The sequence below is a fragment of the Paracoccus shandongensis genome, assembly GCF_017315735.1.
Lineage (GTDB): Bacteria > Pseudomonadota > Alphaproteobacteria > Rhodobacterales > Rhodobacteraceae > Paracoccus > Paracoccus shandongensis.
Map to the genome: position 1 here is coordinate 1 of NZ_JAFLRK010000020.1, position 54,210 is coordinate 54,210.

Consider the following 54,210-nt stretch of genomic DNA (forward strand, 5'->3'; position numbering starts at 1 on the left):
CGCGGACAAGCCCGCGCGGCTGCCGCAGCCGCAGCCCCTGTCGCCCGCCCGCGCCGCCGCCAACGCGGTCGCCCGCGCCGCCGAACGGCTGTATCGCCTGCCGGTGCTGCCCATCGACATCAAGCCCGGCGCCGTGACGCTGGGGGAACTGCCCGAACTGATCCCCGAACAATCCCTGCTGGTGGTCCTGCAGGGCCCGGGCGACCAGATCGGCGCCATGGCCCTGTCCTTTGAAACCGTGACCGCCCTGATCGAGGTGCAGGCCCTGGGCCGCGTCACCGCGCGCCCCGCCGAACGCCGCCGCCTGACCCGCAGCGATGCCGCGATCTGCGTCGATTTCGTCAATGCCCTGATGGCCGAGCTTGCGACCGAGATGGCGGCGGTCGAGGGCTTTGGCCCGATCGGGGCCTATCGCTATGCCACCCACCTGGACGACCCCCGCCCCCTGGTCCTGATGCTGGAAGACCGGCCCTATCGCAGCCTGTCCTTCGACCTGCGCCTCGGGGGGGCTGAAACCCGCGACGGCCGCATCCTGATCGCCCTGCCGCACAAGGCCGAGGCCCGTCCCGTCGAGGTCCAGCCAGCCGCAGCCCCCGTTGCGGCCCCCCCCGGCACCACGCTTGCAGGCGCCATGTCGGCCGCCCCGGTCGAGGTCGTGGGCGTGTTGTGCCGCCGCACCGTGACCCTGGGCGAATTGCGCGCCCTTGTGCCCGGCAAGCTGCTGCCCCTGCCGCGCGTCACCCTGGCCGAGGCGCGGCTGGAAACGCCCGACGGGCAGTTGCTTGCCATCGGCAAGCTGGGCGAATCCGAGGGTTGCCATGCCCTGCGCCTCCAGGATCCTTCCCGCCCTGCCGCCGGACAGCCCGCCGACCCCGTCGCCCTGCCGGCCCCTGCGCAGCCCGCCGATCTGTCCGACACGGACCCCTTCCGCAGCGCGTCCCTGGCCCGCGATGGCGACGGCAAGGCCCCCGTGCGGCTGGCGTCGGGCGGATGATCCCTTCTTTACACTTGAAATCCGGGCCTTCCGGTCGCATGTAACCCCGGTCCCGAATCAGGCGGGTCGATCAGAATGGAGTGATCATGGCCAAGGAAGAAATGCTCGAATTTCCTGGCGTCGTGAAGGAACTCCTGCCCAATGCGACGTTCAGGGTCGAGCTGGAAAACGGCCATGAGATCATCGCGCATATGGCAGGAAAGATGCGGAAGAACCGCATCCGTGTCCTTGCCGGCGACAAGGTGCAGGTGGAAATGAACACCTATGACCTGTCCAAGGGACGGATCAATTACCGCTTCAAGTAAGGTGGGCGCCGCGATGACCGCGCCGGTGCCGGACCCCGGGGCCCCGCGCCTCGTCCTCGGCTCGGCCAGCCCGCGCCGGCTGGAGCTTCTGGCCCAGGTCGGCATCGTTCCCCATGAGGTCCGCAGCGCCGATATCGACGAATCCCCGCTGAAGGGCGAGGGGGCGCGCGACTATGTCCGCCGCATCGCCGGGGGCAAGGCCGCGGCCTTCGATCTTTCGCCGGGGGACGTGCTGCTGTGTGCCGACACGACCGTGGCGGTGGGCCGCCGCATCCTGGGCAAGCCCGCCTCGCGCGCCGAGGCTGCCGGTTTCATGCGCCTCATGTCCGGCCGCCGCCACCGCGTGCTGACCGCCGTGGTCGTCCGCCATGGCGACCGGACGCGCGAGCGGCTGGTGGAAACCACCGTGCGGATGCGGCCCATCGGCGCGGCGGAACTGGAAGCCTATCTCGACATCGGCGACTGGCAGGGCAAGGCGGGCGGCTATGCCATCCAGGGCGCCGCCGCCGCGTTCATCCCCTGGATCCAGGGGTCGTTTTCCTCGGTCGTGGGCCTGCCCCTGGCGGAAACCGCCGCGATGCTGGCGGCAAGCGGCATCACCATGAAGGGAACCGCGCCATGAAGGGACGCCAGGTCGTTCTGGGCAAATTGTTCGGGGCCGAGGCCGCCGCGCTGATGGAGGACGGCTGCCTGACCGACCTGTCGGTCGATCCCAGCGACCTTGCCCCCCTGGTCCCCGGCGACATCTGCCGCGGCGTGGTGGAACGGCTGATGAAGGGGCAGGGCGGCGTCTTCCTGCGCCTGCCGGACGGCCAGCGCGGCTATCTGCGCGACCGCTCGGGCCTTGGCGAAGGCCAGTCTCTGCTGGTCCAGGTGACGGGCGTGGCCGATGAGGGGAAGGCCGTGCCCCTGACATCCCGCATCCTGTTCCGGGGCCGCCATGTGCTGGTGACGCCGGGCGCGCCGGGCATCAACGTCTCGCGCCGCATCAAGGACGAGGATCTGCGGGCCGAGCTGGAGGCCCTGGGCGCCGCCGCCGCCCCGCCCGAGGGCACCGGCATCATCGTCCGCAGCCTGGCCGCGCTTGCCGATCCCGATGACATCGCCGAGGAGTTGCGCGGTCTTCTGGACCTTTCCGCCCGGATCGGGGCCGAACAGGCCGGCCCGCCCGAACTGCTGCTGGGCGCGCCATCCCCGCACGAACAGGCCTGGATGGAATGGGCCGATCCCGCGCCCGACGCGGTCGAGGAGGGCGAGGACAGCTTTGCCCGCTGCGGCGTGCTGGAGGCCGTGGATGCCCTGCTGTCGCCCGACGTCGCGCTGCCCGGGGGCGCCCATGCCGCCATCGAGCCGACCCGCGCCCTGGTTGCCATCGACGTGAACACCGGCAACGACACCAGCCCCGCCGCCGCCCTCAAGGCGAACATCGCCCTGGCCCGCGACCTGCCGCGCCAGTTGCGCCTGCGCGGGCTTGGCGGGCAGGTGATCGTGGATTTCGCCCCCATCCCCAAGCGCGACCGCGCCACGCTGGACCAGGTGCTGCGCGCCGCCTTCAAGGGCGAGGCGGCGGAAACATCCTTGATCGGCTGGACCACGATGGGCCTTTACGAGATCAACCGCAAGCGCGACCGCATCCCGTTGCAGCGGCTGGCGCAGGGGGGCCGCTGATGGCCTGCCCGATCTGCACCAAGGCCAGCGTGCCGCAATACCGCCCCTTCTGTTCCAGGCGTTGCGCCGACATCGACCTGGGGCGCTGGCTGCGCGGCACCTATGTGATCCCGGGCCAGCCGCTGGACGACCTGGCCTCGGACAGGGAGGGGGATGAAAAAAACCGCGACGGGGGTCTGGACAGTCGCGGCAAGCGACCGTAAACACCGCGTCACGCCACGCGCCGAACAGCGCGACAGGTTGCCCGGATAGCTCAGTTGGTAGAGCAGCGGATTGAAAATCCGCGTGTCGGCGGTTCAAATCCGTCTCCGGGCACCACTCAAACCCCTCAAGACCGCGACTTGCACCTGCGCCCGTCTGGCTGCGGCGTCCCGTGCGGCGCAAAGTCTCTTGTCGGCCTGGGACCGTCCGCCTATTGGAACGGCACCGAACAGGAGGAATCATGCGCTCGTCCTTGTCCTATCTGCGCTGGCCGTTCATCGTCACCGTTCTTGGCGTCCTTCTGGCCAGCTGGTTGGGCTTCCGCTTTACCGGCCAAACGGCCGGGGCGGTGTCCTTCCTGATGATCGCGGTGGTGCTGGCGATCCTGGAAGTCTCGCTGTCCTTCGACAACGCCATCGTCAACGCCAACAAGCTGAAGGAAATGACGCCCAAGTGGCAGCGCCGCTTCCTGACCTGGGGCATCCTGATCGCGGTCTTCGGGATGCGGATCATCTTTCCGCTGCTGATCGTGGTGATCGCCGCCCATATCGGCCCCCTGGCCGCGCTGCGGCTGGCGGCCACCAACCCCGAGGAATATTCCCGCCTGATCCACGAGGCGCATCTGCCCATCGCGGCCTTCGGCGGCGCCTTCCTGATGCTGGTCGCGCTGTCCTTCTTTTTCGACCAGTCGAAGGAGGTGGACTGGATCGGCAAGGTCGAGCGCGCCCTGCGGCGCGCCGGATCGGTGCGCGGGATGGAGGTCGGCTTCGTCCTGGTGATCATCCTGCTGTTCGTCTGGCTGCTGCCGGTGCGCGACGAACAGATCTTCATGTTCAGCGCCATGTGGGGGATCGTGACCTTTCTGGCGGTGGACGCCCTGGGCCACATCCTGGACCGCTGGGGCCAGGCGCAGGACGCCGTGCGCGGCACGGCGCAGGTGGGTCTGGGCGGGTTCCTGTATCTGGAGGTGCTGGACGCGTCGTTCAGTTTCGACGGCGTGATCGGGGCCTTTGCGCTGACGCAGAACCTGTTCCTGATCGCCATCGGTCTGGGGATCGGCGCGATGTATGTTCGGTCGATGACCGTGATGCTGGTCGAACGCGGCACCCTGGCCGAGTTCCGGTATCTGGAACACGGGGCCTTCTGGTCGATCCTGATCCTGTCGATCATCATGTTCGGCCAGACCATGTGGCAACTGCCCGAGGTGGTGACCGGCCTTCTGGGCGCGATCTTCATCGGCGCGGCCTTCGTCAACTCGATCATGTGGAACCGGCGGCACAAGGGGGCCGAGGAGTAGCCGGGGGACTTCGCGTCCCCCGGACCCCCTGCGGGATATTTGAGCCAAGATGAAAAAGCGCGGCGTGGGTCGCGCCTTTCTACATCTGGTCGATCAGGTCCAGCATGTCGGGCGGGATCTGGGCCTCGCGCAGGGTGAAGCTGCGGGTCTCGCGGTCCTCGGTCACGGTGATGCGATAGGTCAGCCGGTCGGCGCAATCGCCGCAGGGCTGTCGGGACAGGCGGGCCAGTTCGTCGGGGCCGAAGGCCTCGGCCAGTTCCTGGCGCATCTGTTCGGGCTGGTCGGACACGTCGATGGTCTTGCGCAGGTTGGCAGCTTTGATGCCGCCAAAGCCGCCCTGCGCCGCGATTTCGATGATCATGGCGATGATCCCCCCGCTGATGGGGGGAATCTAGGGTCAGATCGCGATTCCGACAAGTTTCCAGGCGCGCCGCAGCATCACCGTCTCGATGCTGCCGCGTCCGGCCAGTTCGATGGCGGCGTCCATGGTCTGGTCCGCCCAGTCCGAAAAGCTGGCCATCGGATTGTTCAGCGTTTGCAGCGCGCGGTACCAGACCCGGCCCGGCAGTTCCCACGCCCGCCCGCCCAGATAGGCGCAGAACAGGTAGAAGGCGTGGTTCGGGATGCCCGAGTTGATATGCACCCCGCCATTGTCGTCGCCCGTCGCCACGAAATGATCCATGTGCCAGGGTTGCGGATCCTGGCCCAGCAGGTCGTCGGAATAGGCCGTGCCCGGCGCCTTCATGCTGCGCAGCGCCGCGCCGTTGATGCCAGGGCCCAGGATGCCGCGGCCCACCAGCCAGTCGGCCTGATGCACCTCTTGCCCCAGGGCGCGCTGCAGGGCGAGGCTGCCGAAGACATCGGCGATGCTTTCGTTCAGCGCCCCCGACTGGTTTTCATAGATCAGCCCGCCGGAATGCTGGATGACGCCATGGGCCATCTCGTGCCCGATCACGGACAGTTCCAGGAAGGTGCGGAACACCTTGCCGTCGCCCGTGCCATAGGCCATCTGCGTGCCGTTCCAGAAGGCGTTGTTGTAGTCGCGCCGGTGGTGGACGGTCGCCACCAGCGGCATCCCCCCGCCGTCGAGGGAATTGCGGCCGTATTCCTCGGCGAACAGCGCGAAGACCTGGCCTGCGGCGTCATAGGCGGTGTCGGCGTCCGCGATGCCGGTCGGGCCGTCGCCTTCGGACCGGACCAGCTTGCCGGGCAGGGCGGCCTTGAACTGGCCGTCGTGGATGCGGCGGTCGGGGCAGCACAGCCCCTCGGCGGGGGAAACGGCGGTCGTGGCATAGGCGCCGGTGATGGGTTCCGACGGGGGCAGGCCCGCGCGGGTCTGTTCGGCGCGTTCGTCGCGCAGCTTTTCGGTCTGCTTCAACAGGGTCCGCGCCATTTCGGCCGTCTTGGGATCGCCGCGCAGGGCCAGCACCCGCAGCATGTAGGGGGGCACGATGCAGGCGATCGGATGGTGGTGCGAACAGTTCAGCGAAAAGCACATGAGGCGAATCCCGTTCTGGAAACTCGCCTCATGTTAGCACAAGGCTAGCAAGAACGAAATGAGAACATCATGCCCCGCGCAGGCGGGCCATCAGCGGCGCGACGGTGGCCTGCAGCAGCGGGTTGACGACATAATGGGCCACCGGGATCAGGATCAGGCCCAGGACCAGCCCGAAGATGCCGTCGAAGAACGCGGTCACGGCCCAGGCCACCAGGCCGGGGGCCTGCGGGACGGCATGGGCGGCAGCTTCGGCCTGGTGGTGGACCCAGTCATAGGGGGCGGACCAGCCCAGTTCGGCGAAACCGTGCAGCACGATCTGCCCGCCGACCCAGATCATCGCGGCGGTGCCCACGATCATCAGCGTCCGCATGAAGCCGGGCATAACCTTGACGATGCCGCGCCCCAGGGACGAGGACAGGCCATTGCGCCGCCTTGCCAGATGGACGCCCACGTCGTCGGCCTTCACGATCAGCGCGACAAAGCCATAGACGGCGGCGGTGATGCCCACCGCGACCATGGCCAGGATCAGCGCGCGCATCCAGATCGTGTCGGTCGCCGGTATCGTGGAGAGGGCGATGGTCATGATCTCGGCCGAGAGGATGAAGTCGGTCTTGATCGCGCCCGCGACGCGCGCTTCCTCCAGCGCGGTGCCGTCGTCCTCGATGTTGACGTGATGCTCGCTCTCGTGGGGGTCGCCATGGCCCAGGGCATGGGCGATCTTCTCGGCGCCCTCATAGCACAGATAGGCGCCCCCCAGCATCAGCAGGGGCGAGATCGCCCAGGGAGCAAAGGCCGACAGCAGCAGCGCCACGGGCAGCAGGATCACCAGCTTGTTGAACAGCGATCCGCGCGCGATCTTCCAGACGATGGGGATCTCGCGGCTGGCGTCGAACCCGTGGACGTATTTCGGCGTCACCGCTGCGTCGTCGATCACCGCGCCCGCCGCCTTGGCCCCGGCCTTGGCGGCCTGTCCCGCCACATCGTCGATGGACGCCGCCGCGACCTTGGAGATCGAGGCCACATCGTCCAGAAGTGCCAGAAGTCCGCTCATCCGATCCTCGTTTCTGCCAGCAGTGCCTTTTTGCCGCGGCGCAGGGCGACCGCAAGGGCGAACAGCAAGGCTGTTTCATGGTGCAGTAACCAGAATTCCCATGACCGATTGTAGTTTCCGCCTCGGGCGCTATCACAGGCAAGATTTGTCTGGTTGATGGTGCAAATGGCGTTCGAGTCCCCGCGCGAATATCCGTATTTCGACTGACTGAGACTGTGCCTTGCCTCGCTTGTGTATTGGGAACATGCGGACGTGGCGGCGATCGGCTCTCCGGGCAATTTCGCCGTGCAGGTCTTCTTCGCACTCAGCGGCTGGCTGATCGGGGGCATCCTGCTGGGTCTTGACCGGTCGGGACTGCCCCGGTTCTTCTATAACCGGGTGACGCGCATCTGGCTACCCTACCTGGCGGCGGTTGCCCTGCTTTACACCGTTGCCTTTTTGAAGGACGGCCTGGCGCCCTATTATTTCCAGACGCTGGCCTATGACCTGACGCTGACCCACAACTGGTTCATCGTGAAGATCCCTGAGGTCATCCGCGCGATGCCGATGCAGGGAACCGGCGCGCATTTCTGGTCCATCGCGGTAGAGGAGCAATTCTATCTGGTTGCGCCGCTGCTGCTGGTGCTGACGCCGCTGCGCCGTTCCCTATTGGCCTGGGGCCTGCTGACTGCGGTCGCCATCGCGGACGGGGGCTTCTACGGGTCGATCTCGGCGGGCGTCCTGGCGGCCATGCTTCACAGGCGATGGGGCGACTGGCACCTGCATCCTGCCGCCACGGCGCTGCTGCTGGCTGTCCTGGCGGCGACCGGCTGGGCGGGTTGGACGGGTGCCCTGAGATATGGCCACGTCGTTCCCGTGATCGCCGCGACGATTGTCCTGCTGGCGGCCCGGCCGGGGCATCGCCGTGCGGCTGGCATCTTTGCGGGCGGTATTTCCTATCCCATGTATCTGCACCACTGGACGGGGCTGTTCTTTGCAAATGTCTTGTTCGGCCTGCTGCCCCAGTTCGGGCGGCCGCTGGCCCTAGTGGCGGGCTATCTGTTCGCGCTGGCCTTTGCCTCGGCCGCCTATGTGGTGATCGACCAGCGGGTGCTGAGGCATCGCGGCGCCTTCTACAGGCCAGCCCTGGGCCGGTCGGCCATGGTGGTGGCCTATTCCATGATGGCGCTTGGCATCCTTTTGGGCACCGTTGTCATCGGCCCGCTGGACAGCGGGCCGGGGCAGTGATCCGGGTCAATCCATGCTGACGTTCGCGTCCTGGACCACGGGTTCCCATTTCGCCATCTCGGCCTTCACATGCTGGGCCAGTTCCTCGGGCGTGGATGCGACGATTGTGGCGGAAAACTCGGCCATGCGTTCGGCGACCGCCGGGTCGGCCATGGTGGCCTGGGCGGCGGCGGCAAGGGCCTCGATGGCATCAGACGGGGTGCCTGCGGGGGCGAAGAGGGCGTTCCAGGAATAGGTCTCATATCCCGGCAGGGTTTCGGCGATGGCGGGCACGTCGGGGAAGCTGGGCGCGCGTTCCGCCGTGGTCACGCCAAGCGCGCGCAGCTTGCCGCTGGAGATATGCCCCGAGGCCGAGGGCAGGTTGTCGAAGATGATCGGCACCTGGTTGCCCAGAACATCGGTCAGCGCCGGGCCGGACCCCTTGTAGGGGATGTGGTCGATCTGCACCCCCGCCATGGCCTTGAACAGCTCGCCCGACAGGTGCAGCGGCGTGCCGTTGCCGGACGACGCATAGGCCAGCGGTTCCTTTTTCGCGAGGTCGATCAGTTCCTGCACCGTCTGGGCGGGCACGTCTGGATGGACCGCCAAGACGTTCGGCACCAGCACCAGAAGCGACACGGGCGCGAAATCGGCCACCGGGTCATAGGGCTTCTGCTTCAGGATCAGCGGGTTCAGCGCGTGCGTGGCGACCGTGCCCATCAGGATCGTGTAGCCATCCGGGTCGGCCTTCGCCACCTGCTGCGCGCCCAAGGATCCGCCCGCGCCGCCGACGTTCTGGACGACGACCTGCTGGCCCAGTTCCTTGCTCATCCGTTCGGCGACGATGCGGCCCACCACGTCGGTCGATCCACCGGCGGCGAAGGGGATCACCAGGGTGATGGAACGGTCGGGAAACGCGGCGGCGGCCGTTCCGGCAAGGCCCAGGGCCAGGGCGGTTCCCAGCAGGATGCGGCGGGTGATCATGGGAAATCCTTTCATGGTTCAGGCGTCGCTTTCGGTGAAGACCTCGTCCCGGCGCTTGCGGATCTGGGGCAGGAAGACCAGCACCAGGATCGCCAGCGACAGGACCAGGAGGCCCGCGCTGATGGGGCGGGTCACGAAGGTGGTGGGATCGCCGCGCGACAGGATCATGGCCCGGCGCAGGTTTTCCTCCAGCAGCGGGCCCAGGACGAAGCCCAAGAGCAGCGGCGCGGGCTCGCAGCGCAGCTTGGACATGACGTAGCCCAGAAGGCCGAAGAAGGCCACGGCGAAGAGGTCGTAGGGGTTCGAGTTGACCGAATAGACCCCGATCGAGCACATCGCCATGATGATCGGGAACAGCACGAAATAGGGCACCGTCAGCAGCTTCACCCACAGCCCGATCAGGGGCAGGTTCAGCACCACCAGCATCAGGTTGCCGATCCACATCGACGCGATGATGCCCCAGAACAGTTGCGGCTGTTCGGAAACCACGTTCGGCCCCGGCACGATGCCCTGGATGATCATCGCCCCGATCATCAGCGCCATCACCGGGTTCGCGGGGATGCCCAGCGTCAGCAGGGGGATGAAGCTGGTCTGCGCGCCCGCGTTGTTGGCGCTTTCCGGCCCCGCGACACCGGCGAGCGCGCCCTTGCCGAACTCCTCGGGGTGCTTCGACAGCTTCTTTTCCACCGTGTAGCTGGCGAAGGCCGCCAGGATCGCGCCGCCGCCGGGCAGGATGCCCAGGACCGACCCCACGCCCGTGCCGCGCAGCACCGGGCCGATCATCTGGCGGAACTCCTCGCGCGAGGGGAACAGGCGGGTGATGTTTTTCGTCATCACCTGCCGGTCGTGTTCGTCTTCCAGGTTGCGCAGGATCTCGGCGATGCCGAAGACGCCCACAGCGACCGCCACGAAGTTCAGCCCATCGGCGAACTGGGTCATGCCCATCGTGAAGCGCGGCGCGCCGGTATAGACATCGGTGCCGACCATGCCCAGCAGCAGGCCAAGGACCACCATGGCCAGCGCCTTCAGCACCGAGCCGTGCGCCAGCGCCACCGACATCACCAGGCCCATGACCATCAGGCTGAAATACTCGGCCGCGCCGAATTGCAGGGCGATGGCGGTCAGGGGCGGGGCGAAGATCGCCACCAGGAAGGTCGCCACGCTGCCCGCGAAGAACGACCCCAACGCGGCGACAGCCAGCGCCGTGCCCGCCCGGCCCTGCCGCGCCATCTGGTAGCCGTCGATGGCGGTCACGGCAGAGGAGCTTTCGCCCGGCATGTTGATCAGGATGGCGGTGGTCGAGCCGCCGTATTGCGCGCCGTAGTAGATCCCCGCCAGCATGATCAGCGAGGACACGGGTTCCAGCTGGAAGGTGATGGGCAGCAGCATGGCGATGGTGGCGGTGGCGCCGATGCCGGGCAAGACGCCGATCAGCGTGCCCAAAAGCACCCCGATCAGGCAGAAGGCCAGGTTCGCCAGCGAGGACGCGACGCCAAAGCCCATCGCGAGGTTGGACAGCAGATCCATGCGCGCCCCCTTACAGCGGCAGCCAGGGGCCGAAGCGCCGGAACGGCAGCCCCAGGCCATAGGAGAAGATCAGCGTCGACAGGATGGTGACGACCACCGCAAGGATCAGCGCCGGCAAGGGCCGCATCCGCAGCGATGCCTGCGCGGCGATCAGCGTGGTGATGAAGAGGGCGGGCACGAAGCCCAGGCCGCGCACGGTCAGGCCGAAGAAGATCGGCGCGGGCAGGATGAAGGCGATGCCCCGCCAGGCCACGCGCCCGAAGGGTTCGTCATCGGGGCGCCCGAAGGCCCGGACCAGGATCACCGCGCCCAGCAGGAACAGCAGCCCCGACAGGACCATCGGGAAATAGCCCGGTCCCATGCGGGTCGAGGTGCCCATCTCCAGCCCCAAGCCCTGCCAGCCGAAAAAGGCGGCGATCGCCATGAACAGCAGGCCCGCCGCGATGTCGGTGCCGTCTTTCGGTTTCGTGGACATGATCCCCCCGTGTCGGAAAGCCCGCCGCCGGGATGGGCGGCGGGGATATGGGTCAGTCGGCGTAAACGCCCGCGGCCTCGATCACCGGCTTCCAGCGGGCGATTTCCGCCTCCAGCTTGGCCTTCAGGGCCTCGGGCGTGGCATCCTGGGCGGACGAGGGCGCGGTGCCCAGATCCGCCATGGCCTTGGCCACGCCTTCGTCGGCCAGCGCCTTTTGCAGCGATTGCGACAGGCGCTGGTTTACCTCGGGCGCGGTGCCCTTGGGGGTATAGATGCCGTGCCAGATGCCGAACTGCATCGCCTCGAACCCGGATTCGGCGGCCGTGGGCAGGTCGGGGAACAGGGGCAGGCGTTCGGGCGTGGTCACGGCATAGGCCTTGATCGTGCCCGCCTTGATCTGCTGGGTGGTGTTGGTGGTCTGGTCGCACATGATGTCCACCTGGCCCCCCAGCAGGTCGGTCATGGCCGGGCCGGTGCCCTTGTAGGGGACCGTGACCAAGGGCGCCTCAAGCGCCTGCATCAGCAGCATCCCGCACAGGTGGCTGGCCGCGCCGATGCCCGCGTTGGCCAGCGTCAGCGAATCGGCGTTGGCCTTGACGTAGTCCACGAAGGCCGGGAAATCGGCGGGCTCGAAATCGGCCCGCGCGGTGACGACCATCGGCACCTCGGTGACAAGGCCCACGTATTCAAAGGCGTTCAGCGTGTCATAGGCCAGGTTGCGATACAGCGTGGCGGATGTCGCCATGCCGATGTGGTGCAGCAGCACGGTGTATCCGTCGGGCTCGGCCTTGGCGACCTGGCCTGCGCCCAGGGTGCCGCCCGCGCCGCCGACGTTCTGGACCACGATCTGCTGGCCCAGGTCGGCGGACATGCGTTCGGCGACCAGGCGGGCCACGGTGTCGGTCGGGCCGCCTGCGGAAAACGGCACGACCATGGTGATCTGGCGTTCGGGATATCCTTGGGCGAAGGCGGGCGCGGTCAGGATGGTGGCCGCGAAAAGCCCGGCCATCAACTTGGATAGGGTCATGTGTCCTCCCAGACTGGTGATGCGGCGCTTTACGCGGCCGTCATGCTGGGACCAGATTGCGCCAGCAGTCGGACAGGACACAATGTTTTTTTCACCCCTTGGAAAGCGCCGCCACCGGATCCAGGCGCGAGGCGCTGCGGGCGGGCAGAAAGCCGAAGGTGATGCCGATCAGCGTGGAACTGACCAGCGCCGCGATCATCGCGTTCGGGGACTGGATCATGGTGAAGCTGGTGTTCAGCCGGTCGAAGGCCAGGCCGAAGCCAAGCGCCACGGCGATGCCCAGCACGCCGCCGATCATGCAGACCAGCACGGCCTCGATCAGGAACTGCGCCAGGATGTCGCTGCGCCGCGCGCCGACCGCCATGCGCAGCCCGATTTCCCCCACGCGTTCCGTGACCGACACAAGCATGATGTTCATCACCCCGATGCCCCCCACCACAAGCGAGATCACCGCGATGGCCGACACCAGCAGGGTCAGCGTGCTTGTGGTGCTGGTGATGGTCTGGCGGATCTCGTCGGTGTTGACGATGAAGAAATCCTGCGTGCCGTGCCGCCGGGTCAGGAACTGGGTCACGGCGGATTGCGCGGCCCCCATGTCGGCGTCGTCCGCGATGCGCAGGGTCAGGCTGGACAGCGTCGAGGTGCCCAGATAGCGCGCCTGCACGGTGGTATAGGGCGCGTAAAGCCGCAGGCTCTGGCTGCCGCCCGGCCCGCGCGAGGCGATCTCGGCCACGCCCACCACGCGTAGCAGGGCGTTTCCCGCATAGATCACCTGGCCCACGCCGCTGTCGGGGCGTCCCGCGAACAGGCTGTCGCGGGTGTTGGTGTCGATCACCACCTCTTGCGCCATGCGGGCGATGGCGGTGGGGGAAAAGCCCCGGCCCGCGATGATCGTGGATCCGGTGACGGCGAAGTAATCCCCGCCCACGCCGCTGATCTGGGCATTGGCCTCGGTCCCGCCGAAGCGGATCGTGGCCGTGGTCGCGGTGCCGGGCGTTGCCGCCGCGACAAAGGGCAGGCGGGCCAGCGCCTCGGCGTCGGATGCCACCAGCGTCTTGATGCGTCCCGACCGCATGTCGCCGAAGTCCCGGCCCGGGAACACCTCCAGCGTGTTGGTGCCAAGGGACGAGATGTTGGCCAGCACCTGCTGGCGCGAGCCTTCGCCAAGCGCCACCACCGACACCACGGATGCGATGCCGATGATGATGCCCAGCATGGTCAGGAAGCTGCGCAGCTTGTGGGCGCGCATGGACACCAGCGCCATGCGCAGCGCCTCCCAGAACGCGCTGCCGGGCAGGGCGGAGGCGCCTTTCGCGGCCTTGTCGCGGGCGATGTGCGGGGCATCGGGCTGGTTCTGGCGGTCGGCGATGATGCGGCCGTCGCTGATCGTTATGATGCGGCGGGCGCGGGCGGCGACCTTGGGGTCGTGGGTGACGATGATGATCGTGCGCCCGTCGGCGTTCAGTTCCGACAGGATGGACAGCACGTCCTCGCCGCTCTGGCTGTCCAGCGCGCCGGTGGGTTCGTCCGCCAGGATGACGCTGGCGTCGTTGATCAGCGCGCGCGCGATCGACACGCGCTGCTGCTGGCCGCCCGACAGCGCCGCCGGGCGATGGCCCAGCCTTGCGCCCATGCCCAGGCGGTCCAGAAGCCGCGCCGCCCGCGCCCGGCGGTCGGACGCGGCCTCGCCCCGGTAGATGGCCGGGATCTCCACATTGGCAAGCGCGGTCAGTTCCGGCAGCAGGTGATACCGCTGGAAGATGAAGCCGAAGCGTTCGCGCCGCAGCGCGGCCAGGTCCGCGCTGGAAAGCCCGCCGATGTCCTGGCCCGCAAAGCGGTAGGTGCCGGTGCTGGGGCGGTCCAGGCAGCCCAGGATGTTCATCAGCGTGGTCTTGCCCGACCCGGACGCGCCCATGATCGCCACGAACTCTCCCGCGCGGATCGACAGGTCCACGTCGCGCAGCACGGCCAGGCTGCCCTCGCCCGAGGGGTAGCTGCGCCCGATGCTGGACAGCTGGATGATCGGCCGGTCCATGGATCAGCCCCGCATCCCGCGCGGCATCATCGGGTTGCGCGCCGGGCCATCGCTGTCGGGGCTGCCGGTCCCGGTGACGATCCGCTCGCCCTCGGCCAGGCCCTCGGTGATCTCGGCCATGACCTTGTCGTTCAGGCCGACGCTGACCACCCGGTCCTCCAGCGCGCCGTCGCGGCCCTGGACCTGCAGGCGATAGCGGCCGGGGCCGTCGGGCGTCCCAAGCGCCATCGAGGGCACCGTCAGCACGTCCCGCGCGGTGCCCAGGACGATATGGACCTCGGCCGTCATGTAGGTGCGCAGCCGGCCGTCGGGGTTCGGGACGGTGAAGCGGCCGTTGTAATAGATCGCCTCGGACGTGGCGCTGGCGGACGTGCTGCTGCTGCCGCTGATGCTGGGGTCGTTGACGATGCTTTCGGGGGCGGGGGCCACGGCTTCCAGCACCGCGTCATAGCGGTGGTCGGGCGCGCCCAGCACCGTGAACCAGACGGGCTGGCCGGGTTCCACCTGGCCGATATCGGCTTCCGAGATTTCGGCGAACACCTCCATCTGCGCCAGATCGCCCAGGACCACGATGGTGGGGGCGGATTGCGCGGCGTTGACCGTCTGGCCCTGCTGGGCGGTGATCGCCAGCACGGTGCCGTCGCCGGGCGCGGTGATGCGGGTATAGCCAAGGTTCGCCTGGGCCGTTTCGATGGCGACCTCGGCCTGGGCGATCTGGGCGTCCAGCGCCTCGATCTGGGCGCGGGCGACCGCGACATCGGACACCGCCGTGTCGTATTCGTTCTGCAAGGTCAGGTTGCTGCGCTGCAGTTTCTCCAGCCGGTCCAGCGTGCGTTCGGCCAGATCCAGCGTGGCTTCCCGTTCCACCCGCTGGGCGCGGGCGACGGCCAGATCCGACTGCGCGGATTTCAGCGCGTTCCGCTGGTTGACCGAATCGATTTCCGCGATCAGGTCGCCCTTCTTCACGGCCTGTCCCAGGTCCACCGCGATCCTGGTGATCCGGCCCGAGGCCTGCGCGCCCACCGCGACCAGGTTCCTCGGCTTCAGGGTACCCTGGGCCAGCACCGTGACCTCGATATCGCCGCGGGTGACCGGGGTGGTGATCACGGGCGCGTCGCCGCCGGCGGCGGGCTGGCCCACGCCAACCGCCGCCGCCCCCGCCGCCAGCGCGCCGCAGATCGCCAATGCGATCACCCCGTGACGAAACCCGATCCGCATCTGCCTGTCCTGCCTTCCCGTTCTCAGCGCAACGCGCGGGCCATCACCGACCGGACGATCCCGCCGTCATCCGATACAAGAAGATAACGCGCGCCATCGCGGATCCAATGCTGATCGCGCGGCGGGACGGAAAGATCGGCGCGGCGATGACCGACGCACGCGCCGGGGCCGCGATCGCTGTCGCCGGGGCGCTCGCAACCGGGGGCCTCTTTCGCCTGGGCCAAGGCGGGGGATCTGCGCGCCCTGGGCTATCCCGTGACGCTCCGGTCCCTGGCCCCGGCGGTGGTCCTGGCCGAGCCGCTGTCCTTGAAGCGCGCGGTCCGCAACCTGGTGATCAACGCCGCGACCCACGGCAAGGCCACCCGTGTCGGGCTGTCGCTGTCGGATGGTCGGGCGGAACTGCTGATCGAGGACGAAGGCCCCGGCATCCCCGAACCCCTGATGGAACGCGCCTTCGAGCCGTTCTTCCGCGTCGATGAAGCCCGCCGCAAGGCCATCCCCGGCGCGGGCCTCGGCATGGCCATCGCGCGCCAGATCATCGACCAGTTGGGGGCGGAGGTGAGGCTGGCGAACATGCAGCCGCAGGGGCTGCGGCAGAGGGTGGTGCTGCCGGCAAGGTAATCCAGACGGTGCCGGGCGGGATCAGGAAACGTATACGTTTCCCCCGCCCTTTGCACGACGGTTCCATCAGAGACGGTGCCGTCCCATGACCACGGAAGGCCAGCGCCCGCCTGGGGGCGGGGCGGGCGCTGGCCGGGCCTTTTGAGGCCCGGCGGCACTTGCGGCACCCGCAGCGCGTGGCGAAGGCGATGGCCTTCGCCGGACCAGCGATCACTGCACCCCGCGAATCGCCGGATAAGCCGCCCGGAACGCCTGATAACCTGCGTCGAACCGCTCGCGCAGGGCGGCGTCCGGGGCGATCTCCTCGACCACATCTGGGGCCGTCATGACCTCCTCGACCCGGCCCGCGCCCGCCGCCGCCATCCCCAACCGTGCCGCGCCAAGCGCCGCGCCGAATTCGCCGTCGGCGGGCAGGGCCAGCGTCACGTCCAGCGTAGTGGCGATGGCGCGCAGCCAGTACCGCGACCGCGCGCCGCCGCCGATGGCCATCAGCCTGTCCAGCCGCGCGCCGGTGGCCTTCAGGGCATCAAAGCTGTCGCGCAGGCCGAAGGCCACGCCCTCCAGCACGGCGCGGGTCAGGTCGTCGCGCGTCGTCCCCGACCCAAGCCCCGTGAAGGCGCCCCGGATGGCCGCGTCGTTGTGCGGCGTCCGTTCGCCCGACAGATAGGGCAGGAACCGCACCGCGCCCGGCTGTTGCAGCGCGTCCCCCAGGCCAGCCGTCAGGTCCGCCGGACGCGTCCCGGCGATCCGCGCCAGCCAGTTGAGGCTGTCCGTCGCCGACAGCATCACCCCCATCTGATACCAGGTGCCGGGCACCGCATGGCAGAAGGTGTGCAGCGCCGTGGCGGGTGCCGGATGATACCCGTCCCGCGCCGCCAGCAGCACGCCCGAGGTGCCCAGCGACACGAATCCCTGCCCCTCGGCCATCGCGCCGATGCCGCAGGCGGCGGCGGCATTGTCGCCCGCGCCGCCCGCCACCACGACCGGATGCGGCAACCCCCAGGCCTGCGCCAGATCGCCGCGCAACTGGCCTGCGGGGGCCGACCCCTCGACCAGCCTTGGCATCTGGTCGCGGCGCATGTGGCCCGCCGCCAGCAGCGTATCGGACCAGTCGCGCGCGCCGGTGTCCAGCCAGGACGTGCCCGCCGCGTCCGACATGTCGGACACATGATCGCCCGTCAGATACAGGTTCAGGAAGGCCGCGGGCAGCAGCACGCGGGCGATGCGGGCGTGGTTTTCCGGCTCATGTGCGCGGACCCATTCCAGCTTGGGCGCGGTGAAGCCCGGAAAGACGATGTTGCCCGACAGGTCGCGAAAGCCGGGGGTGGCGTCCAGGGTTGCTGCCTCGGCATGGCTGCGGGTGTCGTTCCACAGGATGCAGGGGCGGATCACCCGGTCGGCTTCGTCCAGCAGCGTCGCCCCGTGCATGTGGCCCGCCACGCCGATACCGCGCAGGTCCGCGAATTCGGGGTGGCGGTCGCGCAGTTCGGCCACCGCGCCCTCCAGCGCCGCGATCCAGTCGGCGGGATCCTGTTCGGACCAGCCGGAATGGGGGTGGCTGACCGGATAATGCCGCTCGGTCGCGCCAATCGGCCCGCCATTGCCGTCCACCAGCAGCGCCCGCAGGCCCGAGGTGCCAAGGTCGATTCCCAGAAAACTCATTGATCCCCCCCTGTGGTCCCTTGCGCGTTCTTGGCCGAAAGGCCGGAAGGCGTCAAACGCCCGTGACCTGCCGGTCCAGAAGCGCGTCCAGCATCCCCGCCATGTCGGACAGCACCGTGACGGCCCCGGCCTCGCGCAACCGCCGCGCATGGTCGTCGCGCATCCCCTCCAGATGCGTGCCGCCGGTAAAGCCGACGGGGCGCATCCCCGCCGCCACCGCGCCCGCGATGCCGTGGGGCGAATCCTCCATCACCGCGCAGGCCGCGGGCGCGATGCCCAGCCGTTCGGCGGCCAGCAGGAACAGGTCGGGGGCGGGCTTGCCGCGCCTGACCTGGTCGGCGCTGAAGATGTTTGCGCCGAATCGGTCCAGCCCCGCCACCTCCAGCGTGACGCCCAGGCGGCGCACGGAACTGCCCGTGGCGATGGCCACCGCGATGCCGCGTGCCGCCAGACCGTCCAGCAGCGCCGGGATGCCGGGGATCACCCGCAGTTCCGCCGGATAGCGGGCCAGCAGCCGTTCCTCGAAATTGCGGGCGAAGTCGGGCAGGTCTTCGCGGTCCAGCGCCCGGGCGATATGGCCGACGATGGCCTGGATCGACATGCCCAGGAACCGCTTGCGCAGATCGCCGGGGGTGGCGTGCAGCCCTTCGGCCGCCATCATCCCGGCCAGGGTTTCCAGCGACATCGGCTCGCTGTCCACAAGGCAGCCGTCCATGTCGAAGATCACGGCGCGGATATCGGTCATGCGGCCCCCGTTGGCGTTAACACCCGATCCCTACACGCATCGGGCCCCGATGACAAACGGCGGGGCCTCGGCTAGGCAGGAACCATGACCCATCCCCACCATATCCCCCTGCGAGAGCTTTACGTGTCGGACGATGCCGCCAGCGCCCTGCGGGCCGAGGCGCAGAAGCTGCCCGCCTGGACGCTGGACGCGGACCAGCAGGCCGAACTGGCGCTGCTGATGAACGGCGGCTTCACTCCCCTGCGCGGCTTCATGTCCGAGGCGGACTGGCACGCGGCCGAGCGGGGAGAGGGGTCTTGGCCCGTCCCCCTGGCGCTGCGGGTCGGTGCAGATTTTGCAGGCGGCGTCCAGCCCGGCGACGACATCGCCCTGCGCGATGCGGGGGGAGAGGTTCTGGCGGTGATGTCCGTCACCGACAGGTGGGGCGATCCCGTTCTGCTGGGCGGCAAGGTCAAGGGCCTGCGCCGCCCGCCCGGCGCAACGCCAAACGACCTGCGCGCCCTGTTCCGCGACCGGGGGACCGCCCGCGTCCTGGCCGTCCAGCCGCGCCACCCCGACCAGGTCGCCCCCGCCGCCCGCCTGGCCGCGCAACTGGACGCCCTGCTGCTGATCCAGCCGTGGCCGGGCGTGGCGATTGATCCGCCCGCCGGTGCGGTCCTGTCGCCGCTGCCGGTGGCCCCGCCGCCCGGCCCCCGGTCCGCCTTGTGGCAGGGCCTTGTCGCGCGGAACCACGGCGCCACGCATGTCGTTCTGGACGGCGATGCGGCGGCACGCGAGCTTTGACCGCCGCCATCGGGGCGCAGGTGGTGGATCCGCGCGGGATCGCCTAGACAGCGGCGCACCATTCACTTTCTGCATGAAGGCAGCCCCATGACCCCCATCGGCACAGGCGAGACCGGCTTCAACCCTTGGCTCGCGACCGTGCTGCTGCTGCTGGGCAACTTCATGAACCTGATCGACGTGAGCATCGTCAACGTGGCGCTGCCCTCGATCCAGGAAAACCTGCATGCCACGGCGGCGCAGATCGAGTGGGTGTCCGCCGCCTATGTCCTGGCCTTCGCGGCGGGGCTGCTGCCCTTTGGGCGGTTCGGCGACAAGTTCGGTCGCAAGCGGCTGTTCCTGCTGGGGATCGGGTTGTTCACGCTGGCATCCGCGCTGTGCGGGTTCGCGCAAACCATGCCCATGCTGATCTGGTCGCGCGCCCTGCAAGGCGTGGGCGGGGCGATGATGGTGCCGCAGGTCATGGCGATCATGCACGTGATGTTCCCGCCCGAACAGAAGGCGCGGGCCTTTGCGCTGGCGGGCGTGGTCGCCAGCCTGGGCGCGGTCACGGGGCCGCTGCTGGGCGGCGCGCTGATCATCGGCGACATCGGGGGGCTGGACTGGCGGCCGATCTTCCTGGTCAACCTGCCGGTCGGGATCTTCGTCATCGGGGCCGGGCGGCGCTGGATCCCCACCATGTCGTCGGACCGGCGGATGCGGATCGACTGGCCGGGCGTCGCGCTGTTTTCCCTGGCCGTCCTGCTGGTCGTGCTGCCGGTGATCGAGGGCGCGCTGCTGGGCTGGCCCTGGTGGTGCGTGGCGATGCTGGTCGCCGCCCTGCCCACGGGGGCGCTGTTCGTCTGGCGGCAGGTGCGGCTTTCACGCCGGGGCCGCGCGCAACTGCTGCCCGTCGCCTTGATGCGCAACGGCGGGTTCCTGTCGGGCGTGGCGATGGTGATGCTGCATTTCTCGGCCATCCCGGGGATGTTCCTGGTGCTGGCGATCTATCTGCAGACCGGCAACGGGCTGGACCCGATGCAGTCGGGCATCGCCACCGCGCCCTTTCCGCTGGGCATCATGCTGGGCAGCTATATCACCGGGCGCTTCGGCACCAAGGCCATGTCCTGGCGCATGGCCGTCGGCGTGTCGATCATGCTGGCCGGGATGATCTTCCTGCGCCATGTCGCGGGCCATCCGCCGCCCGTCTTCACCCCCGCCACGCTGATCGCGCCGCTGGCCACCTGCGGCTTCGGAATGGGGCTGACGATCTCTCCGCTGTTCCAGACGGTGCTGAAGGCGGTTCCCGCGCAGGACGCGGGCGCGGGGTCGGGGGCGATGCAGGCCTTCCAGCAGGTCGGCGCGGCGGTGGGCATCGCGGTCGTGTCCAGCCTGTTCTTCGTGCGGCTGCACGGGCAGGGCGGCGATGACCATGCAGCCGCCATATCCCACGCGCTGATCTATCAGATCTGCGCCTTCACGGCGATCCTGGCGATCCTGGCCGCCAGGGGCCTGGTGCGCGGCAGGGCGGAACCGCCCCGCAGCACGGCGGTCAGTGGACGCTGAAGGGCGTCAATTCGTTCTGCCGGGCCAGCATGAAGGCCAGCGAGCGTTCCTTCACCAGCGCCAGCCGTTCGCCATCGGCGTCGTGGACGGCATACATGCTGTCGATGCCTTCCAGCTGCTGCTGGATTTCATGGGGCAGGGTGCTGGTCTCGACCTGCCGGATATAGACGGTTTTCTCGGCGTCGATGCCGCCGAAGTCGAATTTGGTATCCATGATGATCCCCTTATCTGCGGCTGATCGGAATGGTCTGGACGACCTGCTGCGGCTGGATGCGCTTCAGGTCAACGTGCAGCAGGCCGTTTTCGATCCCTGCGCCCTCGACCTCGACCCCGTCGGCCAGGACGAAGCTGCGCTGGAAGGCCCGGGCGGCGATGCCCCGGTGCAGGAACACGCGGTCCGTGTCAGGCTCGGCCAGGCGGCCGCGGATGACAAGCTGCCGGTCCTCGGTGGTGACGGACAGGTCGGTCTCGGAAAAGCCCGCCACGGCCAGCGTGATGCGGAACCCGTCGGGCGCGATGTGTTCGATGTTATAGGGGGGATAGCCCTCGGCCCCCTTGGCGGCCCGTTCGGCCAGGCGTTCGATCTGGTCGAAGCCCAGAAGGTAAGGATGCGCCCCCAGTGAAATCTTCGTCATGATCAGCCCTCAGGTTCTTGCAAGCGACTGCGGTGCGGGCCCCGGTCCGGCAACCCGTTGGCAATTATATGTGGCCTGAGGGCGTCCCGCGCAAGATGTGGGGCTTGCCTGCCACGGGCATTCCGCATTCGCCCCTGTTAACCACGCCAGCCAGTTAACAGCGCGCCAAAGACGCGCTATGATGCTGGAAAAACAACGGTCAATCGTCCCAACCGGGCAAGCCAGATGAACATGCACCACGAAATGTCCCATGACGAAATCGCCCGCGCGCGGCTCGAGGCCCTGCGGTGCGAGCATCGCGACCTGGACGAGGCGATCGCGGCGCTGTCGGCGCAGCAACTGACCTCGTCGCTGGCGCTGCAACGGTTGAAGAAGCAGAAGCTGATGCTCAAGGACCAGATCGCCCGGCTGGAAGACGAGATCACCCCCGACATCATCGCCTGATTGCGGCCCGGCGCCCTGCACGCTATTGCGGGCGCAGGCAACCGGGGGACGCGGATGGACACACCTGTCGGGATCATCATGGGCAGCCAGTCCGACTGGCCCACGATGAAAGAGGCCGCAACGATCCTGGACGAGCTTGGCGTCGGGTACGAGGCCCGCATCGTCAGCGCGCATCGCACCCCCGACCGGCTGTGGGATTACGGCAGGACGGCGGTGGAACGCGGCCTGCGCGTCATCATCGCGGGCGCCGGGGGCGCGGCCCATCTGCCGGGCATGATGGCGTCCAAGACCAGGCTGCCGGTGATCGGCGTGCCGGTCCAGACCCGCGCGCTGTCCGGGGTCGATTCGCTGTATTCCATCCTGCAGATGCCCAAGGGCTATCCGGTCGCCACCATGGCCATCGGGTCGGCGGGGGCGGCCAATGCCGGGCTGATGGCGGCGGGGATCCTCGCGCTGTCCGACCGCGCCCTGGCCCAACGCCTGGACGCCTGGCGGCAGGCCCTGTCCGATTCCATCCCCGAGGCACCGCGCGATGAGTGATGTCCAGACCATCGGCATCCTGGGCGGCGGGCAACTGGGCCGGATGCTGTCGGTCGCCGCCAGCCGCCTGGGCCTGCGCTGCCACATCTATGAACCGGGCGCCGCGCCCGCGGGCGACGTGGCCTGGCGGGTGACCACCGCGCCCTACGAGGACGAAGCCGCCCTGCGCGCCTTCGCCGAAAGCGTGGACGTGATCACCTACGAATTCGAGAACGTCCCGACCTCGGCGCTCGACCTGCTGGAATCGATCCGCCCGATCCGCCCCAACCGCCGCGCCCTGGCGGTGTCGCAGGACCGGCTGGCGGAAAAGACCTTTTTGAACGACATCGGCCTGGCGACCGCGCCCTTCGCCGATGTGCCCGAACAGGCCGACCTGGACGCCGCCATTGCCCGCATCGGCCGCCCCTCGATCCTCAAGACCCGGCGCATGGGCTATGACGGCAAGGGGCAGGTCCGCATTGGTGACGGCCCGGCGGAATGGACCGGCGCGCCCTCGGTGCTGGAGGGCTTCGTGGATTTCAGCGCCGAGATCAGCGTGATCATCGCCCGCGGCGCCGACGGCCAGGTCGCGGCCTTCGACCCCGGCCTGAACGTCCATGAAGGGGGCATCCTGCGCACGACCACCGTCCCCTGCGGACTGCCTGCCAAGGCGACGACCGACGCCGTGCTGATCGGGGCGCGCATCGCCAACGCGCTGGAGTATGTGGGCGTGATGGGGGTGGAACTGTTCGTGACCCCCCAGGGCCTGATCGTGAACGAGATCGCGCCCCGCGTCCACAACTCGGGCCACTGGACGCAGGCCGGTTGCGCGGTGGACCAGTTCGAGCAGCACATCCGTGCCGTGGCAGGCCTGCCCCTGGGCGACGGCAAGCGGTATGCAGACGTGGTGATGGAGAACCTGATCGGCGACGACCTGGACCGCGTGCCGGACCTGCTGAAGACTCCGAACACCCAGGTCCACCTTTACGGCAAGGGTGCGCCCAGGCCGGGCCGCAAGATGGGCCACGTCAACCGGATCATCGGATGAGGCCGCCAAGGCTCGCCGTCCGCGCGGCGATCCTGCGGGACGACCGGCTGCTGATGGTGAACGCCTATCCGGGCCAGCAGTCCGACCTTTGGTGCCTGCCCGGCGGCGGCGTGGAACCCGGCCAGTCGCTGCCCGAAAACCTCATCCGCGAAGTGGCCGAGGAAACCGGCCTTTCGATCACCGTCAGCGCGCCGATCCTGGTCAACGAATTCCACGACCCCGAACGCGGCTTCCATCAGGTGGAGATCATCTTCCGCGCCCTGCTGGCCGATGACGCGGCGGTCACGCTGGACGACCCCGAAGGCGTGGTGAACCGCTTTGTGTGGGCCACGCGCGCGGACCTTCGCACCTTGCGCCACAAGCCTGGGATGCTGGCCCGCGCTGTCTGGGGCCAGCACGCCGCCTGGTACGACCCCTTGGAACAGATCGTCCGCTAGAGCCTGCTTTGGACCTTAAATATCCCACGGGGGCCCGGGGGTGTGAAACCCCCGGCTTACTCCGCCGCCTCGCTCACCGCCGTTTCCGACCCGGTCTTCATGCGGAACCCGCGCTCCAGCTGATCGAACGGCGCCACCGGATAATCGCCCGAGAAGCAGGCGTCGCAATACTGGGGGCAGGCCTTGTTGCGGCCCCCGGCCTCGCCCACGGCGCGGTAAAGCCCGTCCAGGGACACGAAGGCCAGCGAATCGACGCCGATCCAGTCGCGCATCTCCTCGGGCGTCATGTTCGCGGCCAGCAGCTTGTCGCGGTCGGGCGTGTCCACGCCATAGAAGCAGGGCCAGGCGGTCGGGGGCGAGGCGATGCGGAAATGCACGGCGGCCGCGCCCGCGTCCAGGATCATGTCCTTGATCTTGCGCGACGTGGTGCCGCGCACCACGCTGTCATCCACCAGAACCACCCGCTTGCCCGCGATCAGCGACCGGTTCACGTTCAGCTTCAGCCGCACGCCCATGTTGCGGATCTGCTCGGTCGGCTCGATGAAGGTGCGGCCCATGTACTGGTTGCGGATGATCCCCATGCCATAGGGAATGCCCGATTCCTGGGCAAAGCCGATGGCCGCGGGCGTGCCGCTGTCGGGAACGGGGCAGACCAGATCGGCCTCGATCGGCGCCTCGCGCGCCAGTTCCACGCCGATCTGGCGGCGCGTTTCATAGACCGACCGCCCGCCGATGATCGAATCGGGGCGCGAGAAATAGACGTGCTCAAAGATGCAGAACCGCCCCTTGGACGGCCCGAAGGGGCGTGAGCTTTCGACCTCGCCCTTGGAAATCACCACCATCTCGCCCGGCTCGATTTCCCGGATGAACTCGGCACCGATGATGTCCAGGGCGCAGGTCTCGGATGCCAGCACGAAGCCGTCGTCGCCCACCTTGCCCAGCACCAGCGGACGCACGCCCAGGGGATCGCGCACGCCGATCAGCTTGGTGCGGGTCATGGCGATGACGGAAAACGCGCCCTCGACCCGGCGCAGCGCGTCCTTCATCCGTTCGGGAATGTTGCGCTGGATCGACCGCGCCATCAGGTGGACGATGCATTCGCTGTCCGACGAGGACTGGAAGATCGACCCGCGCTCGATCAGCTCGCGGCGCAGGGCGGCGGCATTGGTGATGTTGCCGTTATGGGCGATGGCGCAGCCGCCCATGTGGAATTCGCCGAAAAAGGGCTGCACGTCGCGGATCGCGGTCGCGGCCTTGGTCCCGGCGGTGGAGTATCGCACATGGCCGATGGCCAGCGGGCCGGGCAGGGTGGCCATCACCTCGGGCTTGGTGAAATTGTCGCGGACATAGCCGAAGCGGTGCGCGCTGTTGAAGCCATGCTCGGGGTCGTGGGCGATGATGCCGCCCGCTTCCTGGCCGCGATGCTGCAACGCGTGCAGGCCCAGGGCCACGAAGCTGGAGGCGTCCGTCACGCCGATGGCGCCAAAAATGCCGCATTCTTCGTGCAGGCGGTCCGAATCGAACGGATGGGCCAGGAATGGTTGCATCGCGGCGGTCCTGAATGGCTGTGCAGCTGTCCCGCCCCATGTAGTGCGGGTGCGTCCGAAAGTCACGCCCCCGCGCGGCGGCGGGGGCGGTTTTTCGTCACCAAATCGTCATGGCAGGTCTGCCATGCAGCACGTGCATCAGTTCGCGGGCGGCGTTTCCTGGGCCGAGGGGGCGGCGGTCGCCGTGCAGCCCGCCACCATCTGCTCGTACCGGCTGACGATCCAGCCGGGCGCGTCGTCGGGAACCTGCTGGTCCAGCTGGCCGCGCATCCGCTCGAACACCTGGGCCGAGCGGCTGTTTTCCACGACCGCGACCTGCTGGCTGGTCATCACGCGGTCATAGACGATGAAGGCGATGGCGACCAGCAGGATGCCGCGCGCCACCCCGAACAGGAAGCCCATGCCCTGGTCCACCCCGCCAAGCGCGGATCGTTGCACGACCGACGAAAACAGCGGCGTGATGATCGAGAACACGACAAGCGCCAGGGCGAAGACCACGGCGAAGCCCGCGATGGTGGCCAATTCGCAACTGTCGCCCAGGAAACGGTCCAGCACGGGCAGCTGCGCGATCAGCGGGCGCATTGCGGCGGCGAAGATGAAGGCCAGGATGGCCGCGCCGATCCATCCCAGGATCGCCAACGATTCGCGCACGAAGCCGCGCGACCAGGCCAGGATGGCCGAAAGGATGATGACCGCAGCCACCACCGCGTCGATAACTGTAAACCCGTCCATGGCCTCGCCCCTCGCGCCGGTTATGGTTCTTTATCAGGCACTTCAGCCGGCGCCGAAGACCTCTCCTGCAAATCCCGTCAGGTCGGCGATGCGCCGCACGCTCATCCCGCCTGCGCCCTCGACCTTTTGGCTGTCGGGCAAAATCGCCTGTGAAAAACCAAGTTTCTGCGCTTCTTTCAACCTGTTTTCGGCCTGGGCCACGGGACGCAGCGCGCCGGACAGGCTGATTTCGCCGAACAGCACGGCTTCCGGGGGCAGGGCGCTGTCCTCGCGCGCCGACAGAAGCGCGCCCGCTATGGCAAGGTCGGCGGCGGGTTCGTTGACCCGCATCCCGCCCGCGACGTTCAGGAACACGTCCAGTCCCGCGAAGGGGATGCCGCAGCGCGCCTCCAGCACCGCCAGGATCGTGCTGACCCGACCGCTATCCAGGCCCACCACCGTGCGGCGGGGGGAAGCGAGCGTTGAAGGGGCGACCAGCGCCTGCACTTCGGTCAGGACGGGACGCGTGCCCTCGATCCCGGCAAAGACGGCGCTGCCGGGTACCGGCTGGCCGCGTTCGGACAGGAACAGCGCCGAGGGGTTGGCGACCTCGGCCAGCCCGCTGCCGGTCATCTCGAAGACGCCGATCTCGTCCGCCGGGCCGAAGCGGTTCTTGACCGACCGCAGGATGCGGAACTGGTGGCCGCGCTCGCCCTCGAAATAGATCACGGTATCGACCATGTGTTCCACCACGCGGGGACCGGCGATCTGGCCTTCCTTGGTGACATGGCCCACCAGGAAGATCGCCACGCCTTTGCGCTTGGCGAATGTCACCAGCTCATGCGCCGCCGCCCGGACCTGGGCCACGCTGCCGGGCGCGGCCTCGACCTGGTCGGACCAGAGCGTCTGGACGGAATCGATGATCGCTAGATCAGGGCGTTCGTTGTCCAGCGTGGTCAGGATGTCGCGCAGGTTGGTTTCCGCCCCCAGCCGGACCGGCGCATCCGCCAGACCCAGCCGTTGCGCGCGCATCCTGACCTGGGCGCTGGCCTCCTCGCCGCTGATATAGACGGCGTTGGCACCGCGCCGCGCGAAGGCCGCAGCCCCCTGCAACAGCAGCGTCGATTTGCCGATGCCGGGATCGCCGCCCACCAGGATGGCGCTGCCGGGCACAAGGCCGCCGCCCAGGACGCGGTCCAGTTCCTCCATCCCCGACAGGCTGCGCGGGGGCGGGGCCTCGGTCGTCATCAGGCTGGACAGCGGGACCGCGCGGCCCTTGTGGGCGCCAAGGCCCCGGCCCGGTCCCTGGGACAGGGGCGCTTCCTCGACGATTGTGTTCCAGGCCCCGCAGGCGTCGCAGCGCCCGGCCCATTTCTTGTGGGACGCACCGCAGGCGGTGCAGGTGAAAGCATTGGTGGATTTTGCCATCAGCGTGATGTGGCATCTGCGGACAGCCGCCGCAAGTTCCCTGTTCGTTCAAAGTCACGCCATTGTCGGCTTGATCTTTCGGGGCGGCCCGGTCAGGTTCCCCGCGCAAAATCAAGGCATCCCGATGGCCACACCCCGACCGTTCTCGCGTTACGAATTCACCATCGCCTGGCGATACCTGCGCGCCCGTCGGGCCGAAGGCGGCGTCAGCGTGATGACCTGGATCAGCCTGATCGGCATCGCCCTGGGGGTCATGGCGCTGATCGCCACGCTGGCCGTGCGCGCGGGTTTCCGGGCGGAATTCGTGGACACCATCCTGGGGGCGAACGCCCATACCACCGTCTACATGGCCCCGCAGCGGATCACCAACGAGTTCACCGAGGATGTCTATGTCGTCCCCGGCCGCATTGCCGATTACGACGCCATGGCCGCCAGGCTGGCGCAGGTTCCGGGCGTCACGCGCACCGCTCCGGTCATTCGCGGGCAGGTCATGGCGACCGCCAACGACAGCTCGAACGTAGCCGAGGTTTTTGGCGTAACCCTCGATGATCTCAAGGCAATGCCGCGGATCGTGGACCCCGAGACCTCGACCGGCAACCTTGACGACTTCGACCGAGGCATCGCCATCGGCTCGGGCATCGCCCGCGAACTGGCCGTCGGATTGGGCGACAGGATCCGCCTGATCGCCCCCGAAGGCGCGCGCACCGCCATCGGCACCACGCCGCGCGTCAAGGCCTATGAGGTGACCTACATCTTCAGCGCCGGGCGATACGACATTGACCGCACCCGCATCTACATGCCCATGGCCGAGGCGCAGTCCTATTTCAACCGCGAAGGCGTGGCCGACGAGATCGAGGTTTTCGTCACCGACCCCGAGCGTGTGGACGACTGGACCCTGCCGCTGATCCAGGCGGCGGGCGAGGGGGCGCAGGTCTGGAACTGGCGCGACTCTTCCGGCTCGTTCCTGGCGGCCCTGGACATGGAAGACGACGTGATGTTCGTGATCCTGTCGGTGCTGGTGCTGATCGCCTCGATGAACATCACCTCGGGCCTGATCATGCTGGTCAAGAACAAGGGCCGCGACATCGGCATCTTGCGCACCATGGGCCTGACCGAGGGCGCGGTGCTGCGGGTCTTCTTCCTGTGCGGCGCCTTCACGGGCGTGATCGGCACGGTCGCCGGGGTGATCCTTGGCGTGGCTCTCGCGCTGAACGTGGACAACATCATGGCCGCGCTGAACGCCCTGACCGGCGGCGGCGCCTGGCAGCCCGAGGTGCGCGGCATCTATCGCCTGCCTGCCGAGTTGCGTGCATGGGACATCTTCCGCGCGGTGGCGCTGTCGCTGGCGCTGTCCTTTGTCGTCACCATCTTCCCCGCGCGCCGCGCCGCGCGCATGAACCCGGTCGAGGCGCTGCGCTATGAATGACGTCCTGCGGCTGGAGGCGGTCGGCAAGACCTATGGCAAGGACGGCCCCGCCCCGGTCCCCGTGCTGCGCGGCCTGGACCTGTCCGTCGCGCGGGGCGAGGTCGTGGCCCTGGTCGCGCCCTCGGGCGCGGGCAAATCCACGCTGCTGCATATCGCGGGGCTTCTGGATACGCCCGACACGGGCCGGGTGATCCTGCAAGGCCGCGACATGACCGGCCTTCCCGACCGCGCCCGGACCGAGGCGCGCCGCGCCGATCTGGGCTTCGTTTACCAATTCCACCACCTGCTGCCCGAATTCAGCGCGGCGGAAAACATCATCCTGCCGCAGCTTGCCAATGGCGTGGCGCCGCGCGATGCGGCCGCCCGCGCCGCCGACCTTTTGTCCCGCGTGGGCCTGACCGCGCGCGCGGATCACCGCCCGGCGGCGCTGTCGGGTGGCGAGCAGCAGCGGGTGGCCTTTTGCCGCGCGCTGGCGAACCAGCCCGCGCTGCTGCTGGCGGACGAACCCACCGGAAACCTGGACCCCGAGACATCCGACCGGGTCTTCGACATGCTGATGGCGCTGGTCCGCGACACCGGCCTGTCGGCGCTGATCGCCACGCACAACCACGACCTTGCCCGCCGCATGGACCGGGTGATCAGCCTGAACAGGGCGGTTGCCTGACGCAACCCGCCGGGGCAAACTTGACCCAAAAGCAATCAGAGGGACGGCAGCGATGAAGGCAACATACGGGGCGATCTTGTCCGGCATGGCAATGGCGGGGGTGATCGCGGCCTGCGCGCCTCAGATCACGGACAAGGCTCAGGCGCGCAACGATTTCAATGCCTTGTGCGTCGATTGCCACGGCGCGACCGGGCGTGGCGACGGTCCTGCGGCGGCGGGCATGGTGCCCCGTCCGGTGGACCTGACCCGGGTGGCCGCGAAGAACGGCGGCACCTTCCCGCGCCTGCGGGTGATGGGCCACATCTATGGCTTCACGCCGGGCCGCAGCGAATCGCCGATGCCGGAATTCGGCGACCTGATGGACGGCCCGACCGTGCCCTATGACGCGGGCGACGGCATCCCCACGCCCACCCCCGCGCGCCTTGTCGCCCTGATGGAATATGTCGAGGCGATGCAGCGTTGAAGCTTTTGCCTGCCGCAGCCCTCGCGGCGACCCTGGCCCAACCCGCCGCCGCCGACCCGTTCAAGGATTTCGGCACCGCGATGAAATACGGCCTGCCCCTGGCCGCCGCCGTCTGTGCCGCCCGCGACGACCGGCTGGAGGATTTCGCGGTCCGCGGCGCCTTGCAGGCGGCGGTGGTCTGGGGTCTGAAATCCTGGCTGGACGGCACGCCGGTGTCGCTCCGGCCGAACGGGGAAGGGAAGGGGTTTCCGTCCGGCCACTCCGCCGCCGCGGCCTTTGGCGCGGCCGACCTAGCGGGCAAGTGTTTTCCCGACGACCGCGCGGCAGGCATCGGCCTTTACGGCGCGGCGGGGCTGACGGCGGCCAGCCGCGTTCATGCGGGCGAACACACGATGCAGCAGGCGCTGACCGGCGCGCTGATCGGCTTCACCTTCGGCGCCGCCGATTTCGGCATCGGCACCGAGGGCGCCAGCTTCAGCATCGGGATGCGTTTCTAACGCCCGCAGCGGTCCAGCCAAGCGTTGATGGTGGCCAGCGACTCCGGCTCGTCCAGCCAAGGGACATGAGCGCGGCCCGGCACCTCGGCAAGGATCGTGTCGGGGCGGCGGCGCAGCATCTCGGCGGCAACGGAAGCCGACAGCAGGTCGGAATTGGCCCCCCGGATCAGCGCGACCGGCATCCCCGCCGTGGCGTCCCACAGCGGCCATAGATCCGGCGCATCGCCCTGGAACGCCGCCAAAAATGCCTCGCGCAGCGCGGGGTCATACCGGATCCGCAACCCGTCCGGCGTTTCCTCGTAATGCCGCTGCGCATCGGCCAGCCAACGGCCTTCCGGCACATCGGCAAAGCCCGGCATCGCCGCCGGCAACCGCTCCGCCAAGGCCTCATGCGTCCGCGCCGCCGGATTGCGCCCGACATAGTCGAAGATCCGCTCCAGCCCCGAACGCTCGATCACCGGCCCGACATCGTTCAGGCACAGCCCCAGCAGCCGGTCATGCGCCACGGCGGCCAACAGCATCCCGATCAGCCCGCCGCGCGACGTGCCCAGCACCGCCGCCCGGCCGATCCCCAGATGATCCAGCAGCGCCAGCGCATCCTTGCCCTCCTGCGGCACGGTATAGCTCGCTGCGCCCGTCCATTCCGACTGCCCGCGCCCGCGATAATCCATGCGGATCAGCCGCACGCCCGCCAGATGCGGCGCGACATAGTCGAAATCGCCCATGTTCCGCGTCAGCCCCGCAAGGCACAGAACCGGCAGTCCTTCGCCCTCATCCGAAAAGGCCAGCCGCGCCCCGTCACTCGCCGTAAAGAACTCGACCATGCCTGCTTTGGACCTCAAATATCCCACAGGGGGTCCGGGGGACGTGAAGTCCCCCGGCTTTACCTTACAAATTCTCGCTCTGCGGCATCCCCAGGACGTGATATCCGCCATCGACCAGCACGACCTCTCCGGTGGTGCAGGCGCCCCAGTCCGACAACAGCCAGACGGCGGTGCCGCCGATCGCCTCCAGCGTGGCATTGGCGCGCAGGGGGGCGTTGGCCTCGGTATGGCGGAAGGTCTTGCGCGCCCCGCCGATGGCCGCGCCCGCCAGCGTCTTCATCGGGCCGGGGCTGATCGCGTTCACCCGGATCCCGTCCGGCCCCAGGTCGTTGGCCAGATAGCGCACGGCGGATTCCAGCGCCGCCTTGGCGACACCCATGACGTTATAGAAGGGCGTCACCCGGTTCGACCCGCCATAGGTCAGCGTGATCAGCGACCCGCCCTCGGCCATCAAGGGATGGGCGCGCCGCGCCACCTCGATCAGCGAATAGCACGAAATCTCAAGGCTGTGCTTGAAGTTCGCCCGGCTGGTGTTCACGAACCGGCCGGTCAGCTCGTTCTTGTTGGAAAAGGCGATGGCGTGGATCACGAAGTCCAGCTTGCCCCAGCGATCCGTGATCGCCGCGAAGGCCGCGTCCAGCGAGGCGTCGTCGGTCACGTCCACGTCCAGCAGGAAATCCGACCCCACCGATGCCGCCAGCGGCTGCACCCGCTTGCCGAACGCCTCGCCCTGATACGAGAACGCCAGTTCCGCCCCCTGGTCCGCCACCGCTTTCGCAATGCCCCAGGCGATCGAGTGGTCGTTGGCGACCCCCATCACAAGCCCGCGCTTGCCCTTCAGAAGATCGCCCATCAATGACCCCGCTTAATCCTGATACTTCGACATCAGCAAGGTGGCGTTCGTTCCCCCGAAGCCGAAGCTGTTCGACAGCACCGAGTCGAGGCCGGCATTGTCCACCCGGCTTGTGGCAATCTCGCCCGGCTGGATCTCGGGGTCTAGGGTCGTCACGTTTGCAGATGCTGCAATGAAGTCATTTTGCAACATCAGCAGGCTGTAGATCGCCTCGTGCACGCCCGTTGCGCCCAGGGAATGCCCGGTCAGCGACTTGGTGGAACTGATCGGCGGCGTGTTCCCCTCGCCCCAGATGCGGCGGATCGCCTTGACCTCGCCGATGTCGCCCACCGGGGTCGAGGTGCCATGCGCGTTGATATAGCTGACACGGCGGCCTTCCGGCAGCGTGGACAGGGCCAGCCGCATCGACCGCTCGCCGCCCTCGCCCGAGGGGGCCACCATGTCGTAACCGTCGCTGGTCGCGCCATAGCCGGTGACTTCGGCATAAATCTTGGCCCCGCGCGCCAGCGCATGGGACAGTTCCTCCAGCACCACGACCCCGCCGCCGCCCGCGATGACGAAACCGTCGCGGGTCGCGTCATAGGGGCGGGACGCGGTTTCCGGCGTGTCGTTGTATTTCGACGACATGGCGCCCATCGCGTCGAACAGGCAGGACAGCGTCCAGTCCAGTTCCTCGCCCCCGCCGGCGAAGACGATGTCCTGCTTTCCCATCTGGATCTGTTCCACCCCGTTGCCGATGCAATGGGCCGATGTGGAACAGGCCGAGGTGATGGAATAGTTCACGCCCTTGATCTTGAAGGGCGTGGCCAGACAGGCCGAGTTGGTGGACGACATGCAGCGCGTCACCATGAACGGACCCATCTTCTTGGGCGCGCCCTTTTCGATAACGGTCTGGTGCGCCTCGAAGAAGTTCGAGGTGGACGGCCCGCCCGATCCCATGATCAGGCCGGTGCGCGGGTTCGACACGTCGCCTTCCTCAAGCCCGCTGTCCTTGATCGCCTGTTCCATGGCGATGAAGTTGTATGCCGCGCCCGGACCCATGAAGCGCAGGTTGCGCTTGTCGATATGGTCCTCCAGCACGATCTGGGGCATCCCGTGGATCTGGCTGCGAAAGCCGTGTTCCGCATATTCGGGCGCGAAGACGATGCCCGAACGGCCCGTCTTCAGGCTTTCCGTGACCTCGCCTGCGTTGTTGCCGATGGGCGAGACGATGCCAAGGCCGGTGATGACGACGCGTCGCATGGCGCCTCCTCCTTATTGCTTAACTGGCCGACAACGCGACCTTCATGTCCTTGACCTGGTAGATGGTCTCGCCATCCGCCTCGACCCGGCCATCGGCCACGCCCATGGTCAGGCGCCGCGTCTGCACGGCCTTGGTGAAATCCACATGGTAACGCAACAGCTTGCGGTCGGGGCGGACCATGCCGGTCAGCTTGACCTCTCCCACGCCCAGGGCATAGCCGCGCCCCTGCCAGCCGCGCCAGCCCAGGTTGAAGCCGGTCAGCTGCCACAGGCCATCGAGGCCCAGGCAGCCCGGCATGATCGGGTTGCCGGGAAAGTGGCAGGCGAAGAACCACAGGTCCGGTTTGATGTCGAATTCGGCCACCACATGGCCCTTGCCATGTTCGCCGCCGTCTTCCGAGATCTCCGTGATGCGGTCCATCATCAGCATGGGCGGTTCGGGCAGCTGCGCATTGCCGGGGCCGAACAGCTCGCCCCGCGCGCAGGCCAGAAGGTCGTCGCGGTCGAAGCTGGTTTTCTCCATCGCCATGCGGTTCTTGCCTTTCCTGCGGGCCATCGGCCAGCTTTTCTCAAAATCGACGCCCGTCTATCACTTGGGGCGACGCGCGTGCAAGTCAATGCAGCAGCGGCTTGCATCTCGCAAATCGGCGGGCGACAAGCTGTCCAACCCCTTCAAGGAGGACCGCATGAGCCTGTATGTCGCCCTGCAAATGGACCCGGTCGAGGATGTCTCGATTACCGGGGACAGCACCTTCCGCATCGGGCTTGAGGCGCAGGCCCGCGGCCACCGGCTGTTCCAGTACACCGTCGATCAGCTGCGCTATGACGAGGGCCGGGTGATCGCCCGCGGCCGCCCCGTGACCCTGCGGCGCGAGCAGGGCAACCATGTCACCTTTGGCGATTGGGCCGATGTGGACCTGTCCGATTTCGACGTGGTCTGGCTGCGCCAGGATCCGCCCTTCGACATGGCCTATGTGACCTCGACGCATCTGCTGGACCGGGTGCATCCCGGGACGCTGGTGGTGAACGATCCCTTCTGGGTCAGGAACTGCCCGGAAAAGCTGATGGTGCTGGATTTCCCCGACCTGACGCCCCCCACCATGATCGCCCGCGACCCCGCCGCGATCCGCGCCTTCCGCGACCGGCACGGCGACATCATCGTCAAGCCGCTCTACGGCAACGGGGGCGCAGGGGTCTTCCACCTGGACCCCGAGGACCGCAACCTGTCGGCGCTGCTGGAACTGTTCGCGGGCATCAGCCGGGAACCGATGATCGCGCAGAAATACATCCATGCCGTCAGCAAGGGCGACAAGCGCATCATCCTGGTGGACGGCGAACCCGTCGGCGCCATCAACCGCGTGCCGCAAACGGGCGAGGCACGGTCGAACATGCATGTCGGCGGGCGCGCGGAAAAGATCGGCCTGACCGAGCGGGAATACGAGATCTGCAAGCGGATCGGCCCGGTGCTGCGCGAAAAGGGCCTGATCTTCACCGGCATCGACGTGATCGACGGCTGGCTGACCGAGATCAACGTGACCTCGCCCACGGGGATCCAGGAACTGGAGCGGTTCGACGGGATCAACGCGGCGGAGAAGATCTGGGAAGCGATCGAGCGGCGGGTGGCTGCGTAGGGTGGGGTTTCACCTCATCGTTGCAGAGATGTTGCGGAGAGTGATGGGTTGGAAACCCACCTACGCTTGCTTAAAGGCACGCTCTGCCTTGGCAATGACTTATCATCGTTCCAACGTCGGCCAAGGCAAAAACTTCATATTCGCCTGTTCGTAATATTTTTCTTTGAGAAAAGAGAGGTCTTCCATCCAGTCAGCTATGGCCTTGCCGAAGTCAGAAGGGTGCTTAGTTCGCAAATTAATATTTCCAGCCAGCAGGTTTGCAACTTTCCTTAATCTCTTGACCGTCATAGGATTGCCGTATTCATCGTTGCAATACAATTTAACCTCTGTAGGCAACTCAAGCTCCATGAAATCTGACAAGAACTCTTGCCTTCTCTTTCTTGGCCATCCGTCATTTCCGACGGTATATCCAAAAATCTTTAATGCAGAAATTTCTTTGAAAATTGAAATCTCAGATTTCAAGCTGCTCTGAGTTGGCCTCCATACAACAGGCCACTTAAAGCTCCTAATCTTGAGTTCAAATGGAAACTCATTCAAATGATCTTTGTAAAAGTAATCTGGATCGCTTGCTACTGTGCTTATTGCCACTCGATACAGAAACTTTTTGAATGCTTCGGAGTCTTCAGATGTGCTGTCAGCGATATTATGAAAAATTCGATCAATTGCTGTTGAGGCAATCTTACGAAAGTTTTCATGAGCGATGGCATCAGTGTAAAAATCTGTAAGAGCAGCGAGTGAGGCCCCGATCACACTAGGATCATTGTTTAAGTTTATCCCGGAGTTGGAGATGAAGTCCGCATCATGACATGCATCCAGAAATGTTCTGATTTCTTTCATTGTTATCGCCTCGCAACTGCATTGCGTCAGTGATGACTGATTTGTTTTAATAATTTTCTAACATCTACGCACAAATCTCTGCTGCATCAGCTTTGCTGTATGGCTGCCCTCACCCCGCCTCCCTTACCCTCTCCTCCACCACCTCGAACGGCACCCCCGGCTGGTCCTTCGCGGCCCGGATCACCAGCGAGGTTTTCACGCTGGCCACGTTCGGCGCCGCCGTCAGCGATTGCGTCAGGAACCGCTGGAAGCTCGACAGATCCGGCGAGACGCATTTCAGGATGAAGTCGATCTCTCCGTTCAGCATGTGGCATTCGCGGACCAGGGGCCAGCCCTGCACCAATGCCTCGAAGGCCGACAGGTCGCGTTCGGACTGCGAGGCCAGGCGGACCATGGCGAAGACCTGCACCTCGAAGCCCAGTTCGCGCGCGTCGATGTCGGCGTGGTATCCGCGGATGAAGCCCGTCTCCTCCAGCGCGCGGACGCGGCGCAGGCAGGGCGGGGCCGAGATGCCGACGCGGCGGGCCAGTTCCACATTCGTCATCCGGCCGTCGGCCTGAAGTTCGGCCAGGATCTTGCGGTCGATGTCGTCCAGTTTCGCGCCGGCCATGCTGCTCTTTCTTGATCGGGTCTTTGGCGTTGCCGGAAACTACAATGCGGTCCCCTTGCGCGCAATATTCTTTCTGCGCGCGTCCCGCGTTGCGATTTCCGGTGGGAAGGACTACCTCATGCACAAACACCGGATGGGGCGCAAGATGACCGATAGCACGCATGTCAAACTTCTGATCGTTGGGTCGGGCCCGGCGGGCTATACCGCCGCCGTCTATGCCGCGCGCGCCATGCTGAAGCCCCTGCTGATCCAGGGGATGCAGCCCGGCGGACAACTGACCATCACCACCGAGGTCGAGAACTGGCCCGGCGAGACCGAGATCCAGGGCCCTGACCTGATGGTCAAGATGGAGGAACACGCCCGCGCCATGGGGGCCGAGATCGTGGTGGACATGGTGACGACGCTGGACCTGCAGCGCCGCCCCTTCACCGCCACCTGCGACAGCGGCCGCGTGGTGACGGCGGATGCGGTGATCCTGGCGACCGGCGCGCAGGCCCGCTGGCTGGGCCTGCCGTCCGAGGAGAAGTTCAAGGGCTTCGGCGTGTCCGCCTGCGCCACCTGCGACGGCTTCTTTTATCGGGGCCGCGAGGTCGTGGTGATCGGCGGCGGCAACACGGCGGTCGAGGAGGCGCTGTTCCTGACCAAGTTCGCCAGCAAGGTGACGCTGGTCCACCGCCGCGACAGCCTGCGGGCCGAGAAGATCCTGCAACAGCGCCTGTTTAACCATCCCAAGGTCGAGGTGATCTGGAACCACGCCTTGACCGAGGTCCAGGGCACCGATGCGCCCCTGGGCGTGACGGGCGCGGTGCTGACCTCGACCGTGGATGGCAGCACGCGGACGATCCCGGCGGACGGCGTTTTCGTCGCCATCGGCCATGCGCCCGCCAGCGAACTGGTGAAGGGCCAGTTGGAGCTGCACAACGGCGGCTATGTGAAGGTGGAACCGGGCAGCACCCGCACCTCGATCCCCGGCGTCTTTGCGGCGGGGGATCTGACCGACCACGTCTATCGCCAGGCGGTGACCAGCGCGGGCATGGGCTGCATGGCGGCGCTGGATGCGGAGAACTGGCTGGCCGAACACGACGATGCGGGCCAGCCCGACCCCGACCATGCCTGGCGGGAAGACGAGATGGCGGGGTAAGGCATGAAAGAACTTATCACCAGCCTAAGCTGAGGCAGCAGTTTACAGGAGATAGTCGTGGTAGGTATATTAACGTTTGATGCTGATAAGCTGTCCGATGCTATTTCAACAGCGTTTCAGGATGCAAGAGCGCCTGTTGCTATTCGTGATCTTGCAAGCCTTTTTGGTGTTCTGGCTGCGCAGCAAGAGGCCCTCTTGGCTCTCCATACCTTGACGATGAAGGCAAAGCCTGACTTGGCATTCACAGATCAGGCTGTCGACGTTGACAAGGCTATCAGCCGTGCAGCAGAAATGTTTGGAGATGCCTTGACTGTTTTGGCCGCGACATACCTGCCCACGGAAGCTGCTGATGAGTAACCTTGATAAGGCTGTCTCCAGCTTCACCGACAAGTTCCGCGAGCGGCATGGACGCGTGCCCGACGGCCCGAAAGGCCCCGATAACCCAAGTGGAGGCGACGGAATGGAAGCCCGTCTTCAAAGATTGGAAACCAAAGTCGAGAAAGTCGATGACCGGTTGCGGGGCGTAGAGATCAATCTCGCCACCTTGTCAGAGCGGGTCGCACATCTACCGTCCAAAGGATTTATCATCACCTCGCTGGCTACCGGCGTCGGCCTTTTGTCGGCAGTCATCCTGTTTGCCGATCGCATCAAGGGATTATTTGGCGGCTGATAAGGTCTGGCTCGGCTTTTGTCGAATCAGTCTGGCGAAAAATGAGGCGCGGTCTACCGCGCCCCTTGAGCATTTAAGCAGCCCTCACTGGGACAACGTGAACGGCTCGGTCATCTGGTCCGCGTTGTCCTTGGTGACCAGGATGCAGTCGAACAGCTGCTTTTCCGTATCCACCCCGGTCGAGCCGTTCTTGATGAAGTTGTCGGCCTGGCGCACGGCTTCCTCGGCAAAGACGGCCACCGGCTGCAGCACGGTGTATTGCAGCTCGCCCGCCTTCACCGCCTCGACGGCATCCGGGGAACCGTCGAAGCCGCCGACCTTGACCTGCTCCAGCTTGCCGGCCTCTTTCAGGGCGGCGATCGCGCCCAAGGCCATCTCGTCATTGCCCGAAATCACGCCGATGATGTCGGGGTTGGCCTGCAGCAGCGACTGCATCTTCTGATAGCCCTTGGTGCGGTCCCAGTCGGCGACTTCCTGGCCGACCTTCACCAGATCGGGATACTGGGTCAGCACGGTCTCGAAGCCGTTCGACCGGGTCTGGGCGTTGTTGTCGGACGGGGCGCCGAACAGCTCGACGTATTTGCCCGCATCGCCCACGGCCTCGACCCAGGCCTGGGCGCCAAGGGCCGCGCCTTGCGCGTTGTTCGACACAAGCTGCGCCTTGGCCAAGCCTTCCTGGTTGATCTCGGCGTTGACCAGGAAGACGGGGATGCCGGCGTCCACGGCCTTCTGCACCGCGCCCACCGACCCGTCGGCATTGGCCGGATCCAGGATCAGCGCCACCGACTTGTTGGTGATCGCGGTGTCGACCAGGGTGCTTTCGGTGTTGGTGTCGCCCCGGTGGGCGGCGACGTTGGCGGTATAGCCCAGTTCCTCGGCGGTCTTCTTGGCGACCTCGCCTTCCGTGAACCAATAGGGGTTCGCGGGGTCGTTGACGATGATGGTGATCAGCCCCTCGGCCGAGGCGGCGCCGGCCATCATCGGCATGGCGACGGCGGCGGCCAGCAGAGCGCGGCGGGTCAGGTTCAGCATTACTCTCTCTCCCTTTTGGTAAACTGCCGCTTTGGCAGGACGATCCGCCCGAAGCCCCGGACGGGAAGGATGGGGCTTGTCAGGTCTTGCGCCCGCCGCGCCCGTATTGGATCGAGTTCATCAGAACGGCCAGCACGATCACCGCGCCGGTGAAGACCGTCTGCCAGTAGGAACTGACGCCGATGATCACCAGGCCCGCCGACAGGAAGCCGATCACGAAGGCCCCCAGCATCGTGCCGCGCACCCCGCCGCGCCCGCCGGTCAGCGCCGCGCCGCCGATCACCACCGCCGCGATGGCCGTCAGTTCATAGGTCGTGCCCGCCGTCGGTCCGGCCGATGTCAGTTGCGAGGCCAGCACCAGCCCCGCCACCGCCGCCAGCGCGCCCGAGACGGTATAGACCGTGATCTTGACCCGCCGCGTGGGCACGCCCGACAGCTCGGCCGCCCGTTCGTTCCCGCCGGATGCATAAAGCCAGCGCCCGAAGGCCGAGCGCGACAGCATCAGCCCCGCGAGGGTCGCCACAACGGCCAGCACGATCACGCTGATGGGGATACCCCACAGCCGGTTGAAGCCCAGCCAGTTGAAGCCGGTGTTGCCCAGGGCCTCCTGCCCCCGCAGGTTGTTGTAGGTCAGGCCATTGGTCATCAACAGCGCCACGCCCCGCGCGACATACATGACGCCAAGGGTGGCGACGAAGGGCGGCACCTTGAAGAAGGCCACCAGCACCCCGTTCAGCGCGCCCACAAGCGCCCCGATGGCGACCGTCAGCACCACCACGGCCCAGACCGGCGGATAAAGGATCACCCCGGCAAAATCCAGCGTGACCCCCTGCATCATCGCGCCCGCGCAGACGCCGCAGAGCGCCAGGATGGATCCCACCGACAGGTCGATCCCGCCGTTCAGGATCACCAGCAGCATCCCCACCGACAGGATGCCATAGATCGCCACCTGGCTCGACATGATCAGCAGGTTCGACAGCGTGAAGTAGTTCGGCGACAAGAAGGAAAAGACCGCGATGATGGCGATCAGCGCGAAGAAGGCGCGGCCTTCCAGCAGCAGTCGGCCGATGCTGAAGCCGTCTTGCTTGGGCGCGGTGGTGGTGGCAGACATTGGTTTTCCTCGCTCAACGGCCCATCAGGCGGCCACGGACTCGCCCGAGGCGGCCATGATCTTTTCCTTGGAAACGGTGGAATCGAATTCGGCCGAGATGCGGCCCTTGTGCATGACGATGATCCGATGCGCGATGGACAGGCATTCGCTGACCTCGGACGTGGAATAAAGGACGGCAAGCCCCTGGCGCGCGCCTTCGGCCAGCAGGCGGAAGACTTCGGCCTTGGCGCCGATGTCGATGCCGCGCGAGGGTTCGTCCAGCATGATGACGCGGGGCCTGGTGGCCAGCATCTTGCCGATCACGACCTTCTGCTGGTTGCCCCCCGACAAGGATCCGATGGGCGCAGCCCCGCCCGATGTCTTGACGGTGACGCTGCGGATGCTGTCGTCGATCAGCTTCCTTTCCGCGCGGCTGGAGGTGAACAGCCCGCGCGTGAAATTGCGGATCGAGGCCAGCGACAGGTTCTGGCCGACGCTCATGGTCTGGACCAGGCCGTCGCGCTGCCGGTCCTCGGGGACCAGGGCCAGGCCGCGCGCGATGCGTTCGGCGATGGACAGGTGGGATATTTCCTGCCCTTCCAGCACGATCTCGCCGCCGGTGGCGCGCAGGCGGCCCGCGCAGGTTTCCAGCAGTTCCGTGCGCCCCGCGCCCATCAGGCCATAGATGCAGACGATTTCCCCGGCCCGCACATCCAGCGACAGGCCGCGCACCAGATCCTTGCCGGTCGCGTCCGGCACCGACAGGTTGCGGATCGACAGGGCGACTTCGCGCTTGTCGCTGTCGGGCGGTTGGCCCAGGTCGTAATTCTCGCCCACCATGTTGCGGACGATCCAGTCCAGGTCGATGTCCGCGCGCGGCGCATAGGCCGTCATGGTGCCGTCGCGCAGCACGACCGCGTGGTCGGTGATCGTCAGCGCCTCCTCAAGATGGTGAGAGATATAGACGATGCTGACCCCCCGCGCGGTCAGGTCGCGGATGACCTTGAACAGCACCTCGACCTCGCTGGCCGAGAGCGCGCTGGTGGGTTCGTCCATGATCAGGATGCGGCTGTCCACCGACAGGGCGCGGGCGATTTCCACGATCTGCTGCTGGCCCAAGCGCAGCTCCTCGACGGGGGTGAGGGGGTCGATCTCCTCCTCCAGCTCCTCCATCAGCGCGCGGACCTGACGTTCTTCGGCGGCGAAGTCCACGCCCATGGGCCCGCGCAACTCGCGGCCCATGAAGATGTTGTCGCGCACCGACAGGTTGGGGGCGAGGGACAGTTCCTGGTGGATGATGGAAATGCCCCGGTCGCGCGCCTCGTTGGCGTTGGCGAAGCTGACCGGCTGGCCGTCCAGGATGATCTGGCCGGTGGTGGGCTGGATCACGCCCGACAGGATCTTCATCAGCGTGGACTTGCCCGCGCCGTTTTCGCCGAACAGGGTCGTCACCTGGCCGCGATGGATGTCGAAGTTCACGCCCTTCAGCGCGTGGACATTGCCATAGGACTTGGCGACGTTGCGCGCGGCCAGGACCACTTCGCGCGCGTCGGGTGCGCCTTGGGTCTGGCGGGTCATTGGACCGCGACCTCGACCGGGGTGATCATCCAGTTCTTGGGGTTGATCAGGCGGAAGGCGCCGGTGACGGTCAGGGTCTTGCCGGTCAGGCTGGCGGTGTCGATCCCGTCCAGGACGGCGGCCTTCATGGCGCGGTTGATGCCCGATCCCGCGTCCTGGTATTCGATCTGGTTCTTGAAATCGCCAAAGGCGATGTCGCCCGGCGCGTCGCGCAGGTCGGTGCCGTTGATCGCGGGGCCGGTCTGGACGCGGACGGTGATCTCGGCGGGCACGCCGGGAACCGTCAGCGGATAGACGCCCGAGCGCGCCTCGCCCGCCACGCCCGTCAGCGTCACGAACATGATCGCCCCGGTGGACGACGCGGTGCCGTATTGCTTGGCCGCCGCAGCCTTGTCGGCCAGGACGGCGGGCGCCAGCGTCGCGGCGTCCACGGCCTTTTCCTTGACGAAGGCCTGGATGCGCGGGAACTGTTCCTGGCCATAGCTGTCGGGGGAAAAGGCCTGGGCGCGCACGTCATTCTCGGATCCGATGGGGACCACGGTGGTGTCCAGCGCGATGCCTGCGGCAAGGGCCAGGGCAACCGCCACGCCGATCAGCATCCCGCGCCGCGACGGGGCAGGGGCCTTGTGGGCGGACATGCCCGGATTGGAATGTGCCATGGGTCGATTCCCCCCTCTTGTCGCGTTGTCGCCGGCCCGCGATCCCAAGGCCGGAAAGGCAGGGCGCCTCCTCAAGCATTCCCGCCTTGCCGATCACCGTAACTGAAATTAATTTCTGTGTCTGCAAAAAAATACGTTCACGCTGCCTGTTCTTTCGTGTATGGATTTCGGACGGGCGTGGTCCTGCGATGGACCCGCGCAGGAGGATTTGGAATGACCGCCGACCCATTCGGCCTGTTGCGCAGGGGCCTTGTCCATGCCGGGCCGTGATATCCTGATCGGCATCGATGCGGGCACCTCGGTCGTCAAGGCGGTGGCCTTTGATCTGGCAGGGCGGCAGGTGGCGGCGGCGTCGGTGCCCAACCGCTATCATCATGGCGCGGATGGATCGGCCACGCAATCGCTGGTCCAGACCTGGGACGATTGCGCCGCCGCCCTGCGCGGGCTTGGGGCCAAGGTGGACGGGCTGGCCGCGCGCACGGCGGCGCTGTCGGTGACGGCGCAGGGCGACGGGACGTGGCTGGTCGGGCGCGACGGTCCGGTGGGGGACGCCTGGCTGTGGCTGGACGCCCGCGCCGCGCCGACGGTGGCGCGGCTGGCGGGCGGCCCCGCCAACCGCGCCCGGTTCGAGGCGACGGGGACGGGGCTGAACACCTGCCAGCAGGGCGCGCAGATGGCGCATATGGACGCCCAGACGGACCTGCTGGACCGGGCCGAGGTCGCGCTGCATTGCAAGGACTGGCTGTATCTGAACCTGACCGGGGTGCGGGCGACCGATCCCTCCGAGGCCAGCTTCACCTTCGGCAACTTCCGCAGCCGCCAATATGACAACGCGGTGATCGACGCGCTTGGCCTGACCCATCGCCGTTCCCTGCTGCCCCCCATCATCGACGGCACGCAGGTCACCCATCCGCTGACCGCTGACGCCGCGCGCCAGACCGGGCTGCTGGCCGGAACGCCGGTCAGCCTTGGTTATGTGGACATGGTGATGACCGCCCTTGGCGCGGGCGTCTATGGCGGGGCTGAGGGCGACGTGGCCTGTTCGACGGTCGGATCCACCGGCGTTCACCTGCGGGCCGTGCGTGCGGAAAACGTGCATCTGAACGACGAGGGCACGGGCTATGTCATCTGCCTGCCCATCCCCGGCATCGTCACGCAGGTGCAGACCAACATGGCGGCGACGCTGAACCTGGACTGGGTGCTGGGGATCGCGGCGGGCATCCTGTCCGACATGGGCCATGCCGTGACCCACCGCGACCTGGTCGCCCATATCGAGGGCTGGCTGGCGCAGTCCGCCCCCGGCCAGATCGTCTATCACCCCTATATCTCGGATGCGGGCGAACGCGGTCCTTTCGTCAATGCCGATGCGCGGGCGGGCTTTGTCGGCCTGTCGGCGGGCCACCGCTATCCCGACCTGATCCGCGCCGTGGCCGAGGGGTTGGGCATGGCCATGCGCGACTGCTATGCCGCCATGGGGCCGCTGCCGTCCGAGCTGCGCCTGACCGGCGGGGCCGCCCGGTCGCGCGGGTTGCGCGCCATCCTGGCGGCCAGCCTGAACGCCCCCGTCCGCGTGTCCGACCGCGACGAGGCAGGCGCGGCGGGCGCCGCGATGATGGCCGCCGTCGCCATCGGCGCCTATCCCGACATGGAGGCCTGCATCGCCGAATGGGTGACGCCGCTGCTGGGCCGGGCGGAACAGCCGGATCCGGCGCTGGTCGCCGCCTATGACGCGCTTTTTCCCGCCTTCACCGCTTCGCGCCGGGCCTTGCCGCCCGCATGGGACGCGCTTGCCGCGGCCCGATCCCTGAAAGGACACCCCCATGACCCATGACACCATCGACCTGTTCGTCATCGGCGGCGGCATCAACGGCGCGGGCGTGGCCCGCGACGCGGCGGGCCGGGGCCTCAAGGTCGTCCTGTGCGAAAAGGACGACCTGGCGCAGGGCACGTCCTCGCGGTCGGGCAAGCTGGTCCACGGGGGCCTGCGCTATCTGGAATACTATGAATTCCGCCTGGTCCGCGAGGCCCTGATCGAACGCGAGGTGCTGCTGGCCGCCGCCCCGCACATCATCTGGCCGATGCGCTTCGTCCTGCCCCATTCCCCCGAGGACCGCCCCGCCTGGCTGGTCCGCCTGGGGCTGTTCCTTTACGACCACCTGGGGGGCCGCAAGAAGCTGCCCGGCACCCGCACGCTGGACCTGCGCCGCGACCCCGAGGGCGCGCCGCTGCTGGACCAATACCACAAGGGCTTCGAATACAGCGACTGCTGGGTGGACGACGCCCGCCTGGTGATCCTGAACGCCGTGGGCGCGGCCGAAAAGGGCGCCACCGTCCTGACCCGCAGCCCCTGCATTTCCGCGCGCCGCGAAAACGGCGCCTGGACGGTCCAGACCCGCAACGATGTGACGGGCGAGATCCGCACCTTCCGCGCCCGCTGCATCGTCAATTGCGCCGGGCCCTGGGTTTCGGACGTGATCAACAACGTCGCGGGGTCCAATTCCGCCCGCAAGGTGCGGCTGGTCAAGGGCAGCCACATCATCGTGCCGAAATGGTGGTCCGGCCAGCAGGCCTATCTGGTCCAGAACCACGACAAGCGCGTCATCTTCATCAACCCCTATGAAGGCGACAAGGCGCTGATCGGCACCACCGACGTGGCCTATGAGGGCCGGGCCGAGGACGTGGCCGTGGCCCAGGACGAGATCGACTATCTGCTGGCCGCCGTGAACCGATATTTCAAGGAAAAGCTGCGCCCCTCGGACGTGCTGCACGCCTTTTCCGGGGTGCGCCCGCTGTTCGACGACGGGGCGGGCAACCCCTCGGCCGTGACGCGGGATTACGTCTTCGACCTGGACACGACCGGGGGCGCGCCGCTCCTCAACATCTTCGGCGGCAAGATCACCACCTTCCGCGAACTGGCCGAACGCGGGATGCACAAGCTGCGCGATATCTTTCCCGGGATGGGGCAGGATTGGACCGGAGAGGCCCCCCTGCCGGGCGGAGAGATCGCCAATGCCGATTTCGAATCCTTCCTGAACCTGCTGCGCGAACTGCACCCCTGGATGCCGCGCCCGCTGGTCGTCCACTATGCCCGCCTGTATGGCGCGCGGACCAAGGACGTGGTGGCGGGCGCGATGAACCTGGGCGCCCTTGGCCGCCACTTCGGCGGCACCCTCTACGAGGCCGAGGCCCGCTATCTGGTCGCCCGCGAATGGGCGCAAACGCCCGAGGATATCCTGATGCGCCGCACCAAGCATTACCTGCACCTGACGCCCGCCGAACAGCAGGCCTTCGCCGACTGGTTCACCCGGTCCGACCTGGCTCAGGCCGCGTGACCGCCATGGCCCTGACGCTGTCCCTGAACACCAACCCGCTGGTCAACCGCTTCGCCGATCCCGACGACCTGATCGACACGGTGGCGCGCGACCTTCGCATCCGCGACCTGCAACTGACGCACGAGTTCATCAACCCGTCCTGGCCCGCCCCGGTGATCCGCCGCCTGACGCGGGCCATGGGGGCGGCGCTGGACCGCACCGGCGTGCGCGTGACCAGCGGCATGACCGGGCCCTACGGGCGGCTGAACCATTTCGGCCATCCCGACCGCGACGTGCGGCGCTATTACGTGGACTGGTTCAAGACCTTCGCCGACATCATCGGCGACCTGGGCGGCACATCGGTCGGCACGCAGTTCGCGATCTTCACCTATCGCGACTACGACGACCCGCAGCGGCGAGAGGATCTGATCCAGACCGCCATCGACGCTTGGGCCGAGGTCGCGGACCATGCCAAGGCGGCGGGGCTGTCCTATGTGTTCTGGGAACCGATGAGCGTGGGCCGCGAGTTCGGCGAGACCATCGAGGCCTGCATGGCCTTGCAGGACCGGCTGACGGCGGCAAACATGGCGGTGCCCATGTGGATGATGGCCGATATCGACCACGGCGACGTGACCAGCCCGAACCCCGACGACACCGACCCCTATGCCTGGGCGCGTGCGGTGCCGAAGGTTTCCCCCATCATCCACATCAAGCAGTCGATGATGGACAAGTCGGGCCACCGCCCCTTCACCGCCGAATACAACGCCAAGGGGCGGGTGCAGCCCGAACCCCTGCTGGCGGCCTTGGCGGAAGGCGGCGCGGTGGACAACGAAATCTGCCTGGAACTGTCCTTCAAGGAACGCGAACCCAACGACCGGCAGGTGACCCAACAGATCGCCGAAAGCGTGGCCTTCTGGGCGCCGCATATCGACAGCGGCGCGGGGGACTTGCGCGTCTGATGGTCCAGCCCTTCGCCTTTGCCACCGCCACCGAGATCCTGTTCGGCAGGGGGCAGGCCAGTGTTGCCGCGGAACGGGTGGCGGGCATGGGGCGGCGCGTGCTGCTGGTCCATGGCCGAGACGGCGCGCGGGCAGCGTGGCTGGCCGATGCGCTGGTGGGGCAGGGATGCGCGGTTGCAGGCTTTGCCGTGCCGCGAGAGCCTGACATGGACCTGATCGGGGACGGCATCGCGGCGGGGCAGGGCGCGCAGGTCGTCGTGGCCCTTGGCGGCGGCGCGGCCATCGACGCCGGAAAAGCCATCGCCGCGCTGATCCCCGCAACCCGGCCCATGCTGGACCACCTGGAGGTCGTGGGCCGGGGCCTGCCGCTCGACCACCCGCCCTTGCCCTTTGTCGCCATCCCCACCACGGCTGGCACCGGGGCCGAGGTCACGCGCAACGCCGTGATCGGCGTGCCGCAGCACCGCCGCAAGGTCAGCCTGCGCGACGCGCGGATGCTGCCGCGCCTGGCGATCGTGGATCCGGCGCTGACGGACGGCTGCCCCCGCGCGGTGACGCTGGCCTCGGGGCTTGACGCCATCACCCAGGTGATCGAGCCTTATGTCTGCACCCGCGCCAACCCCCTGACCGACGCGCTGTGCCGCGACGCGATCCCGCGCGGGCTGGCGGCGATCAGACGGTTGATGGAGCGCGACGATCCCGGTGCCCGCGACGACATGGCCCTTGTGTCCCTGTGCGGCGGGCTGGCCCTTGCCAATGCGGGCCTTGGCGCGGTGCATGGCCTTGCCGGACCCTTGGGCGGGCTGACCGGCGCGCCGCATGGGGCGATCTGCGGGGCGCTGCTGCCCCCTGTGCTGGGGGCGAACCGCCGCACGGCCACCGATCCCGGCACGATCCGGCGGCTGGACCAGGTGGCCCGCTGGATCGGCGCGGCCTTCGACACGCCCCATGCCTCGATGGCCGAGGCCGCGCGCGCCTTGTCCGACTGGTCCCACCGCGCGGGCCTGCCCGCCTTGTCGGCCCTGGGCATCGGACCCGAGGCCCAGGCTGCCGCAGCCGAGGCCGCCGCGACCTCATCTTCGATGAAATCCAACCCCGCCGCGCTTTCCCCCAACGACCTGCGGCGCATCATGGAGGAGGCGGGCTGATGGCGCGGCGCGGAGGGATCGACCCGGAACAAAGCCTCGCCATCCGGGCGGCCTGGCTGCATTACGCGGGCGGCATGACGCAGGCGGCGGTCGCCAAACGGCTGGGCGTCACCGGCGTCAAGGCGCACCGCCTGATCGCGCGGGCCGTGGCGGACGGCGTGGTCAAGGTCAGCATCGACGGTGAAATCGTCGAATGCGCGGTGCTGGAGGACCGGCTGTGCCAGCGTTACGGCCTCGCCTTCTGCGAAGTCGCCCCCGACCTGGGCGAGGACGGCATTCCCTTCCGCGCCCTGGGCCTGGCCGGGGCCAGCTTCCTTCGCCGCGAAATCGAGCGGGGCGAGCACAAGGTCATCGGCCTGGGCCATGGGCGGACGCTCGCGGCGGCGGTGGGGGAACTGCCGCGTTTCGATGCCAACGGCACGCGCTTCGTGTCGCTGCTGGGCGGGCTGACGCGCAACTATTCGGCCAACCGCCACGACGTGATGCACCGGCTGGCCGAAAAGACCGGCGCGCAGGCTTACGTCATGCCCGTGCCCTTCTTCGCCAATTCCGAATCTGACCGCGCGGTGCTGCTGGCGCAACCGGGCGTGGCCGAGATCTTCGATCTGGCGAATGGCGCGGGGCTGAAGTTCGTGGGCATGGGCACGGTCGATCCCGGCGCGCAGCTTGTCGCCTCCGGCATGATCGAGCCGCGAGAGATCGCAGAGATCCGCGCCGCCGGCGGCGTGGGCGAGATGATGGGCCACTTCTTCGACGCCGAGGGCCGGGTGCTGGACACGACCCTGACGGCGCGCACCCTGTCGGCATCGCTGGACGAACCGGGAAACAGCCGCCTGGTGCTGATCGCAGGCGGCGCCGACAAGGTCGAGGCGATCCGCGCGGCCCTGCGCAGCGGGCGGCTGCAAGGGCTGATCACGGATGAGGCGACGGCAGGGGCGCTGGCATGAAAAAGGTGGGGCAAAACCCCACCACTTGGCCGACCGTTGGATCAAGGTGCGTGTGAACACGCACCCTACGACGTCATCAACACCGTAGGGTGCGTGCTTGCACGCACCGTTGCGCTTACTTCCTGGCCAACACCTTGGCCCGGGCCACGATAGCGTCCTTCGTGATCCCGAACTCCTGATACAGCCGGTCAATCGGCGCGGAGGCGCCAAAGCCGTTCATGCCGATCACGTCGTCCTCACTGGCGACATAGCGCGTCCAGCCGAACTTGCCCGCGGCCTCGACGGCGATGCGCGGCGCGTCGCCCAGGGTGGCGCGGCGATACTCCTCGGGCTGCGCGTCGAACAACTCCCAGGACGGCATCGACACGACGGCGACGTTCAGCCCGCCCTCGTGCAGCGCCTCGGCGGCCTGGACGGCAAGCTGCACCTCGGTCCCCGTGGCGATCAGCGTCACGTCGCGGCCCTCACCGAACTGGCGGATCACATAGGCGCCCTTGGCAGTCAGGTTCTCGTCCCCGGCCTCCAGCCGCAACTGCGGCACGTCCTGGCGCGACAAGGCCAGCAGCGACGGCACATGGCGGTTGCGGATGGCGATGTCCCAGGCTTCCAGCGTTTCCACCGTGTCCGCCGGGCGCAGCACCGTCAGGTTCGGGATCGCGCGCAGGGATGCCAGATGCTCGATCGGCTGGTGGGTCGGGCCGTCCTCGCCCAACCCGATGCTGTCATGGGTCATGACATAGATCGTGCCGACCCCCATCAGCGCCGACAGGCGGATGGCGTTGCGGGCATAGTCGGAAAAGACCAGGAACGTCCCGCCATAGGCGATGAAGCCGCCATGCAGGTTGATGCCGTTCATCGCCGCCGCCATGCCGAATTCGCGCACGCCATAGCCGATGTAGCGGCCCGGCGCCTGGCGCGTATACTGGCTGTCCACGGCCTTGACGCGGGTCAGGTTCGACCCGGTCAGGTCGGCCGATCCGCCGATCATCTCGGGCAGGGCGGCGGTCAGCGGCTCCAGCGCCATCTGGCTGGCCTTGCGGGTCGCGGCCTTCTTGGGTTCGGCGAACAGCGCGTCGCGCGCGGCCTTGACGGCGGCGTCATAGCCCTGGGGCAGGGTGCCCGACAGGCGGCGGTTGAACTCGTCGCGAACCTCGGCGGATTTCGCGGCCAGACGGGCCTCCCAGGCCTCGCGGTCGGTGGCGCCGCGGGTGCCGATCCGGCGCCATTCGGCCAGAAGCTCCTCGGGGATCACGAAGGGCTCATGCGGCCAGCCGATCGCCTCGCGGGTCAGCGCGGCTTCGTCGCGGCCCAGGGGCGAGCCGTGGACCGCATAGCTGCCCGCCTTGTTGGGCGAACCGAACCCGATCACCGTCTTCATCGCGATCAATGACGGCTTGCCGGTTTCCGCCTTGGCCGCTGCAATCGCCGCATCCAGCGCCTTGCCGTCATGGCCGTCGCATGTCTGGACATGCCAGCCGCAGGCCTGGAACCGCGCCGCGACATCCTCGGAAAAGCTGATCGAGGTCGGGCCGTCGATGGTGATCGAATTGTCGTCATAAAGCACGATCATCTTGCCAAGGCCAAGGTGCCCCGCAAGGCTGATCGCCTCTTGCCCGATGCCTTCCTGCAGGCAGCCGTCGCCCACGAAGACATAGGTGTGGTGATCGACCAGGTCGTCGCCGAACTCGGCCGCCAAGGCGCGTTCCGCCAGCGCCATGCCGACGGCGGTGGCGATGCCCTGGCCCAGCGGTCCGGTCGTCGTCTCGATCCCCTTGGCATGGCCGTATTCGGGGTGGCCTGCGGTGATGGATCCCCACTGGCGGAAGTTCTTCACCTGCTCCAGCGTCATGTCCTCGTAGCCCGTCAGGTGCAGCAGGCTGTAGAGCAGCATCGAGGCATGGCCGTTCGACAGCACGAAGCGGTCGCGGTCCGGCCAGTCGGGGTTTTTCGCGTCGAACTTCAGGTGGTTGCGGAACAGCACGGTTGCCGCATCCGCCATGCCCATGGGCGCGCCGGGGTGGCCGGAATTGGCCGCGTTCACCGCGTCGATGGACAGCGCGCGGATGCAGTTGGCCAGCGCGAAGTTCTGCGGGTCGAGATCCGCCTTGGCGGCGATCTTGGGGTCTTTGGGCGAATCGAGCGGCATGTGGTCCTCCGGCGGGTTTGGGGGTCAATACCCCGGACCGTCCGCCGCCACAACAATGATCACAAAACGCCGTCACAAAGTCACAGGATTGATGTTGCGATTTTCGCGGGCGGTGTTACAAAGCCCTCAACCCAGGAGGATCAGGTGAAGCGCGAGGAACGCAGGCAGGCGATCATGGATCTTCTGGTGGGTGCGCGGGCCGTGGACCTGGACGACCTGGCCGACCGTTTCGCCGTGTCGCGCATGACCATCCACCGGGATCTGGACGACCTGGAACAGGCGGGCCTGCTGCGCAAGGTGCGCGGCGGCGCGACCATCGAGGCGGGCACGCAGTTCGAATCCGACTTCCGCATCCGCGCGTTGCAGGACAGCGACGCCAAGGCGCGCATGGCCCGCGCGGCGCTGGAGATGGTGGAACCCGGCATGACGGTGATGGTCAACGACGGGTCCATGGCCGCGCTGCTGGGGGCCAACTTGGTCGACAAGGCGCCGCTGACGGTCATCACCAACAACGCCGCCGTGATCGACCGGCTGAAGGACGCGCCCCGCGTGACGCTGATCGCGCTTGGCGGCACCTACAGCGCCAAGTTCAACGGCTTCTTCGGGGTCGTGACCGAGGATGCGCTGGCGCGGCTGCGCGCGGACCTGGCCTTCATCTCGACCCCCGCCGTGGCGGGGCTGCGGGCCTTCCACATGGACGACGCGGCGGTCCGTGCCAAGCGCGCGATGATCGCAAGCGCCGACCGTTCCGTGCTGCTGGTCAACCACACCCGCTTCGGCCGGTCCGCCCTGCACGCGCTGGCGGACCTGACCGCTTTCGACGCCATCATCACCGACGCCGCCCCCGCGCCCGAAGATCGTGCTGCGATTGACCGGGCCGGGCTGCGGCTGACCATCGCAAGGGACTGACATGACGGATTTCTGGATCGGCACAAGCTGGAAGATGAACAAGACGCTGGCCGAGGCACGCGTCTTCGCCGAAGGGCTGGCCGCTGCCGACAGCGCGCGCGACCCGCGCATCCAGCGTTTCGTGATCCCGCCCTTCACCGCCGTGCGGCAGGTCAAGGAATGGCTGGCCGGGACCAGCGTCAAGGTCGGCGCGCAGAACATGCATTGGGCGGACGAGGGGGCCTGGACCGGGGAAATCAGCCCGGTGATGCTGCGCGACTGCAACCTCGACATCGTGGAACTGGGCCACTCCGAGCGCCGCGAGCATTTCGGCGAGACGGACGAGACCGTGGGCCTGAAAACCGAGGCCGCCGTCCGCCACGGGCTGATCCCGCTGATCTGCATCGGCGAAACGCTGGCGGAACGAGAGGAAGGCCGCGCCCAGGACGTGCTGGAAACCCAGGTGCGCGCCGCGCTGTCCCGCGTGGCGGGCAGCAATGCGACGATCCTGCTGGCCTATGAACCCGTTTGGGCCATCGGGGTTAACGGGATCCCCGCGACCTCGGACTATGCCGATGCGCGGCAGGCCGAGATCATCGCGGTGGCCCAGAACATCCTGGGGCGCCGCGTGCCGTGCCTTTACGGCGGCTCGGTCAATCCGGGCAACTGCGAGGAACTGATCCAATGCCCGCATATCGACGGGCTGTTCATCGGCCGCTCTGCCTGGAACGTGAGGGGCTATCTCGACATCCTGGCGCGCTGCGCCGCAACCATCGGAGAAACGAAATGAAACTGGCAATCGCAGGCGACAGCGCGGGTGAGGGTCTGGCCAAGGTCCTGGCCGACCACCTCAAGGACAAGCATCAGGTGTCGGAAATCAGCCGCACCGACGAAGGCCCCGACGCCTTTTATGCGAACCTCTCGGACCGGGTGGCAAGCCAGGTCAAGGACGGCACCTTCGACCGCGCCATCCTGGTCTGCGGCACCGGTATCGGCGTCTGCATCGCGGCCAACAAGGTGCCGGGCATCCGCGCGGCCCTGACCCACGACACCTATTCCGCCACCCGCGCCGCGCTGTCGAACGACGCGCATATCATCACCATGGGCGCCCGCGTGATCGGCCCGGAACTGGCCAAGGCCATCGCCGACGCCTGGCTGGCCGAGACGGAACATTTCGACAAGGTCGGCAAGTCCGCGGGCAACGTGAACGCCATCGACGCGGTCGATGCGAAATACAACAAGGCCTGACATGCTGAAACTGCCGAACGACGGCCCGGCGACGGGCCGCCTGCTGTCCCAGGTGCTGACCGGCGACGGCCCCGCCGCCATTGTCCACGCCATCGCGCGGGCGCAGCTGCCGCTGATGCAGCGCCTTGCCGCCGGACGCCTGCACGGCGACCCGACCGAGATCGTCGGCGTCAACGACACCGGCGACAAGCAGAAGGCCCTGGATGTGGGCGCGCATCACCACATGATCGCGGTGCTGCGCCGCGCGGGCGTCCGCCAGGTGCTGTCCGAGGAAGCCGAGGCGGTGATCGAACTCAATCCCGACGGCGCATGGGACGTGGCGATGGACCCCATCGACGGGTCCGGCAGCATCGGCATCGGCGCGCCCTTGGGGATGCTGTTTTCCATCCTGCCTGCCGCGCCGGAAGGCTTCCTGCGCACCGGCGAAAGCGTGGTCGCGGCGGGCTATGCCAGCTTCGGCCATTCGATGGACTTCGGCTGGTCCTTGGGCGACGGCACCCATATCGCCGGTTGGGACACTGATGCGGGCGAGTTCCGCATGGTGCGGGAAAACGTCACGCTGAAGCCCCAGGCATCCACCATCGCCTATAACGCGTCGAACGAACGCCACTGGGCGCCGGGCCTGCAAGCCTGGGTCGCCGACCTGCGGGCGGGCAGGGACGGGCCGCTGGGCAAGAACTACAACATGCGCTGGCTGGCCGCCGCCGTGGGCGAATTGCACCGCATCCTGCTGAACGG

Annotated in this window: 59 protein-coding genes and 1 tRNA gene (1 of these 60 only partly in view); 32 read left to right on the plus strand and 28 right to left on the minus strand. The window is 67.5% G+C overall.

Features of this window, described 5'->3' with window-relative positions; all coding sequences use genetic code 11:
* The 7 genes from JX613_RS12650 to JX613_RS12680 all read left to right on the plus strand — a co-directional run.
* Positions 1 to 994: FliM/FliN family flagellar motor C-terminal domain-containing protein (locus JX613_RS12650; RefSeq protein ID WP_207101826.1), on the plus strand; the 994-nt coding region annotated here is incomplete at its 5' end.
* A gap of 86 nt (positions 995 to 1,080) precedes the next feature.
* A complete protein-coding gene (gene infA, locus JX613_RS12655) occupies positions 1,081 to 1,299 on the plus strand; it encodes a translation initiation factor IF-1 (RefSeq protein ID WP_036636451.1) in 219 nt (72 codons plus the stop codon).
* A gap of 13 nt (positions 1,300 to 1,312) precedes the next feature.
* On the plus strand, positions 1,313 to 1,921 hold the full coding sequence (locus JX613_RS12660; protein ID WP_207101888.1) for a Maf family protein: 609 nt from the start codon (positions 1,313 to 1,315) through the stop codon (positions 1,919 to 1,921).
* Entirely contained in the window at positions 1,918 to 2,967 is a 1,050-nt protein-coding gene (locus JX613_RS12665) for a ribonuclease E/G (RefSeq protein ID WP_207101827.1), read from the plus strand. The genes JX613_RS12660 and JX613_RS12665 overlap by 4 nt, the downstream gene beginning before the upstream one ends.
* Positions 2,967 to 3,170 (plus strand): DNA gyrase inhibitor YacG, encoded by a 204-nt coding sequence (locus JX613_RS12670; RefSeq protein ID WP_207101828.1) that lies wholly within the window; start codon positions 2,967 to 2,969, stop codon positions 3,168 to 3,170. The genes JX613_RS12665 and JX613_RS12670 overlap by 1 nt, the downstream gene beginning before the upstream one ends.
* A 39-nt stretch (positions 3,171 to 3,209) precedes the next feature.
* A tRNA-Phe gene (locus JX613_RS12675) sits at positions 3,210 to 3,285 on the plus strand.
* 124 nt (positions 3,286 to 3,409) lie between these two features.
* A complete protein-coding gene (locus tag JX613_RS12680; RefSeq protein WP_207101829.1) occupies positions 3,410 to 4,465 on the plus strand; it encodes a DUF475 domain-containing protein in 1,056 nt (351 codons plus the stop codon).
* Between the two features lie 79 nt (positions 4,466 to 4,544).
* On the opposite strand, the gene JX613_RS12685 is transcribed toward JX613_RS12680, so the two are convergent.
* From JX613_RS12685 to JX613_RS12695, 3 genes are all read right to left on the minus strand, one after another.
* Positions 4,545 to 4,826: a protealysin inhibitor emfourin gene (locus JX613_RS12685; protein WP_207101830.1), complete on the minus strand. Its 282-nt coding sequence runs from the start codon at positions 4,824 to 4,826 to the stop codon at positions 4,545 to 4,547.
* 36 nt (positions 4,827 to 4,862) lie between these two features.
* On the minus strand, positions 4,863 to 5,963 hold the full coding sequence (locus JX613_RS12690; protein ID WP_207101831.1) for a M4 family metallopeptidase: 1,101 nt from the start codon (positions 5,961 to 5,963) through the stop codon (positions 4,863 to 4,865).
* 67 nt (positions 5,964 to 6,030) lie between these two features.
* Positions 6,031 to 7,014, minus strand: coding sequence for a DUF808 domain-containing protein (locus tag JX613_RS12695; protein WP_207101832.1), 984 nt, complete (start codon positions 7,012 to 7,014; stop codon positions 6,031 to 6,033).
* A 231-nt stretch (positions 7,015 to 7,245) separates the two neighbouring features.
* Here JX613_RS12695 and JX613_RS12700 point away from each other — a divergent pair, with 231 nt between their 5' ends.
* The gene (locus tag JX613_RS12700; RefSeq protein WP_207101833.1) at positions 7,246 to 8,241 is read left to right on the plus strand and encodes an acyltransferase family protein; all 996 of its coding nucleotides are present in this window, start codon (positions 7,246 to 7,248) and stop codon (positions 8,239 to 8,241) included.
* A 6-nt stretch (positions 8,242 to 8,247) separates the two neighbouring features.
* Here the strand turns inward: JX613_RS12700 and JX613_RS12705 are convergent, their stop codons facing one another.
* The 7 genes from JX613_RS12705 to JX613_RS20415 all read right to left on the minus strand — a co-directional run bounded on the left by JX613_RS12705 (position 8,248) and on the right by JX613_RS20415 (position 15,710).
* Positions 8,248 to 9,204, minus strand: coding sequence for a Bug family tripartite tricarboxylate transporter substrate binding protein (locus JX613_RS12705; protein ID WP_207101834.1), 957 nt, complete (start codon positions 9,202 to 9,204; stop codon positions 8,248 to 8,250).
* An 18-nt stretch (positions 9,205 to 9,222) separates the two neighbouring features.
* Positions 9,223 to 10,731 (minus strand): tripartite tricarboxylate transporter permease, encoded by a 1,509-nt coding sequence (locus JX613_RS12710; RefSeq protein WP_207101835.1) that lies wholly within the window; start codon positions 10,729 to 10,731, stop codon positions 9,223 to 9,225.
* A 10-nt stretch (positions 10,732 to 10,741) separates the two neighbouring features.
* Positions 10,742 to 11,206, minus strand: coding sequence for a tripartite tricarboxylate transporter TctB family protein (locus tag JX613_RS12715; protein ID WP_207101836.1), 465 nt, complete (start codon positions 11,204 to 11,206; stop codon positions 10,742 to 10,744).
* Positions 11,207 to 11,258: 52 nt separating this feature from the next.
* Positions 11,259 to 12,233, minus strand: a complete 975-nt coding sequence (locus tag JX613_RS12720; RefSeq protein WP_207101837.1) for a tripartite tricarboxylate transporter substrate-binding protein — start codon at positions 12,231 to 12,233, stop codon at positions 11,259 to 11,261.
* Between the two features lie 91 nt (positions 12,234 to 12,324).
* Positions 12,325 to 14,268: a MacB family efflux pump subunit gene (locus JX613_RS12725; protein ID WP_237168551.1), complete on the minus strand. Its 1,944-nt coding sequence runs from the start codon at positions 14,266 to 14,268 to the stop codon at positions 12,325 to 12,327.
* A 3-nt stretch (positions 14,269 to 14,271) separates the two neighbouring features.
* Positions 14,272 to 15,486 (minus strand): efflux RND transporter periplasmic adaptor subunit, encoded by a 1,215-nt coding sequence (locus tag JX613_RS12730; protein WP_207101838.1) that lies wholly within the window; start codon positions 15,484 to 15,486, stop codon positions 14,272 to 14,274.
* A 23-nt stretch (positions 15,487 to 15,509) separates the two neighbouring features.
* A complete protein-coding gene (locus tag JX613_RS20415; protein WP_207101839.1) occupies positions 15,510 to 15,710 on the minus strand; it encodes an RcnB family protein in 201 nt (66 codons plus the stop codon).
* Between the two features lie 31 nt (positions 15,711 to 15,741).
* On the opposite strand from JX613_RS20415, the gene JX613_RS12740 reads away from it, so the two are divergent.
* Positions 15,742 to 16,107: an ATP-binding protein gene (locus tag JX613_RS12740; protein ID WP_207101840.1), complete on the plus strand. Its 366-nt coding sequence runs from the start codon at positions 15,742 to 15,744 to the stop codon at positions 16,105 to 16,107.
* Positions 16,108 to 16,317: 210 nt separating this feature from the next.
* On the opposite strand, the gene xylB is transcribed toward JX613_RS12740, so the two are convergent.
* A complete protein-coding gene (xylB, locus tag JX613_RS12745) occupies positions 16,318 to 17,769 on the minus strand; it encodes a xylulokinase (RefSeq protein WP_207101841.1) in 1,452 nt (483 codons plus the stop codon).
* Positions 17,770 to 17,821: 52 nt separating this feature from the next.
* Positions 17,822 to 18,514 (minus strand): HAD family hydrolase, encoded by a 693-nt coding sequence (locus JX613_RS12750; RefSeq protein ID WP_207101842.1) that lies wholly within the window; start codon positions 18,512 to 18,514, stop codon positions 17,822 to 17,824.
* 84 nt (positions 18,515 to 18,598) lie between these two features.
* Between JX613_RS12750 and JX613_RS12755 the strand changes: the two genes are divergently transcribed.
* Together JX613_RS12755 and JX613_RS12760 are read left to right on the plus strand one after the other, a co-directional pair.
* Entirely contained in the window at positions 18,599 to 19,297 is a 699-nt protein-coding gene (locus JX613_RS12755) for a bifunctional sulfate adenylyltransferase/adenylylsulfate kinase (RefSeq protein WP_207101843.1), read from the plus strand.
* Between the two features lie 87 nt (positions 19,298 to 19,384).
* Complete coding sequence (locus JX613_RS12760; RefSeq protein ID WP_207101844.1) at positions 19,385 to 20,839, plus strand: MFS transporter; 1,455 nt, start codon at positions 19,385 to 19,387, stop codon at positions 20,837 to 20,839.
* Here JX613_RS12760 and JX613_RS12765 read toward each other — a convergent pair.
* Together JX613_RS12765 and JX613_RS12770 are read right to left on the minus strand one after the other, a co-directional pair.
* Positions 20,826 to 21,053: a DUF1150 family protein gene (locus JX613_RS12765; RefSeq protein WP_207101845.1), complete on the minus strand. Its 228-nt coding sequence runs from the start codon at positions 21,051 to 21,053 to the stop codon at positions 20,826 to 20,828. The two genes, JX613_RS12760 and JX613_RS12765, sit on opposite strands and share 14 nt — an antisense overlap.
* 10 nt (positions 21,054 to 21,063) lie before the next feature.
* Positions 21,064 to 21,474 carry an Hsp20 family protein gene (locus tag JX613_RS12770; protein WP_207101846.1) on the minus strand — a complete coding sequence of 137 codons (411 nt, stop codon included), beginning with the start codon at positions 21,472 to 21,474 and terminating at the stop codon, positions 21,064 to 21,066.
* Between the two features lie 225 nt (positions 21,475 to 21,699).
* Here JX613_RS12770 and JX613_RS12775 point away from each other — a divergent pair, with 225 nt between their 5' ends.
* Genes JX613_RS12775 through JX613_RS12790 form a run of 4 tightly spaced genes read left to right on the plus strand, consistent with a single transcriptional unit; the run spans position 21,700 to position 23,922 of the window.
* Complete coding sequence (locus tag JX613_RS12775) at positions 21,700 to 21,918, plus strand: YdcH family protein (RefSeq protein ID WP_207101847.1); 219 nt, start codon at positions 21,700 to 21,702, stop codon at positions 21,916 to 21,918.
* A 54-nt stretch (positions 21,919 to 21,972) separates the two neighbouring features.
* Positions 21,973 to 22,458: a 5-(carboxyamino)imidazole ribonucleotide mutase gene (gene purE / locus JX613_RS12780; RefSeq protein ID WP_207101848.1), complete on the plus strand. Its 486-nt coding sequence runs from the start codon at positions 21,973 to 21,975 to the stop codon at positions 22,456 to 22,458.
* A complete protein-coding gene (locus JX613_RS12785; RefSeq protein WP_207101849.1) occupies positions 22,451 to 23,485 on the plus strand; it encodes a 5-(carboxyamino)imidazole ribonucleotide synthase in 1,035 nt (344 codons plus the stop codon). Before purE ends, JX613_RS12785 begins: the two co-directional genes overlap by 8 nt.
* Entirely contained in the window at positions 23,482 to 23,922 is a 441-nt protein-coding gene (locus tag JX613_RS12790) for an NUDIX domain-containing protein (RefSeq protein ID WP_207101850.1), read from the plus strand. The genes JX613_RS12785 and JX613_RS12790 overlap by 4 nt, the downstream gene beginning before the upstream one ends.
* Positions 23,923 to 23,978: 56 nt before the next feature.
* On the opposite strand, the gene purF is transcribed toward JX613_RS12790, so the two are convergent.
* The 3 genes from purF to radA form a co-directional block, all read right to left on the minus strand.
* Complete coding sequence (gene purF / locus JX613_RS12795) at positions 23,979 to 25,469, minus strand: amidophosphoribosyltransferase (RefSeq protein WP_207101851.1); 1,491 nt, start codon at positions 25,467 to 25,469, stop codon at positions 23,979 to 23,981.
* Between the two features lie 138 nt (positions 25,470 to 25,607).
* Positions 25,608 to 26,201: a CvpA family protein gene (locus tag JX613_RS12800; RefSeq protein WP_207101852.1), complete on the minus strand. Its 594-nt coding sequence runs from the start codon at positions 26,199 to 26,201 to the stop codon at positions 25,608 to 25,610.
* 42 nt (positions 26,202 to 26,243) lie between these two features.
* On the minus strand, positions 26,244 to 27,608 hold the full coding sequence (gene radA, locus JX613_RS12805) for a DNA repair protein RadA (RefSeq protein ID WP_207101853.1): 1,365 nt from the start codon (positions 27,606 to 27,608) through the stop codon (positions 26,244 to 26,246).
* Positions 27,609 to 27,732: 124 nt separating this feature from the next.
* On the opposite strand from radA, the gene JX613_RS12810 reads away from it, so the two are divergent.
* The 4 genes from JX613_RS12810 to JX613_RS12825 are packed head-to-tail and all read left to right on the plus strand — an operon-like array spanning position 27,733 to position 30,658.
* On the plus strand, positions 27,733 to 29,034 hold the full coding sequence (locus JX613_RS12810; protein WP_207101854.1) for a lipoprotein-releasing ABC transporter permease subunit: 1,302 nt from the start codon (positions 27,733 to 27,735) through the stop codon (positions 29,032 to 29,034).
* Positions 29,027 to 29,698 (plus strand): ABC transporter ATP-binding protein, encoded by a 672-nt coding sequence (locus JX613_RS12815; RefSeq protein ID WP_207101855.1) that lies wholly within the window; start codon positions 29,027 to 29,029, stop codon positions 29,696 to 29,698. Before JX613_RS12810 ends, JX613_RS12815 begins: the two co-directional genes overlap by 8 nt.
* Positions 29,699 to 29,750: 52 nt before the next feature.
* Positions 29,751 to 30,161, plus strand: coding sequence for a c-type cytochrome (locus JX613_RS12820; RefSeq protein WP_207101856.1), 411 nt, complete (start codon positions 29,751 to 29,753; stop codon positions 30,159 to 30,161).
* Positions 30,158 to 30,658, plus strand: coding sequence for a phosphatase PAP2 family protein (locus JX613_RS12825; protein ID WP_237168552.1), 501 nt, complete (start codon positions 30,158 to 30,160; stop codon positions 30,656 to 30,658). Before JX613_RS12820 ends, JX613_RS12825 begins: the two co-directional genes overlap by 4 nt.
* On the opposite strand, the gene JX613_RS12830 is transcribed toward JX613_RS12825, so the two are convergent.
* From JX613_RS12830 to fabA, 4 genes are all read right to left on the minus strand, one after another.
* A complete protein-coding gene (locus JX613_RS12830; protein ID WP_207101857.1) occupies positions 30,655 to 31,482 on the minus strand; it encodes an alpha/beta fold hydrolase in 828 nt (275 codons plus the stop codon). The two genes, JX613_RS12825 and JX613_RS12830, sit on opposite strands and share 4 nt — an antisense overlap.
* 64 nt (positions 31,483 to 31,546) lie before the next feature.
* Positions 31,547 to 32,335 carry an enoyl-ACP reductase FabI gene (locus tag JX613_RS12835; protein WP_207101858.1) on the minus strand — a complete coding sequence of 263 codons (789 nt, stop codon included), beginning with the start codon at positions 32,333 to 32,335 and terminating at the stop codon, positions 31,547 to 31,549.
* A 12-nt stretch (positions 32,336 to 32,347) separates the two neighbouring features.
* On the minus strand, positions 32,348 to 33,577 hold the full coding sequence (fabB, locus tag JX613_RS12840) for a beta-ketoacyl-ACP synthase I (RefSeq protein WP_207101859.1): 1,230 nt from the start codon (positions 33,575 to 33,577) through the stop codon (positions 32,348 to 32,350).
* Positions 33,578 to 33,596: 19 nt separating this feature from the next.
* Positions 33,597 to 34,106 carry a bifunctional 3-hydroxydecanoyl-ACP dehydratase/trans-2-decenoyl-ACP isomerase gene (gene fabA / locus JX613_RS12845; RefSeq protein ID WP_207101891.1) on the minus strand — a complete coding sequence of 170 codons (510 nt, stop codon included), beginning with the start codon at positions 34,104 to 34,106 and terminating at the stop codon, positions 33,597 to 33,599.
* A gap of 157 nt (positions 34,107 to 34,263) precedes the next feature.
* Here fabA and gshB point away from each other — a divergent pair, with 157 nt between their 5' ends.
* Entirely contained in the window at positions 34,264 to 35,208 is a 945-nt protein-coding gene (gshB, locus tag JX613_RS12850) for a glutathione synthase (protein ID WP_207101860.1), read from the plus strand.
* A gap of 102 nt (positions 35,209 to 35,310) precedes the next feature.
* On the opposite strand, the gene JX613_RS12855 is transcribed toward gshB, so the two are convergent.
* Both JX613_RS12855 and JX613_RS12860 read right to left on the minus strand, forming a co-directional pair.
* Entirely contained in the window at positions 35,311 to 36,045 is a 735-nt protein-coding gene (locus tag JX613_RS12855; protein WP_207101861.1) for a hypothetical protein, read from the minus strand.
* A gap of 109 nt (positions 36,046 to 36,154) precedes the next feature.
* Positions 36,155 to 36,655, minus strand: a complete 501-nt coding sequence (locus tag JX613_RS12860; RefSeq protein ID WP_089388691.1) for an Lrp/AsnC family transcriptional regulator — start codon at positions 36,653 to 36,655, stop codon at positions 36,155 to 36,157.
* Positions 36,656 to 36,800: 145 nt separating this feature from the next.
* Here JX613_RS12860 and trxB point away from each other — a divergent pair, with 145 nt between their 5' ends.
* Genes trxB through JX613_RS12875 form a run of 3 tightly spaced genes read left to right on the plus strand, consistent with a single transcriptional unit; the run spans position 36,801 to position 38,466 of the window.
* Positions 36,801 to 37,796 carry a thioredoxin-disulfide reductase gene (gene trxB / locus JX613_RS12865; protein WP_207101862.1) on the plus strand — a complete coding sequence of 332 codons (996 nt, stop codon included), beginning with the start codon at positions 36,801 to 36,803 and terminating at the stop codon, positions 37,794 to 37,796.
* 57 nt (positions 37,797 to 37,853) lie between these two features.
* Positions 37,854 to 38,153, plus strand: coding sequence for a hypothetical protein (locus JX613_RS12870; protein WP_207101863.1), 300 nt, complete (start codon positions 37,854 to 37,856; stop codon positions 38,151 to 38,153).
* Entirely contained in the window at positions 38,146 to 38,466 is a 321-nt protein-coding gene (locus JX613_RS12875) for a hypothetical protein (protein ID WP_207101864.1), read from the plus strand. Before JX613_RS12870 ends, JX613_RS12875 begins: the two co-directional genes overlap by 8 nt.
* Before the next feature lie 84 nt (positions 38,467 to 38,550).
* On the opposite strand, the gene JX613_RS12880 is transcribed toward JX613_RS12875, so the two are convergent.
* The 4 genes from JX613_RS12880 to JX613_RS12895 all read right to left on the minus strand — a co-directional run bounded on the left by JX613_RS12880 (position 38,551) and on the right by JX613_RS12895 (position 42,825).
* Complete coding sequence (locus tag JX613_RS12880; RefSeq protein WP_207101865.1) at positions 38,551 to 39,498, minus strand: D-ribose ABC transporter substrate-binding protein; 948 nt, start codon at positions 39,496 to 39,498, stop codon at positions 38,551 to 38,553.
* A 79-nt stretch (positions 39,499 to 39,577) separates the two neighbouring features.
* Complete coding sequence (locus tag JX613_RS12885; RefSeq protein ID WP_207101866.1) at positions 39,578 to 40,609, minus strand: ABC transporter permease; 1,032 nt, start codon at positions 40,607 to 40,609, stop codon at positions 39,578 to 39,580.
* A gap of 24 nt (positions 40,610 to 40,633) precedes the next feature.
* Complete coding sequence (locus tag JX613_RS12890) at positions 40,634 to 42,166, minus strand: sugar ABC transporter ATP-binding protein (protein WP_207101867.1); 1,533 nt, start codon at positions 42,164 to 42,166, stop codon at positions 40,634 to 40,636.
* Positions 42,163 to 42,825 (minus strand): DUF2291 family protein, encoded by a 663-nt coding sequence (locus tag JX613_RS12895; protein WP_237168553.1) that lies wholly within the window; start codon positions 42,823 to 42,825, stop codon positions 42,163 to 42,165. Before JX613_RS12895 ends, JX613_RS12890 begins: the two co-directional genes overlap by 4 nt.
* Positions 42,826 to 43,081: 256 nt before the next feature.
* On the opposite strand from JX613_RS12895, the gene JX613_RS12900 reads away from it, so the two are divergent.
* The 5 genes from JX613_RS12900 to JX613_RS12920 are packed head-to-tail and all read left to right on the plus strand — an operon-like array spanning position 43,082 to position 49,190.
* Positions 43,082 to 44,656, plus strand: a complete 1,575-nt coding sequence (locus JX613_RS12900) for an FGGY-family carbohydrate kinase (protein ID WP_207101868.1) — start codon at positions 43,082 to 43,084, stop codon at positions 44,654 to 44,656.
* On the plus strand, positions 44,646 to 46,157 hold the full coding sequence (locus JX613_RS12905) for a glycerol-3-phosphate dehydrogenase (RefSeq protein WP_207101869.1): 1,512 nt from the start codon (positions 44,646 to 44,648) through the stop codon (positions 46,155 to 46,157). The genes JX613_RS12900 and JX613_RS12905 overlap by 11 nt, the downstream gene beginning before the upstream one ends.
* A gap of 5 nt (positions 46,158 to 46,162) precedes the next feature.
* The gene (locus JX613_RS12910; RefSeq protein ID WP_207101893.1) at positions 46,163 to 47,095 is read left to right on the plus strand and encodes a sugar phosphate isomerase/epimerase family protein; all 933 of its coding nucleotides are present in this window, start codon (positions 46,163 to 46,165) and stop codon (positions 47,093 to 47,095) included.
* Positions 47,095 to 48,243 (plus strand): iron-containing alcohol dehydrogenase, encoded by a 1,149-nt coding sequence (locus JX613_RS12915; RefSeq protein ID WP_207101870.1) that lies wholly within the window; start codon positions 47,095 to 47,097, stop codon positions 48,241 to 48,243. The genes JX613_RS12910 and JX613_RS12915 overlap by 1 nt, the downstream gene beginning before the upstream one ends.
* Complete coding sequence (locus JX613_RS12920) at positions 48,243 to 49,190, plus strand: sugar-binding transcriptional regulator (RefSeq protein ID WP_207101871.1); 948 nt, start codon at positions 48,243 to 48,245, stop codon at positions 49,188 to 49,190. The genes JX613_RS12915 and JX613_RS12920 overlap by 1 nt, the downstream gene beginning before the upstream one ends.
* A 115-nt stretch (positions 49,191 to 49,305) precedes the next feature.
* On the opposite strand, the gene tkt is transcribed toward JX613_RS12920, so the two are convergent.
* Positions 49,306 to 51,336 (minus strand): transketolase, encoded by a 2,031-nt coding sequence (gene tkt, locus JX613_RS12925; RefSeq protein ID WP_207101872.1) that lies wholly within the window; start codon positions 51,334 to 51,336, stop codon positions 49,306 to 49,308.
* Positions 51,337 to 51,480: 144 nt separating this feature from the next.
* Between tkt and JX613_RS12930 the strand changes: the two genes are divergently transcribed.
* The 4 genes in view from JX613_RS12930 to JX613_RS12945 are tightly spaced (at most 1 nt apart) and all read left to right on the plus strand, a layout consistent with a single transcriptional unit that may run on beyond the window.
* Positions 51,481 to 52,245, plus strand: coding sequence for a DeoR family transcriptional regulator (locus JX613_RS12930; RefSeq protein WP_207101873.1), 765 nt, complete (start codon positions 51,481 to 51,483; stop codon positions 52,243 to 52,245).
* A gap of 1 nt (position 52,246) precedes the next feature.
* Positions 52,247 to 53,014, plus strand: coding sequence for a triose-phosphate isomerase (locus JX613_RS12935; RefSeq protein WP_207101874.1), 768 nt, complete (start codon positions 52,247 to 52,249; stop codon positions 53,012 to 53,014).
* Entirely contained in the window at positions 53,011 to 53,472 is a 462-nt protein-coding gene (gene derI / locus JX613_RS12940) for a D-erythrulose-4-phosphate isomerase (protein ID WP_207101875.1), read from the plus strand. The genes JX613_RS12935 and derI overlap by 4 nt, the downstream gene beginning before the upstream one ends.
* A gap of 1 nt (position 53,473) precedes the next feature.
* Positions 53,474 to 54,210 carry the 5' portion of a class 1 fructose-bisphosphatase gene (locus JX613_RS12945; RefSeq protein WP_207101876.1) on the plus strand. Its footprint extends 244 nt past the window's final position, so 737 of the gene's 981 nt are visible here — the first part of the coding sequence; its start codon is at positions 53,474 to 53,476; the stop codon falls past the right edge of the window.

Excerpts from the sequence above, each read along its gene's own strand:
- infA (WP_036636451.1), top strand. The coding sequence starts at position 1,081 with ATGGCCAAGGAAGAAATGCTCGAATTTCCTGGCGTCGTGAAGGAACTC.
- JX613_RS12660 (WP_207101888.1), top strand. The coding sequence starts at position 1,313 with ATGACCGCGCCGGTGCCGGACCCCGGGGCCCCGCGCCTCGTCCTCGGC.
- JX613_RS12665 (WP_207101827.1), top strand. The coding sequence starts at position 1,918 with ATGAAGGGACGCCAGGTCGTTCTGGGCAAATTGTTCGGGGCCGAGGCC.
- JX613_RS12670 (WP_207101828.1), top strand. The coding sequence starts at position 2,967 with ATGGCCTGCCCGATCTGCACCAAGGCCAGCGTGCCGCAATACCGCCCC.
- JX613_RS12680 (WP_207101829.1), top strand. The coding sequence starts at position 3,410 with ATGCGCTCGTCCTTGTCCTATCTGCGCTGGCCGTTCATCGTCACCGTT.
- JX613_RS12685 (WP_207101830.1), bottom strand. The coding sequence starts at position 4,826 with ATGATCATCGAAATCGCGGCGCAGGGCGGCTTTGGCGGCATCAAAGCT.
- JX613_RS12690 (WP_207101831.1), bottom strand. The coding sequence starts at position 5,963 with ATGTGCTTTTCGCTGAACTGTTCGCACCACCATCCGATCGCCTGCATC.
- JX613_RS12695 (WP_207101832.1), bottom strand. The coding sequence starts at position 7,014 with ATGAGCGGACTTCTGGCACTTCTGGACGATGTGGCCTCGATCTCCAAG.
- JX613_RS12705 (WP_207101834.1), bottom strand. The coding sequence starts at position 9,204 with ATGATCACCCGCCGCATCCTGCTGGGAACCGCCCTGGCCCTGGGCCTT.
- JX613_RS12710 (WP_207101835.1), bottom strand. The coding sequence starts at position 10,731 with ATGGATCTGCTGTCCAACCTCGCGATGGGCTTTGGCGTCGCGTCCTCG.
- JX613_RS12715 (WP_207101836.1), bottom strand. The coding sequence starts at position 11,206 with ATGTCCACGAAACCGAAAGACGGCACCGACATCGCGGCGGGCCTGCTG.
- JX613_RS12720 (WP_207101837.1), bottom strand. The coding sequence starts at position 12,233 with ATGACCCTATCCAAGTTGATGGCCGGGCTTTTCGCGGCCACCATCCTG.
- JX613_RS12725 (WP_237168551.1), bottom strand. The coding sequence starts at position 14,268 with ATGGACCGGCCGATCATCCAGCTGTCCAGCATCGGGCGCAGCTACCCC.
- JX613_RS12730 (WP_207101838.1), bottom strand. The coding sequence starts at position 15,486 with ATGCGGATCGGGTTTCGTCACGGGGTGATCGCATTGGCGATCTGCGGC.
- xylB (WP_207101841.1), bottom strand. The coding sequence starts at position 17,769 with ATGAGTTTTCTGGGAATCGACCTTGGCACCTCGGGCCTGCGGGCGCTG.
- JX613_RS12750 (WP_207101842.1), bottom strand. The coding sequence starts at position 18,514 with ATGACCGATATCCGCGCCGTGATCTTCGACATGGACGGCTGCCTTGTG.
- JX613_RS12755 (WP_207101843.1), top strand. The coding sequence starts at position 18,599 with ATGACCCATCCCCACCATATCCCCCTGCGAGAGCTTTACGTGTCGGAC.
- JX613_RS12760 (WP_207101844.1), top strand. The coding sequence starts at position 19,385 with ATGACCCCCATCGGCACAGGCGAGACCGGCTTCAACCCTTGGCTCGCG.
- JX613_RS12765 (WP_207101845.1), bottom strand. The coding sequence starts at position 21,053 with ATGGATACCAAATTCGACTTCGGCGGCATCGACGCCGAGAAAACCGTC.
- JX613_RS12770 (WP_207101846.1), bottom strand. The coding sequence starts at position 21,474 with ATGACGAAGATTTCACTGGGGGCGCATCCTTACCTTCTGGGCTTCGAC.
- JX613_RS12775 (WP_207101847.1), top strand. The coding sequence starts at position 21,700 with ATGAACATGCACCACGAAATGTCCCATGACGAAATCGCCCGCGCGCGG.
- purE (WP_207101848.1), top strand. The coding sequence starts at position 21,973 with ATGGACACACCTGTCGGGATCATCATGGGCAGCCAGTCCGACTGGCCC.
- JX613_RS12785 (WP_207101849.1), top strand. The coding sequence starts at position 22,451 with ATGAGTGATGTCCAGACCATCGGCATCCTGGGCGGCGGGCAACTGGGC.
- JX613_RS12790 (WP_207101850.1), top strand. The coding sequence starts at position 23,482 with ATGAGGCCGCCAAGGCTCGCCGTCCGCGCGGCGATCCTGCGGGACGAC.
- purF (WP_207101851.1), bottom strand. The coding sequence starts at position 25,469 with ATGCAACCATTCCTGGCCCATCCGTTCGATTCGGACCGCCTGCACGAA.
- JX613_RS12800 (WP_207101852.1), bottom strand. The coding sequence starts at position 26,201 with ATGGACGGGTTTACAGTTATCGACGCGGTGGTGGCTGCGGTCATCATC.
- radA (WP_207101853.1), bottom strand. The coding sequence starts at position 27,608 with ATGGCAAAATCCACCAATGCTTTCACCTGCACCGCCTGCGGTGCGTCC.
- JX613_RS12810 (WP_207101854.1), top strand. The coding sequence starts at position 27,733 with ATGGCCACACCCCGACCGTTCTCGCGTTACGAATTCACCATCGCCTGG.
- JX613_RS12815 (WP_207101855.1), top strand. The coding sequence starts at position 29,027 with ATGAATGACGTCCTGCGGCTGGAGGCGGTCGGCAAGACCTATGGCAAG.
- JX613_RS12820 (WP_207101856.1), top strand. The coding sequence starts at position 29,751 with ATGAAGGCAACATACGGGGCGATCTTGTCCGGCATGGCAATGGCGGGG.
- JX613_RS12830 (WP_207101857.1), bottom strand. The coding sequence starts at position 31,482 with ATGGTCGAGTTCTTTACGGCGAGTGACGGGGCGCGGCTGGCCTTTTCG.
- JX613_RS12835 (WP_207101858.1), bottom strand. The coding sequence starts at position 32,335 with ATGGGCGATCTTCTGAAGGGCAAGCGCGGGCTTGTGATGGGGGTCGCC.
- fabB (WP_207101859.1), bottom strand. The coding sequence starts at position 33,577 with ATGCGACGCGTCGTCATCACCGGCCTTGGCATCGTCTCGCCCATCGGC.
- fabA (WP_207101891.1), bottom strand. The coding sequence starts at position 34,106 with ATGGCGATGGAGAAAACCAGCTTCGACCGCGACGACCTTCTGGCCTGC.
- gshB (WP_207101860.1), top strand. The coding sequence starts at position 34,264 with ATGAGCCTGTATGTCGCCCTGCAAATGGACCCGGTCGAGGATGTCTCG.
- JX613_RS12855 (WP_207101861.1), bottom strand. The coding sequence starts at position 36,045 with ATGAAAGAAATCAGAACATTTCTGGATGCATGTCATGATGCGGACTTC.
- JX613_RS12860 (WP_089388691.1), bottom strand. The coding sequence starts at position 36,655 with ATGGCCGGCGCGAAACTGGACGACATCGACCGCAAGATCCTGGCCGAA.
- trxB (WP_207101862.1), top strand. The coding sequence starts at position 36,801 with ATGACCGATAGCACGCATGTCAAACTTCTGATCGTTGGGTCGGGCCCG.
- JX613_RS12875 (WP_207101864.1), top strand. The coding sequence starts at position 38,146 with ATGAGTAACCTTGATAAGGCTGTCTCCAGCTTCACCGACAAGTTCCGC.
- JX613_RS12880 (WP_207101865.1), bottom strand. The coding sequence starts at position 39,498 with ATGCTGAACCTGACCCGCCGCGCTCTGCTGGCCGCCGCCGTCGCCATG.
- JX613_RS12885 (WP_207101866.1), bottom strand. The coding sequence starts at position 40,609 with ATGTCTGCCACCACCACCGCGCCCAAGCAAGACGGCTTCAGCATCGGC.
- JX613_RS12890 (WP_207101867.1), bottom strand. The coding sequence starts at position 42,166 with ATGACCCGCCAGACCCAAGGCGCACCCGACGCGCGCGAAGTGGTCCTG.
- JX613_RS12895 (WP_237168553.1), bottom strand. The coding sequence starts at position 42,825 with ATGGCACATTCCAATCCGGGCATGTCCGCCCACAAGGCCCCTGCCCCG.
- JX613_RS12900 (WP_207101868.1), top strand. The coding sequence starts at position 43,082 with ATGCCGGGCCGTGATATCCTGATCGGCATCGATGCGGGCACCTCGGTC.
- JX613_RS12905 (WP_207101869.1), top strand. The coding sequence starts at position 44,646 with ATGACCCATGACACCATCGACCTGTTCGTCATCGGCGGCGGCATCAAC.
- JX613_RS12910 (WP_207101893.1), top strand. The coding sequence starts at position 46,163 with ATGGCCCTGACGCTGTCCCTGAACACCAACCCGCTGGTCAACCGCTTC.
- JX613_RS12915 (WP_207101870.1), top strand. The coding sequence starts at position 47,095 with ATGGTCCAGCCCTTCGCCTTTGCCACCGCCACCGAGATCCTGTTCGGC.
- JX613_RS12920 (WP_207101871.1), top strand. The coding sequence starts at position 48,243 with ATGGCGCGGCGCGGAGGGATCGACCCGGAACAAAGCCTCGCCATCCGG.
- tkt (WP_207101872.1), bottom strand. The coding sequence starts at position 51,336 with ATGCCGCTCGATTCGCCCAAAGACCCCAAGATCGCCGCCAAGGCGGAT.
- JX613_RS12935 (WP_207101874.1), top strand. The coding sequence starts at position 52,247 with ATGACGGATTTCTGGATCGGCACAAGCTGGAAGATGAACAAGACGCTG.
- derI (WP_207101875.1), top strand. The coding sequence starts at position 53,011 with ATGAAACTGGCAATCGCAGGCGACAGCGCGGGTGAGGGTCTGGCCAAG.